The sequence below is a fragment of the Pseudomonas palleroniana genome (genome assembly GCF_003031675.1).
Lineage (GTDB): Bacteria > Pseudomonadota > Gammaproteobacteria > Pseudomonadales > Pseudomonadaceae > Aquipseudomonas > Aquipseudomonas palleroniana.
This window is the reverse complement of the sequence record NZ_PYWX01000068.1, coordinates 1-55,738: the sequence shown is the minus strand read 5'-3', so window position 1 is coordinate 55,738 and position 55,738 is coordinate 1. Positions and strand designations below refer to the sequence as shown.

53 protein-coding genes, 2 tRNA genes and 3 pseudogenes (1 of these 58 cut by a window edge) are annotated in these 55,738 nt (G+C 55.7%); 35 read left to right on the top strand and 23 right to left on the bottom strand.

The annotated features are described in order from the left end of the window. A protein-coding gene (locus tag C9383_RS23390) for a hypothetical protein (protein ID WP_090370918.1) crosses the window boundary here: on the bottom strand, window positions 1–117 show its start. The gene continues 456 nt to the left of window position 1, outside the view; 117 of the gene's 573 nt are visible here — the first part of the coding sequence; it begins with the start codon at window positions 115–117; the stop codon falls past the left edge of the window. A 211-nt stretch (window positions 118–328) separates the two neighbouring features. Here C9383_RS23390 and C9383_RS23385 point away from each other — a divergent pair. After that, window positions 329–415 (top strand) — tRNA-Leu (locus tag C9383_RS23385). Window positions 416–1,170: 755 nt separating this feature from the next. Here C9383_RS23385 and C9383_RS23380 read toward each other — a convergent pair. Continuing rightward, on the bottom strand, window positions 1,171–2,160 hold the full coding sequence (locus tag C9383_RS23380) for an AraC family transcriptional regulator (protein WP_081086962.1): 990 nt from the start codon (window positions 2,158–2,160) through the stop codon (window positions 1,171–1,173). A 351-nt stretch (window positions 2,161–2,511) separates the two neighbouring features. On the opposite strand from C9383_RS23380, the gene C9383_RS23375 reads away from it, so the two are divergent. The 3 genes from C9383_RS23375 to C9383_RS23365 all read left to right on the top strand — a co-directional run bounded on the left by C9383_RS23375 (window position 2,512) and on the right by C9383_RS23365 (window position 4,526). Next, window positions 2,512–3,315, top strand: a complete 804-nt coding sequence (locus C9383_RS23375) for an SDR family NAD(P)-dependent oxidoreductase (protein WP_090372401.1) — start codon at window positions 2,512–2,514, stop codon at window positions 3,313–3,315. Window positions 3,316–3,389: 74 nt separating this feature from the next. Further along, entirely contained in the window at window positions 3,390–3,686 is a 297-nt protein-coding gene (locus tag C9383_RS23370; protein WP_060752927.1) for a YciI family protein, read from the top strand. Window positions 3,687–3,746: 60 nt separating this feature from the next. Next, on the top strand, window positions 3,747–4,526 hold the full coding sequence (locus C9383_RS23365) for an SDR family NAD(P)-dependent oxidoreductase (protein ID WP_090370916.1): 780 nt from the start codon (window positions 3,747–3,749) through the stop codon (window positions 4,524–4,526). Between the two features lie 242 nt (window positions 4,527–4,768). On the opposite strand, the gene C9383_RS23360 is transcribed toward C9383_RS23365, so the two are convergent. Both C9383_RS23360 and gcvA read right to left on the bottom strand, forming a co-directional pair. Further along, window positions 4,769–5,134: a histone-like nucleoid-structuring protein, MvaT/MvaU family gene (locus C9383_RS23360; protein WP_060753304.1), complete on the bottom strand. Its 366-nt coding sequence runs from the start codon at window positions 5,132–5,134 to the stop codon at window positions 4,769–4,771. Between the two features lie 248 nt (window positions 5,135–5,382). Next, window positions 5,383–6,288 carry a transcriptional regulator GcvA gene (gene gcvA, locus C9383_RS23355; protein WP_090370914.1) on the bottom strand — a complete coding sequence of 302 codons (906 nt, stop codon included), beginning with the start codon at window positions 6,286–6,288 and terminating at the stop codon, window positions 5,383–5,385. A 186-nt stretch (window positions 6,289–6,474) separates the two neighbouring features. On the opposite strand from gcvA, the gene C9383_RS23350 reads away from it, so the two are divergent. Beyond that, window positions 6,475–7,245 (top strand): SDR family NAD(P)-dependent oxidoreductase, encoded by a 771-nt coding sequence (locus C9383_RS23350; protein WP_090370912.1) that lies wholly within the window; start codon window positions 6,475–6,477, stop codon window positions 7,243–7,245. Window positions 7,246–7,318: 73 nt separating this feature from the next. Further along, entirely contained in the window at window positions 7,319–7,660 is a 342-nt protein-coding gene (locus C9383_RS23345; RefSeq protein WP_211322905.1) for a carboxymuconolactone decarboxylase family protein, read from the top strand. A 228-nt stretch (window positions 7,661–7,888) separates the two neighbouring features. Here the strand turns inward: C9383_RS23345 and C9383_RS23340 are convergent, their stop codons facing one another. Continuing rightward, window positions 7,889–8,461, bottom strand: a complete 573-nt coding sequence (locus C9383_RS23340; RefSeq protein ID WP_090370908.1) for a TetR/AcrR family transcriptional regulator — start codon at window positions 8,459–8,461, stop codon at window positions 7,889–7,891. Between the two features lie 126 nt (window positions 8,462–8,587). Between C9383_RS23340 and C9383_RS23335 the strand changes: the two genes are divergently transcribed. The 4 genes from C9383_RS23335 (at window position 8,588) to C9383_RS23320 (ending at window position 12,626) form a co-directional block, all read left to right on the top strand. Further along, window positions 8,588–9,670, top strand: a complete 1,083-nt coding sequence (locus tag C9383_RS23335) for an alkene reductase (RefSeq protein WP_090370906.1) — start codon at window positions 8,588–8,590, stop codon at window positions 9,668–9,670. 47 nt (window positions 9,671–9,717) lie between these two features. Beyond that, the gene (locus C9383_RS23330; protein ID WP_090370904.1) at window positions 9,718–10,506 is read left to right on the top strand and encodes an SDR family NAD(P)-dependent oxidoreductase; all 789 of its coding nucleotides are present in this window, start codon (window positions 9,718–9,720) and stop codon (window positions 10,504–10,506) included. Window positions 10,507–10,684: 178 nt separating this feature from the next. After that, window positions 10,685–11,545 carry an alpha/beta fold hydrolase gene (locus C9383_RS23325; RefSeq protein WP_090370902.1) on the top strand — a complete coding sequence of 287 codons (861 nt, stop codon included), beginning with the start codon at window positions 10,685–10,687 and terminating at the stop codon, window positions 11,543–11,545. A 79-nt stretch (window positions 11,546–11,624) separates the two neighbouring features. Beyond that, complete coding sequence (locus C9383_RS23320) at window positions 11,625–12,626, top strand: NADP-dependent oxidoreductase (protein WP_060752918.1); 1,002 nt, start codon at window positions 11,625–11,627, stop codon at window positions 12,624–12,626. Between the two features lie 157 nt (window positions 12,627–12,783). Here the strand turns inward: C9383_RS23320 and C9383_RS23315 are convergent, their stop codons facing one another. Together C9383_RS23315 and C9383_RS23310 are read right to left on the bottom strand one after the other, a co-directional pair. Beyond that, complete coding sequence (locus C9383_RS23315) at window positions 12,784–14,151, bottom strand: outer membrane protein transport protein (protein ID WP_090370900.1); 1,368 nt, start codon at window positions 14,149–14,151, stop codon at window positions 12,784–12,786. A 217-nt stretch (window positions 14,152–14,368) separates the two neighbouring features. Next, window positions 14,369–16,012 (bottom strand): GMC oxidoreductase, encoded by a 1,644-nt coding sequence (locus C9383_RS23310; RefSeq protein ID WP_090370898.1) that lies wholly within the window; start codon window positions 16,010–16,012, stop codon window positions 14,369–14,371. A gap of 185 nt (window positions 16,013–16,197) precedes the next feature. On the opposite strand from C9383_RS23310, the gene C9383_RS23305 reads away from it, so the two are divergent. The 5 genes from C9383_RS23305 (at window position 16,198) to C9383_RS23285 (ending at window position 20,413) form a co-directional block, all read left to right on the top strand. Then, window positions 16,198–17,043, top strand: coding sequence for an alpha/beta fold hydrolase (locus C9383_RS23305; protein WP_060752916.1), 846 nt, complete (start codon window positions 16,198–16,200; stop codon window positions 17,041–17,043). A 34-nt stretch (window positions 17,044–17,077) separates the two neighbouring features. Further along, window positions 17,078–17,476 (top strand): helicase, encoded by a 399-nt coding sequence (locus tag C9383_RS23300; RefSeq protein ID WP_090370896.1) that lies wholly within the window; start codon window positions 17,078–17,080, stop codon window positions 17,474–17,476. Window positions 17,477–17,500: 24 nt separating this feature from the next. Beyond that, window positions 17,501–18,196 (top strand): winged helix-turn-helix transcriptional regulator, encoded by a 696-nt coding sequence (locus tag C9383_RS23295; RefSeq protein ID WP_201026462.1) that lies wholly within the window; start codon window positions 17,501–17,503, stop codon window positions 18,194–18,196. 5 nt (window positions 18,197–18,201) lie between these two features. Then, window positions 18,202–19,458 (top strand): NADH:flavin oxidoreductase/NADH oxidase family protein, encoded by a 1,257-nt coding sequence (locus tag C9383_RS23290; protein WP_060752914.1) that lies wholly within the window; start codon window positions 18,202–18,204, stop codon window positions 19,456–19,458. Window positions 19,459–19,522: 64 nt separating this feature from the next. After that, window positions 19,523–20,413 carry an alpha/beta fold hydrolase gene (locus C9383_RS23285; RefSeq protein ID WP_060752913.1) on the top strand — a complete coding sequence of 297 codons (891 nt, stop codon included), beginning with the start codon at window positions 19,523–19,525 and terminating at the stop codon, window positions 20,411–20,413. Window positions 20,414–20,482: 69 nt separating this feature from the next. Here the strand turns inward: C9383_RS23285 and C9383_RS23280 are convergent, their stop codons facing one another. Next, the gene (locus C9383_RS23280) at window positions 20,483–20,884 is read right to left on the bottom strand and encodes a winged helix-turn-helix transcriptional regulator (protein WP_090370894.1); all 402 of its coding nucleotides are present in this window, start codon (window positions 20,882–20,884) and stop codon (window positions 20,483–20,485) included. A gap of 100 nt (window positions 20,885–20,984) precedes the next feature. Between C9383_RS23280 and C9383_RS23275 the strand changes: the two genes are divergently transcribed. The 4 genes from C9383_RS23275 (at window position 20,985) to C9383_RS23265 (ending at window position 23,518) form a co-directional block, all read left to right on the top strand. Then, window positions 20,985–21,974, top strand: coding sequence for a quinone oxidoreductase family protein (locus tag C9383_RS23275; RefSeq protein ID WP_060752911.1), 990 nt, complete (start codon window positions 20,985–20,987; stop codon window positions 21,972–21,974). Window positions 21,975–22,211: 237 nt separating this feature from the next. Then, window positions 22,212–22,469 (top strand): hypothetical protein, encoded by a 258-nt coding sequence (locus tag C9383_RS28060; RefSeq protein ID WP_143038212.1) that lies wholly within the window; start codon window positions 22,212–22,214, stop codon window positions 22,467–22,469. Window positions 22,470–22,665: 196 nt separating this feature from the next. Beyond that, window positions 22,666–23,100 (top strand): YeeE/YedE family protein, encoded by a 435-nt coding sequence (locus C9383_RS23270; protein WP_060752910.1) that lies wholly within the window; start codon window positions 22,666–22,668, stop codon window positions 23,098–23,100. A gap of 1 nt (window position 23,101) precedes the next feature. After that, the gene (locus tag C9383_RS23265; RefSeq protein ID WP_060752909.1) at window positions 23,102–23,518 is read left to right on the top strand and encodes a DUF6691 family protein; all 417 of its coding nucleotides are present in this window, start codon (window positions 23,102–23,104) and stop codon (window positions 23,516–23,518) included. Between the two features lie 17 nt (window positions 23,519–23,535). Here the strand turns inward: C9383_RS23265 and C9383_RS23260 are convergent. Both C9383_RS23260 and C9383_RS23255 read right to left on the bottom strand, forming a co-directional pair. After that, a pseudogene (locus tag C9383_RS23260) lies at window positions 23,536–23,922 on the bottom strand (PAS domain-containing protein); the annotation flags it as partial. Window positions 23,923–24,038: 116 nt separating this feature from the next. Next, window positions 24,039–25,757, bottom strand: coding sequence for a hydrogenase maturation protein (locus C9383_RS23255; RefSeq protein ID WP_090370890.1), 1,719 nt, complete (start codon window positions 25,755–25,757; stop codon window positions 24,039–24,041). A gap of 266 nt (window positions 25,758–26,023) precedes the next feature. Here C9383_RS23255 and C9383_RS23250 point away from each other — a divergent pair, with 266 nt between their 5' ends. Then, the gene (locus tag C9383_RS23250; RefSeq protein WP_090370888.1) at window positions 26,024–26,935 is read left to right on the top strand and encodes a LysR family transcriptional regulator; all 912 of its coding nucleotides are present in this window, start codon (window positions 26,024–26,026) and stop codon (window positions 26,933–26,935) included. 2 nt (window positions 26,936–26,937) lie between these two features. Here C9383_RS23250 and C9383_RS23245 read toward each other — a convergent pair whose 3' ends face one another. After that, window positions 26,938–27,489 (bottom strand): GNAT family N-acetyltransferase, encoded by a 552-nt coding sequence (locus C9383_RS23245; RefSeq protein ID WP_090370885.1) that lies wholly within the window; start codon window positions 27,487–27,489, stop codon window positions 26,938–26,940. 168 nt (window positions 27,490–27,657) lie between these two features. Between C9383_RS23245 and C9383_RS23240 the strand changes: the two genes are divergently transcribed. From C9383_RS23240 to C9383_RS23225, 4 genes are all read left to right on the top strand, one after another. After that, the gene (locus tag C9383_RS23240) at window positions 27,658–28,254 is read left to right on the top strand and encodes a 2OG-Fe(II) oxygenase (protein WP_090370883.1); all 597 of its coding nucleotides are present in this window, start codon (window positions 27,658–27,660) and stop codon (window positions 28,252–28,254) included. Then, window positions 28,247–28,519 carry an Ada metal-binding domain-containing protein gene (locus tag C9383_RS23235; RefSeq protein WP_081086939.1) on the top strand — a complete coding sequence of 91 codons (273 nt, stop codon included), beginning with the start codon at window positions 28,247–28,249 and terminating at the stop codon, window positions 28,517–28,519. Before C9383_RS23240 ends, C9383_RS23235 begins: the two co-directional genes overlap by 8 nt. Further along, entirely contained in the window at window positions 28,503–29,246 is a 744-nt protein-coding gene (locus tag C9383_RS23230) for a 2OG-Fe(II) oxygenase (RefSeq protein WP_090370881.1), read from the top strand. The genes C9383_RS23235 and C9383_RS23230 overlap by 17 nt, the downstream gene beginning before the upstream one ends. A gap of 126 nt (window positions 29,247–29,372) precedes the next feature. Further along, a complete protein-coding gene (locus C9383_RS23225; RefSeq protein WP_090370879.1) occupies window positions 29,373–29,987 on the top strand; it encodes a cysteine hydrolase family protein in 615 nt (204 codons plus the stop codon). Here C9383_RS23225 and treS read toward each other — a convergent pair. Both treS and C9383_RS23215 read right to left on the bottom strand, forming a co-directional pair. After that, entirely contained in the window at window positions 29,965–32,031 is a 2,067-nt protein-coding gene (treS, locus tag C9383_RS23220) for a maltose alpha-D-glucosyltransferase (protein ID WP_090370877.1), read from the bottom strand. The genes C9383_RS23225 and treS overlap by 23 nt on opposite strands. An 84-nt stretch (window positions 32,032–32,115) precedes the next feature. Then, the gene (locus C9383_RS23215) at window positions 32,116–32,874 is read right to left on the bottom strand and encodes a helix-turn-helix transcriptional regulator (protein ID WP_090370875.1); all 759 of its coding nucleotides are present in this window, start codon (window positions 32,872–32,874) and stop codon (window positions 32,116–32,118) included. A 187-nt stretch (window positions 32,875–33,061) separates the two neighbouring features. Here C9383_RS23215 and C9383_RS23210 point away from each other — a divergent pair, with 187 nt between their 5' ends. Genes C9383_RS23210 through C9383_RS23190 form a run of 5 tightly spaced genes read left to right on the top strand, consistent with a single transcriptional unit; the run spans window position 33,062 to window position 39,500 of the window. Beyond that, window positions 33,062–34,687 carry an APC family permease gene (locus C9383_RS23210; RefSeq protein WP_090370873.1) on the top strand — a complete coding sequence of 542 codons (1,626 nt, stop codon included), beginning with the start codon at window positions 33,062–33,064 and terminating at the stop codon, window positions 34,685–34,687. Between the two features lie 11 nt (window positions 34,688–34,698). Further along, window positions 34,699–35,625, top strand: a complete 927-nt coding sequence (locus tag C9383_RS23205; protein WP_090370871.1) for a 4-hydroxyproline epimerase — start codon at window positions 34,699–34,701, stop codon at window positions 35,623–35,625. Window positions 35,626–35,660: 35 nt separating this feature from the next. Then, window positions 35,661–36,608 (top strand): dihydrodipicolinate synthase family protein, encoded by a 948-nt coding sequence (locus C9383_RS23200; protein ID WP_090370869.1) that lies wholly within the window; start codon window positions 35,661–35,663, stop codon window positions 36,606–36,608. 58 nt (window positions 36,609–36,666) lie between these two features. Then, the gene (locus C9383_RS23195) at window positions 36,667–38,238 is read left to right on the top strand and encodes an aldehyde dehydrogenase (NADP(+)) (protein ID WP_090370867.1); all 1,572 of its coding nucleotides are present in this window, start codon (window positions 36,667–36,669) and stop codon (window positions 38,236–38,238) included. Window positions 38,239–38,240: 2 nt separating this feature from the next. Next, complete coding sequence (locus C9383_RS23190) at window positions 38,241–39,500, top strand: NAD(P)/FAD-dependent oxidoreductase (protein ID WP_090370864.1); 1,260 nt, start codon at window positions 38,241–38,243, stop codon at window positions 39,498–39,500. Window positions 39,501–39,622: 122 nt separating this feature from the next. Here the strand turns inward: C9383_RS23190 and C9383_RS23185 are convergent, their stop codons facing one another. Together C9383_RS23185 and C9383_RS23180 are read right to left on the bottom strand one after the other, a co-directional pair. Continuing rightward, complete coding sequence (locus tag C9383_RS23185; RefSeq protein ID WP_090370862.1) at window positions 39,623–40,606, bottom strand: GlxA family transcriptional regulator; 984 nt, start codon at window positions 40,604–40,606, stop codon at window positions 39,623–39,625. A gap of 395 nt (window positions 40,607–41,001) precedes the next feature. Continuing rightward, window positions 41,002–41,610, bottom strand: a complete 609-nt coding sequence (locus C9383_RS23180; protein ID WP_090370858.1) for a LysE family translocator — start codon at window positions 41,608–41,610, stop codon at window positions 41,002–41,004. A 253-nt stretch (window positions 41,611–41,863) separates the two neighbouring features. On the opposite strand from C9383_RS23180, the gene C9383_RS23175 reads away from it, so the two are divergent. Continuing rightward, window positions 41,864–43,072, top strand: a complete 1,209-nt coding sequence (locus C9383_RS23175) for a multidrug effflux MFS transporter (protein WP_090370856.1) — start codon at window positions 41,864–41,866, stop codon at window positions 43,070–43,072. Between the two features lie 84 nt (window positions 43,073–43,156). Here C9383_RS23175 and C9383_RS23170 read toward each other — a convergent pair whose 3' ends face one another. Continuing rightward, complete coding sequence (locus C9383_RS23170) at window positions 43,157–43,615, bottom strand: Hsp20 family protein (protein ID WP_060752735.1); 459 nt, start codon at window positions 43,613–43,615, stop codon at window positions 43,157–43,159. A 172-nt stretch (window positions 43,616–43,787) separates the two neighbouring features. Between C9383_RS23170 and C9383_RS23165 the strand changes: the two genes are divergently transcribed. Continuing rightward, window positions 43,788–44,126, top strand: a complete 339-nt coding sequence (locus tag C9383_RS23165) for a YceK/YidQ family lipoprotein (RefSeq protein WP_090370854.1) — start codon at window positions 43,788–43,790, stop codon at window positions 44,124–44,126. Between the two features lie 104 nt (window positions 44,127–44,230). Here the strand turns inward: C9383_RS23165 and C9383_RS28230 are convergent, their stop codons facing one another. Beyond that, on the bottom strand, window positions 44,231–44,392 hold the full coding sequence (locus C9383_RS28230) for a hypothetical protein (protein WP_162843529.1): 162 nt from the start codon (window positions 44,390–44,392) through the stop codon (window positions 44,231–44,233). Window positions 44,393–44,723: 331 nt separating this feature from the next. Here C9383_RS28230 and C9383_RS28055 point away from each other — a divergent pair, with 331 nt between their 5' ends. Continuing rightward, on the top strand, window positions 44,724–45,260 hold the full coding sequence (locus C9383_RS28055; RefSeq protein WP_090370852.1) for a hypothetical protein: 537 nt from the start codon (window positions 44,724–44,726) through the stop codon (window positions 45,258–45,260). On the opposite strand, the gene C9383_RS23160 is transcribed toward C9383_RS28055, so the two are convergent. The 3 genes and pseudogenes from C9383_RS23160 to C9383_RS23150 all read right to left on the bottom strand — a co-directional run. After that, entirely contained in the window at window positions 45,247–45,810 is a 564-nt protein-coding gene (locus C9383_RS23160; protein ID WP_090370849.1) for a lysis system spanin subunit, read from the bottom strand. The two genes, C9383_RS28055 and C9383_RS23160, sit on opposite strands and share 14 nt — an antisense overlap. Then, window positions 45,792–46,304, bottom strand: a pseudogene (locus tag C9383_RS23155) (glycoside hydrolase family 19 protein); the annotation flags it as partial. The pseudogene C9383_RS23155 and the gene C9383_RS23160, both read right to left, overlap by 19 nt. Next, window positions 46,277–46,615: pseudogene (locus tag C9383_RS23150) on the bottom strand (phage late control D family protein); the annotation flags it as partial. The pseudogenes C9383_RS23155 and C9383_RS23150, both read right to left, overlap by 28 nt. Window positions 46,616–47,026: 411 nt before the next feature. Here C9383_RS23150 and C9383_RS23140 point away from each other — a divergent pair. Next, complete coding sequence (locus tag C9383_RS23140) at window positions 47,027–48,685, top strand: ATP-dependent nuclease (RefSeq protein WP_090370845.1); 1,659 nt, start codon at window positions 47,027–47,029, stop codon at window positions 48,683–48,685. Between the two features lie 177 nt (window positions 48,686–48,862). Here the strand turns inward: C9383_RS23140 and C9383_RS23135 are convergent. Further along, window positions 48,863–48,936: transfer RNA gene (locus tag C9383_RS23135), tRNA-Cys, on the bottom strand. 212 nt (window positions 48,937–49,148) lie between these two features. Next, window positions 49,149–51,428 (bottom strand): bifunctional acylase PvdQ, encoded by a 2,280-nt coding sequence (gene pvdQ / locus C9383_RS23130; RefSeq protein WP_090370843.1) that lies wholly within the window; start codon window positions 51,426–51,428, stop codon window positions 49,149–49,151. Window positions 51,429–51,662: 234 nt separating this feature from the next. Between pvdQ and C9383_RS23125 the strand changes: the two genes are divergently transcribed. Beyond that, window positions 51,663–52,043, top strand: coding sequence for a fe2+ zn2+ uptake regulation protein (locus C9383_RS23125; RefSeq protein WP_090370841.1), 381 nt, complete (start codon window positions 51,663–51,665; stop codon window positions 52,041–52,043). A 14-nt stretch (window positions 52,044–52,057) separates the two neighbouring features. Here the strand turns inward: C9383_RS23125 and C9383_RS23120 are convergent, their stop codons facing one another. Next, complete coding sequence (locus C9383_RS23120) at window positions 52,058–52,252, bottom strand: hypothetical protein (protein WP_060752731.1); 195 nt, start codon at window positions 52,250–52,252, stop codon at window positions 52,058–52,060. Window positions 52,253–52,512: 260 nt separating this feature from the next. Here C9383_RS23120 and C9383_RS23115 point away from each other — a divergent pair, with 260 nt between their 5' ends. Next, entirely contained in the window at window positions 52,513–55,668 is a 3,156-nt protein-coding gene (locus C9383_RS23115; RefSeq protein WP_143038211.1) for a membrane-targeted effector domain-containing toxin, read from the top strand. Window positions 55,669–55,738 lie beyond the last annotated feature (70 nt).

Below are 55,738 nucleotides of genomic sequence, written 5' to 3'. Positions count from 1 at the left end.
ACTGAATCCGCTCCATTCAAACTCATCCCCCGCCTGCGCTGTGCCTACGCTACCCACCGCCAACAACCCGATTACACTGACCGCAATCATCCAAGAAGGCTTACGCGCACTGAACATCAACTGATTCCTTTCCAGAATGCCGGGATGGCATATCGCTATGACTGCGCTTTCAGCATCTTGTTCCCGTCCCAGAGAAAACTCGAAAAGGGTCCGCTCGGGCGTTGTAGACTACTGATCTCACAAGCTTTTTTAACCCGGCTTTTAGGCAAGAACCTTGCACCAACGAGCCAGGCTCTATATATTCCCAACCCTGTTACACCGCGCTACCGCCCGAATGGCGAAACTGGTAGACGCATGGGACTTAAAATCCCCCGCTCGTAAGGGCGTCCCGGTTCGATTCCGGGTTCGGGCACCATAGATATCAAGGGCTTGCATGATGAACTTCATGCAGGCCCTTATCTTTTGTGCTCAGCAATTTCTGACCGTGCTCCGCAGCTTTCCCTCTCCGGCGTCCTGCCGAATGAATAGCAATCCAAAAAACGCGTCAGCAGGTAGTGGATCTCCGTGTCGACATCCGGTGTCCTCCCCTGGCGCGCCTCATTCATCATCGGCACCACGCACTCGCCAGCATCGCTATTTAAAGAGTACAGACAACGGCAGTCCTCATCGGGCGCAAGCAGTCACGACCCCAGAGATTTTTTCTGATGGCGTCTGCCACGTACGGAAGAAATGGTACCGGACAAGAGAGCCAGCCCTTTCGGATCCACATCAGCGAGATGCCACGGAATTTCAGGATTGGGTGCTATCACCGTGTATCGGGTACCCGACGTCTGCAATATCCCTCCGAGACTACCCCCTATCAAATCCGTCGCCTGCCACCCATCTCGGATGCATTCGGCAACAGCCTTAGGTGAGTGAGGCGAGTCGACTTCAATCAATGCCGGATTTTTTCTGATATCTCCAACACTTGCACCCTGCCATAATTCTCAATAATTTTGCACGTATCAAAGTCGGAGCCTAGCAGGCCATTTGGGTCACCAGTCATAGGCGGGCACAAGGCCCGAAGGGACGACGCCCTCTCAAGTACGGCCTAGAGATTGCGACGCATCCTTCTTCCACGGAGGAAGCCACGATATCATACGTCGACCAGCGCGCTTCATGGATACCCTTCTACAGAAGCTTCGAGTCATCTGAGCCAACCATCTCTAATCTCGCCTTGGCGGGAGTTTTCCCACTCCATGATTGAAATGCACGGGCGAAGGAGTTGGCATCCTCAAAGCCGAGGAGGAACGAGATCTCGGCGCTCGACATCGCGGTGTTACCGAGATAATGACGCGCTAAAGATGCGCGTAGCGTATCTAGCGTCTGCTGAAATGTAGTGCCCTCATCGCGCAGTTTGCGCTGCAGGGTGCGAGTACTCACTGCAAGCTTTCGGCTGATCGCATCCATCGACACCTCACCCGCAGGTAATGACTCAAGCAGGACACTGCGCACTCTGTCGGCCATTCCACAAGTTCTGTCCAGATCGGATAAGCGCTGACGCAGACTCGGCTCAAAGAACAACCACATTTTGTGGTTCTCCGTCAGGAAGGGCTTCTCCACATCAGCGACGTCGAATACGACACACGCTAAAGGGCCTTGAGTGACAGGTATGCCGAAAAAGGCTTGGTAGGCCTCCGCATCCGCCGTTCCGGGTTGCGACGGCCAGCTCACTTGCAAAGGCTTCACATGACTGCGAGTAGCCAACCTTGCGAGTTGCACGAAGAACACGATTTTAAATGCCAGGAAAACCTCTGGCGGCGGCTCGCAAGGATCCAGGAAATCCATGGTGACCGTCGTGTGAGCCTCGGTACGCACGACGCCAATCGTCATCGGGGCTATCAAGCGCACGTATTTGGCAATGCGTTCGAGCGCGCTGCCTAGATTGGAACTGCACAACGCCGCAAAGAGCTCAGGATCAAACCAGTCGGAGGTCATCACCTTGGCGATCTGCAACGGAGCGGGCACCGTGGGGCAGACAGCGGCAGCCTCAGCATCAATTGCTCGCCACAGGCTGAAAAAGCTTTTGGAATCCAGGCGCACACTCTGTCGTGTGAAGAGATCGCCCGGCATCTGAGCGCGGCGCAAAACCGGCGCAGTAGCCAAACCCGCATCATGCATCAGCAATCGCCATCCGGGCCACACCGAGAAATCCAAAGCGGAGCTGCGTTTTTCTGCCATGAAATCAGTAACTCATTCGCAATGATGCGCGGGCATCGGGGCAACCTAGTCTAGTGAGCGGAACGCGCCACAACAACGACGGATTGCGCCAATTTGCCCTGCTTCATTCTGGCGCGTTTTGCAGTCACATAGGCGCGTTAGGCGAGTGTCAGGCATGGCAACTCGGCGCAATCTATATCGCATCCGGGTTCCAGGAACGTCCTTCTGATGAGGACTCCCATACGACAGATCCCGACAGACTGTTCCTATCGCGTACTTAACGGGAGTAGATCTCCCATGCAAGGTAGATTGATGAAAAAGACCATCCTGATCACTGGTGCTTCGTCCGGCTTTGGATTGATCCTGGCCAAACATCTCCACCAGCAAGGTTTCAATGTTATCGGCACCAGCCGTACTCCAGAAAAATACGCGGCTCACTTGCCATTCAAATTACTTGCCCTGGATGTGGACAGCGATGCTTCAATCAAAAATTTCACAGAGCAGTTGTTTAAACACGTGAAGCAAGTGGACGTATTGGTCAACAATGCGGGATATATGGTGACCGGCATTGCCGAAGAAACCTCCCTGGAACTAGGTCGGCAACAGTTTGAGACCAACTTCTGGGGAACAGTAAAAGTCACCAACGCTTTGCTCCCCTACTTTCGGCGCCAGAAGCATGGGCAGATCATTACCGTCAGCTCAATCGTTGGTTTGATTGGGCCACCCAATCTTTCATTCTATACAGCCTCCAAACACGCCGTGCAGGGCTACTTCAAATCCCCGCGGTTTGAGCTGGATCAATTCAATATTAGGGTCAACATGGTTGAGCCCGTGTGGTTCAAAACCAATCTGGGAAAAAACGCAATAACGGCTGAAAACAACAGTATTACCGACTATGACGCTTATCGAAAAACAGTAACCGCGGTAACGCAAAAGGGCATTGATGAAGCAGAAGCGCCAACGGCAGTGATCGATAAGATCAGCCAGCTCATTGACGCCAAGAACTCAAAATTCAGTAATCCCGTGGGGAAAATGACAAGCATGATTCTTTTCCTGCAGAGCTATGCGCCTAAAATTTTCGAAAGCTCAATACTGAAAAGCACCCGTTCGAAGTAGCAGCTGGAAGCATTGGTTTCTCTAGCTGTGCAAAGCGCTTTGAAAATCCTCATCACCACACTGCGAGACTGAAAATGAAGTATTACCTGTGCAAGTTTATCCCTCCGCGCCCTGACTTCCTGGCCACGTTGTCCACTGATGAAAAGGACTTGCTCAAGCAGCATGGTGTTTATATGAATGAACTACTCGCCAAAGGGATTATCGTCGCGCATGGCCCTGTGATTGATGATGCTGGCAGCTACGGTGTTTCACTTTACCAACTTGATGATGAACTGGATGTCGCTGCCCTGACATCGCAAGATCCAATCGTAAAAAATGGTGTGGGTCATTACGAACATTTCGTCATGTTGAGCCTGACTGCTCGTCTCTGACTTCTTACATCTACCAAGATGTCGTCACACTCAAGACACTCTTGCAAAAGGAATATTTATATGACGACTGCTCTCATTACCGGCGCTTCAAGTGGTATCGGCTCCGTTTACGCACGCCGGATGGCCGCTCGTGGCCATGACCTGGTGCTCGTCGCCAGAGCGACTGATCGACTCAATGCGCTCGCATCAGAATTGCGAGATGCATGCGGTATTTCAGTCGAGGTCATCACGGCAGATCTTACCGATACTGGCCAGCTCAACACAGTTCTGGAGCGCCTGCGCAGCGGGCCCGTTATCGATATTTTGGTCAATAACGCAGGGGCCGCCCTTGTTGGTGATTTTGCCACTGCCCCGACTGACAAGATGCAAGCCTTGATGAGTCTGAATGTTGTCGCCCCCACCCTGCTCGCCTCTGCCGTTATCGGCAGCATGGTTGCGCGCGGCGCCGGCGCCATCATCAACGTCGCTTCGGTTTTAGCGCTGCTGCCGGAGCATTCTCACGGAATCTATGCGGCCACCAAGTCCTACGTGTTGACACTGTCACAAAGCCTGGCTGCTGAAGTTTCAGCAAAAGGTGTTTATGTACAAGCTGTGCTCCCCGCCGCCACACGCACTGAAATCTATGAGCGTGCCGGTGGAGATATCAGCAAGGTTCCTGACGTCATGGAAGTAGAAGCCCTGGTTGATGCTGCACTGGCTGGATTTGATCAGCGTGAACTGGTGACCATTCCTCCAGTACCTGACTTGGCAGCGTGGGTGGCTTTCGAGCAAGCGCGAGGTGCGCTTGCATCCGGTTTTAGTAACGCTGAACCAGCAGAACGTTATCGATTGCCGGCATGAATGGGAGGACTTTTTTATGAATGGTGGTCGAGTTCTGCAACACTCCCAGTCATGATTCGCTACCTAGGCGAAGGTGCGAGCTTTTTGAATAGATTCAACTGTAAGTCAAATTTACTCTGAGCTGCGGTCTTCCTTTCAAATGAAAACAATGCAGGGAAAAAACTGGCTATCGTTCGAAACCACCGGCGCAGCAAAGTGCGATAAAAAAGAGCCTTCATGGCTCTTTTTTATAAACCCAGAATTCACTTGGTCAGCCAAGACTCAACAGTCGCGGAGCCATGTTCTGCTTTCCAATCCTTCAGCGTTTTGTGATTTCCGCCCTTGGTCTCGACGAGTTCACCAGTGTGCGGATTTTTGTAGACCTTCAACTGGCGAGGCTTACGACTGCCAGCTTTGGACTGGGCGAATGGAGCGCGACGGCCAGCTTGGGGATCTAGCAGGTTGATCACGTCCTTAAGACTGTAGCCATATTTTGCCAGCAAATCGCGCAGCTTCGTTTCGAATTCAATTTCTTTCTTGAGGCCAGCATCGCCCTTGAGAGCTTCCAGAGCCTGAAGCTGTTCGGCGAGATGTTTTTCGAGCTGGCGGAATTCTGCGAGTTTTGACATGGAAATTTCTCGATGTGAGTAATATAGAAAGAGTACATCATAATCAGATGTCAGCACATCCAAAAAGTTGCGATTAACGCGAATCTTTTCGCCCCAGTTGCGGAGTAGAAAATACATTAAGATGATTTACTTACTAAACTCTCCGAAAAATCAGTATGGAGACAATTGAGCCATGGAGAGCCCTCTCTCTCGGTCGGTAACTTCCACGCATTCTACTGATTTTTATCGGAGTTCAACACCTCTGCTCATTAGCTGGACGCCTCTTCGAAAAGCCAATCTCGAAAGGCTTTTAATCTCGGAAAGTTCACACTCTCCGGACGATAAACTACGTAGTAAGCCAATGGCGAAGTAAACTGGACATCTGGAAATAAACGAACCACCCTACCAGCAGCCAGATCATCCTTAACCATAACGCTGCGCGCCAGTGCAATACCTTGTCGATCAATTGCCGCTTGAAGCACCGCAGCAGAATTGTTGATTTTCATTCCACGCTTTGTCGAAACATTCCTCACTCCAGCTGCTTGCAACCAAGTATCCCAAGTAGCAAAGCCCGCATGGCCATCCATAGAAAGATCATGAATCAGAGTTTCATCGCCAAGCTCGGCAGGAGTTTGTAAACGAGCGTCCTTCAGCAGAGGTGAGCAAACCGGATAGATTTCCTCGTCCATAAGCTTTTCTGCGACCAAACCAGGCCAATGACCGGAACCATATCGCACCCCGATATCGATTCTCTGGGTCAGAAAGTCTACAGCTTTGAGCTGAGTATCAAGCCGGAGGTCAGTGCTTGGCCAAGCCGCGTGGAAACGTTCGATTCGCGGCAACAACCATTTGGCGGCAAAAGCGGGACTTACGGTGACCGTCAATACCCCGCTGGGTGAGTTCTCCCTCATTCGCTCAACCCCCAATGCAAGACGTTCAAAACCAGCCTTGATGTCGGATAGCGAACGTTCAGCAGCCTCTGTAGCGATCAATCGTGCTTTGCCGCTGGAGCTTCGATAAAACAGCGGAGTGCCCAACCACTGCTCAAGTGTGCGTACTAGCTGGCCCACAGCTGCAGGCGTGACTTTCAGCTCTTCTGCAGCTGCTGAGAAGCTCTGGTGCCGTGCGCTGGCTTCAAATGCCCTGAGTGCGTTTAGATGAACAGGTGATGCCATATCGCTAAACCTTTTCTTTATCGCCAGAACACTTTATCTCGTTTGTTCATCTGATTGATAGGAGCCAATAATTTGCTCGTTCCCTCAGTGGCAGATCGTAGATCGAACAGTAGCGGTCAGGCATTAAACGCTAAAAACTGGTTTTCGACTTACTGCCTGGGCTCAATCATTTTTTGGAGTAATCAAATGAGTCAGTTCACTGGCAAGAAATTGTTAATCGTCGGCGGCACCAGCGGGATGGGCTTGGAGACCGCACGACTCGTATTACAGCAAGGTGGTACCGTCGTTATCATCGGCAGCCGAGCAGAGAAAACCGAGCAGGCTCGCCAGGAATTGGCAGCAATCGGGACGGTCAACACGCTCACCGCAGACTTGACTAATCCGGTAGACCTGGCGGCGCTGCTGAAGGAAATTGATCAGCACCATGCTGATGTTGATTTCCTGGTTAACGCGGCAGGCGTATTTTTCCCTAAACCTTTTCTTGAGCATCTTGACGCTGACTACGATCAGTACATGCAGCTGAACAAGGCGTCTTTCTTCATCACGCAAAAAGTCGCTGCCAACCTCGTCGCCAAGGGTAATTCCGGCGCCATCGTTAACATCGGCTCGATGTGGGGCAAGCAGGCAATCGCTGCAACCCCGTCTTCCGCTTATTCGATGGCAAAAGCTGGCTTGCATTCGCTGACGCAGCATCTGGCGATGGAACTTGCGCCCAAGCATATCCGCGTCAATGCCGTATCGCCTGCGGTGGTGCAAACACCAATCTACGAAGGGTTCATTCCTAAAGCGGAGGTTCACTCCACACTTCAGGGCTTCAATAGTTTCCACCCAATCGGACGAGTGGGTACTCCTGAAGACGTAGCCGAGGTAGTTGTCTTCCTGCTCTCCGACAAAGCCGACTGGGTTACCGGTGCTATCTGGGACGTAGATGGCGGTGTCATGGCCGGTCGCAACTAACCTGAGCTCGTGCAAGCCTATTGAAGCAGGCTTGCACGGTGGTTATCACCTGTACTCTGGAGACACCCCAATGATGCAAGATTGGAATGCCTATCGTGACGCCCTGCTCGACCGCGTTGGCGAATACGCCAAACAAAGTCCCGACGTGGTGCGTGGTTTGACAAAGATTGATGGCGCAGCTGCCAAAACTGGCCATCTGGATGCCAAAACACATGAGTTGATTGCATTGGCTGTAGCGGTCACTACGCGATGTGATGGCTGCATCAGCATCCACACCAAAAAGGCTGTAGAGCATGGCGCAACACGAGGTGAGATTGCTGAAGCCCTGGGCGTGGCAATTGCCCTCAATGCTGGCGCCGCACTGGTGTATTCGGCGAGAGTTATGGAAGCACATGCTCAACTGCCCGCTGTTTAAAAAGCGGAGCCCGACGGCGGCGCCACCGCCGTCCAATCGTTAATATCCGGAGACCAGTCGTTCTCGTCAATGCGGCTGGACTAAGCGTGTGAACGCAAAAATGCATACCTAAATCGCGATCACCCAAGCATTGCCTATTCAGGACAAGATGGCGGAGGCCCTAAGCGCTGCCATCCTGCTCAATTCAGATTTCCGTGCATCTCTTCATGATTTAACAGCACCTGTCGTCTAGGTCGGCTCCATAGATTTTAGGATTGCGTCACGGCAAGCCGCGAGAATTTCATCAGCTAACGCCGAGTCATCGGGGCACGCTCGCGACATGATGACCGCGCCTAAGGAGTGAGCCATCACGGCAAGAAGCTTGGCACGTGTACCAGCTGAGTCGGCGCAGCCCTGATCGCCCTCGCTCTCCCGCAGGACATTAAGCTGAGTCTCAATACCCGCCGCAAAAGTGGCTCTAATTTCCTCCTCCTTGCGAGCAGCATCACCGCACAGCGCTGCCAACGTACATCCGGTAGCCCTGTCATCGCGGTGTTCGCGTGAAAGATAAACTTTTACGAACTCCGTTACTGACGCACCGACAGTGAGAGCTGCTGATTGCGCTATACCGCAAGCTGAAGACTCCGCCATCAAATCGGCTTTCGAGTTGAAATGCTTATAAAACCCGCCTTGGGTAAATCCGGCAGCAGCCATCAGCTCAACAATGCCTATGCCGTCATACCCACGCTCTCGAAAGAGAGTCGAGGCCGTCTCAACGATGTGCGCCCGATTCGCCTGCGCCTGCTTTTTAGTGACTTTCATCGGTCATCCAAACGTAGTCCTGACATGACAACAATCATACATTGATGTTGATCGACATCAAAGCATTGACATTTTAGAGCTTGACCATAATCATTGAAGCCATCACCCACACTAGAAGCTGAAAAAATGTCCGAGAAAACGCTTTTTGATTCCTATGTCCTGGGTAACCTTGCGCTGGCGAATCGCGTCGTGATGGCACCGCTGACCCGCAACCGTGCAGGCAAAGGCTTGGTTCCCACCGAGCTGACTGCGACCTACTACGCACAAAGAGCCTCAGCAGGTCTGATCATTACGGAGGCAACCCAAATCTCCGCACAAGCTCAGGGTTACCAAGACACTCCAGGGCTATATACACCGGAACAAATCAACGCATGGCGCAAGGTAACTGACGCAGTGCATGCAGAAGGAAGTCGCATCTTCGTGCAGCTTTGGCATGTGGGGCGCGTCTCACACGTCGACCTGCAACCAGACGGAGCAGCACCCGTCGCGCCATCTGCGATCCGGGCGCAGACCAAAACCTTCGTTAACAATGGCTTCGCCGACGTCTCCGAGCCACGCGCTCTTGAATTGAATGAGTTGCCAGGCATCGTGAACGACTTTCGCCAGGCGGCAGCGAACGCTATTACCGCTGGCTTCGATGGTGTTGAGATCCACGGAGCAAACGGCTACTTGCTCGATCAGTTCATCAAAGACAGCGCCAACCAGCGCACAGATGCGTACGGTGGATCAATAGAAAACCGCGCGCGCCTTTTAATTGAAGTTGTCACCGCTGTGACGAATGAAATCGGTGCAGAACGCACCGGTGTACGGATCTCTCCAGTATCTCCAGCCAACGGCGTCTCCAGCAGCGACCCGCAATCTCAGTACAACTATATCGCTGAGCAACTGAGTGCTTTGGGCATCGCTTTCCTGCATGTTGTCGAAGGCGCGACGGGCGGCCCGCGTCATATCGCACCATTTGACTACGACTCGTTACGCCTTCGTTTCAAACAGACCTACTTGGCCAACAATGCATACGACCTTGAGCTGGCCACCGCCCATCTAAACGATGACAAAGCAGACCTCTTCGCCTTCGGTCGTCCGTTTATTAGTAACCCTGACTTGGTGGAGCGATTGAAGACTGGCGCGCCTCTGGCTCCACTTAATCCGGCAACTCTCTACGGCGGCGGCGCGGAAGGCTACACCGACTATCCGCCCTTCTCCGGCTGAAACTCTGCCTCAACTTTCTCTCGCCAAACTTTGATCAGGAAATACAGATGAATACGCTTCCAACTGTTCTCATCACCGGAGCCTCAACAGGTATCGGCGCCACGTATGCCAAGCGATTTGCTCGTCGCGGCCATGACCTAGTACTTGTCGCGCGCGATAAAGCTCGACTGGACACGCTGGCTGATCAATTGCGTGCAGAAAACGGCGTTGCCGTTGAAGTACATCAGGCCGACTTGACTAATGCCACCGATCTGAGCGCAATCGAAACTCGCCTGCGCGAGGACGAGCGCATCGGCGTCTTGATCAACAATGCGGGCATGGCTCAGTCGGGCGGGTTTGCTCAGCAGAGTGCCGAAGGCATCGAGAGACTCATCTCGCTTAACGTTGTTGCTCTTACACGCCTGGCCGCAGCAGTGGCCCCCCGTTTCGCACAGACCGGTGCAGGCGCAATCGTCAATCTCGGTTCAGTAGTCGGTTTTGCGCCCGAGTTCGGCATGTCGATTTATGGCGCGACAAAAGCATTCGTGCTGTTTCTGTCTCAAGGTCTCAATCTGGAATTGTCGTCTAAGGGCGTATATGTCCAGGCAGTATTGCCGGCAGCAACACGCACAGAAATCTGGGAGCGTGCAGGAATAGACCTCAACACAATCTCCGAAGTGATGGATGTCGAAGAGTTGGTCGATGCTGCACTGGTCGGTTTTGATCGCCGTGAGCTGGTGACTATCCCGCCTCTGCACGCGGAAAGCCGATGGAGTGCCCTGGATCAGGCACGGCAGGGGCTGATGTCTGATATTCGACAAGCACATGCCGCCGAGCGTTACCAAACTAAAGACTGACCATTGCCTACATAGTTATTGCGCAAATGCCCCTTGAGACTTCGTCAGAGGGGCGACGCGGCTAACACGTATCAGCAGTGGTGGAGTGAATGCCCATAGCCCCATGCACCGCTAATACTTGCAAGTCAAATGCCGCGCCATCCGCCCCCTCTGCCTACCTGAACCAACGGTATAGACGATGAGTAACTCAAGCCCCCAGCCATACCCGACGCATTCGTTTCAAAAAGCGCCTAACAAAGAAAAAAAGGTCGGAGGGATCTCTTTCGCTTACCGAGAGTTGGGTATAGACAGCGGTACTCCAATTTTCCTGCTAAACCACTGGGGCGCCGTGCTGGATAATTTTGATCCCCGTATTGTTGATGGGCTCGCTCGCAACCATCGAGTGATCGCGATCGACTATCAAGGCATCGGTCTTTCTGTCGGTACAGCACCGGTGACGGTAGCAGCGATGGCTGAGGACACAATTGCACTAATACGCGCAATGGGGTACGAACAAGTAGACCTGCTGGGCTTCTCCTTGGGTGGTTTTGTTGCACAGGATTTAGCGCTCAGAGCACCAGAGCTAGTGCGCAAGCTGATCTTGGCGGGTACTGGCCCAGCAGGAGGAAAAGGTATTGACAGAGTTTGGTCTTTAACTTGGCCATTGATGTTAAAGGGCCTATTTACGCTGCGCGATCCAAAGACCTATCTGTTTTTCACCCCAACAAATAAAGGGCGTCAGGCCGCAAGAGCCTTCCTGGCGAGATTGAAGGAGCGCACTGCTGATCGCGACAAAGAGCCAACGCCCCGTGCGTTTTTTAATCAACTTAAAGCTATTAAAGCTTGGGGCAGACAACCAGAGCAGAATCTAACTCGATTGCAGATGCCGGTGCTGATAGCAAATGGTGATAATGACATCATGGTACCAACTTCACTGAGCTTTGATATGGCTCAACGTATAGCTCAGGCAGAGTTTATTATTTATCCAGACGCAGGCCATGGTGGAGTATTTCAATACCACACCGAATTCCTACAGAAAGTTCTGAAATTCCTGGCGTAGCAATTGATTGACTTATTGCGACAATCAAACGTCATACAAAGCCTTCAACATCATTCAATAACTTTTGGATCAGGACAACATGAAAGCACTCACATTTAAACGCTACAGCAAGTCGCCCGAAATAGGATTTACCCAAGTTCCCCGCCCAACAATCAAGCCTGACGAACTGCTAGTTGAAATTCATGCGGCAGGGTTGAACCCAATTGACAATATGATTCCTACAGGCATGTTCAAACCGGTCTTGAAATTTGAGCTGCCCGCAGTCATGGGCAGTGATTTGGCCGGAATTGTAATTGAAGTGGGCAGTGCTGTAACCAAATTCAAAGTTGGCGATGCCATTTTTGCCAGCCTTTTCGATCTCGGAAATGGCTCAATTACAGAATTTGCTGCTGTGCCAGAAAGAGTTGCTGCACAGAAACCAGATACTCTAGATTTTGTACAGGCTGCCTCCATTCCAATGGTCGGGCTGACATCCTGGCAGGCTTTGAAAGAGCGCGCAAATATTAAGTCCGGCCAAAAAATATTTATTCCTGCAGGATCTGGAGGCATTGGTACTTTTGCGATTCAGCTTGCGAAGTATCTTGGCGCTAAAGTGGCTACAACTACCAGCACAGGAAATGTCGACATGGTTCGAAAGCTGGGCGCGGACGAAGTGATCGACTATAAAAAGCAAGAATTTGAACAGGTTTTGAGCTCATACGATTTGGTACTGGGCACAACCAGAGGAGATGCGATTGAAAAATCGGTAGGTATCCTCAAGCCAGGCGGCAAGATTGTATCCCTCATCGGGCCGCTAGACAAAGCCTTCGCAAACGCTCGCAGAATGAATTTCTTCCTTACATTCGTTTTCGGGATGATGAGTCGGAAGATCATGCGCCTAGCTAAGAAGAAAAATATATCTTATTCATTTCTATTTGTTCGACCGGATGGAGCTCAACTTAATGAAATTGGCAACCTCCTAAAAACCGAGCGTATCAAACCGGTAATTGATAAGGTTTTTCCTTTCGAGCATGCCAAGCAAGCGCTTGAATATTTGGCACAAGGACGAGCAAAAGGTAAAGTCGTCGTAAAAATCAAATAATCCAACCAGGCGCAAGAGGCTTTTTTATGAAAAAGCCTCCGCCCTTCCCACCTACAATCCCTATTTAATTAAGATACTCGCACGACCATCATAAACAGAAAACATCTTTGCGCAGCCCTCCATGCGCACAAAGAAGAACTAAACGCTGGCGAACAGTTTAAAATTTATAAGTTAGCTGCGCAGCAACAATGTGCGCGCTATTATTGTACTCAGCTCTATAACTAGGCTGCGCACCGTTTGTATTGGCTTGATTAACTGTTGTTGAAGACTCGCGCAAGTAACCGTAGGCAATATCGACTGTCAACTCACTGCTAGGCGAAAAAGCTGCACCGAGAGCTATCGCATTCCTATTGCCTACTGGGAGTCGAACATTCCGATGGGAGTTTCTCGCCGGAGACGGGTCGTAAGCATACCCGGTGCGAAGCAACCACGTTGACGACAACTGATAGGACACCCCAACTGCCCCGGCTAATGTGTTATGCAGTTTGAAATCATCTCCGGTGCTATCAAATCCCAACTGCTGCCCGAGTGCTGGCAACCCGCTGTTCAATGCTTCGACTCTTTGAATCCTGCTCCATCGAGTCCAGGTCGCACCTACATACCCAGTCCAACGATCATCAAAGTGGTGGGTGAATGATGTGTCTATCGACTCAGGCATGGTTTCATCAAGTTTATTATCATAATTACCATCCAAGCCGAGAGCAGCAGGAGAGTCGCTGATTCGTGTTTTACCCTTTACGTGAAAGTCAATTTTAGAGTGATACGTTATCCCCCAAGTAGTGCTTTCGGTCAGATCGACCAGCAACCCAAGATTGTAACCAATTGCCGTATCACTGCCTTTTACTATGATTTTTGTGTCTTTACCGTTATTTAAAGCGCCGGTATCAATAAACGATTCCAATTGGTTTTCAATGCGATTGATGGTAAGTCCACCGCCTAACGACAACCGGTCACTCACTCGAAATGCAATTGCTGGATTTAAAGTCTTCACTTGAACCTTGCTATAAGAACCATGATATCTCCCTTGAAAGGAACTCTCATAGTTATTTACAAGGCCGTAGGTTGCATATATCCCCAGACCGAAAGTAAATTGTTCATCAACAGGAACTGAGAGGTAGCCAAAGGGAATCGCTGTCAAGGGTACAGAATCTCCTTTGTTAGTTCCCGACGCGCTACTACTGGCATTACTTATATCGACCGATACATCCACCAATGCAAATCCGTTGCTCACTTGAGGTTTTTTTAGTTTACTCAAGCCGGCAGGATTTCCATAAACCGTGCTCGAATCAAGTGCGGATGAAGAACGTCCAGCGTAAGCAGTCCCCGCATTACTGGCGCTCTGTTCATTCAAGGCAAGTCCGTTTGCCATCAAAATGGAGGAGTAGGCCAGTACCGCCAAGGACGCCGCCCCCCTCCTCAAACAACCCGAATAAGTGGAAAGAACATTACCTGCCGGGAGAAGCGCCCTCAACCAGGTCACTGCAACGCTGAAAAACGAAACCTTTACAGAGCTATAAATAGTCATAGATCTTGCCTCTTTTTTTGTTTTTTTAACACGGCGCTGATGTCACCACTTTGCAGTCATTCTGCCCTGTCGCTAGATATAAATTATCTTGCTCCTCCACTTATCAGTAGGCGCAACAATATAACCATCACAACTAGATGATAGGCAGAGCTGGGCAAAACAAGGCTACTGGTCTTATTTACCTATTAAATCGCAACCCATGGCGAACACCATAAACTCAAGTTGAACTAATTAGAACTTTTATAGGTTCCAATTCAGCTTCGCTCGTTGAAGGTATATGCGACATCGCGTGCTCAGTTAGAGCTGTGATCGTCAAGCTAGGATTAACGCCTAAATTGGCGCTCAGCATAGAACCATCACAAATGAACATATTCTGATATCCAAAGACTCTATTTTTATAATCCATAACGCCAAACTCGGCCGTCTCCGCCATAGCACATCCGCCCATACAATGAGCGGTGGTCGGGACGTTAAACAGAATTTCACTCAAAAAAGTAGTTGCAATACCGCCCAATGCTTTAGCGCCTTTTTCCGCAAACGCATTTGCTTCAGGAATAAAGGTTGGAATCGGATTGCCCTCAGTTACCAAACGGGTACCAAATGGCCAAAACCAGCGTCGTTTAAGACGCATGTTGATGTGTGCATCGACTGTCTGCATTACCAACAGCAATATGTTCTGGCGTGCAAAACCTCTAGGGTTATGGACGCGTATTGCTCGCAAGGGATTAGTAATGACAGTTAATAGCCAAGCACCGATGCGGCTCCAGCCAGGACGCCCTCCACACATGAGAGTCATCATCAACCCCATTGCATCTGACCCTTCTGGATAACGCACGACACCGATGTGAGTACGCTCATCCAAATAGATGCTCGCACCACCAGCCAAGCCTGGCGACATACTCTTATCCGAGGAAGGGAAGCGCACACCGATTAGTGATTCCGCGTTAGTGCGTATGCGGTTGCCGAGATCCTGGCTGATGAGTGGCAGAGAGCCCTTTTCCCTCAATCGGAACAGCAGCTCCATCGTGCCTAAGGAGGAGGCAGCAAATACCACACCGCGAGCGCGGAAGACTCGTTTATTTTTACTTAGCCACGATGTCGAGCTCTCCGTATGGATTTCGTAACCTTCACTTCCATCGGGTGTTCCGTTGAGTGGCCGCACATCAACGACCTTGGTTTCCGAAAAAATCTGCGCCCCGTGCTTCTCGGCAAAGTACAGGTAGTTCTTGTCAAGAGTGTTCTTGGCATTGTGTCGGCAACCCATCATGCAACCGCCACACCCAACGCAGCTGCCTCGCTCTGGCCCCTCACCACCGAAATAGGGATCAGCGTAAGTTTTCCCGGGAACATCTCCCTCGGGAGCAAAAAACGTCCCGACCTTGGGTGGGTGGAACGTATGAGCCACACCTTGCAGCTCTGCCATTCTCCTGAGCCGCATATCTGCCTCACCCAGAATTTTTCCCTCTGTTACGCCTAGCATCCTTTCGGCTTCAGCATAGTGCTGGGGCATGATGCTCTTCCAATCAGTCAAACCTACCCACGACCCCTCATCCCACACTTTGTCCGATGGTCTGAGTAGCGCATTAGCGTAGGTGATTGAGCCACCGCCAACCGCGTTACCACTCGCGACCACCACGTGTCGAAACATACGCATGCTGTAAAAGCCAAACATCTTGAGGGCCGGCATCCAGATCCACCGACGCGCGTCCCAATTGCTTTTTGGGAAGTCATCCGCCGTCCAGCGCCGCCCCATTTCAACCACGCCAACTCGGTAGCCTTTTTCGGTCAGCCTGTGTGCGGAGACGCTGCCGCCGAAGCCTGAGCCTATGACGATAAAGTCAAAATCGAAAATCGGTTTCATCCATCACCCCAAATTTTGTATTTGTTTTCTGGGAAGGCATACCCGAGCAGGGCCTACCTCGATTTCAATTTCACTATACGATTCGTATTCCATTATTGCTATATTTTTTGTATAGTGAAATCCACCGTAACAGCTGATTTGTTTTTTGGCGGTCGGCGACGAAATGAAAACGACGGAGGCAAGACATGACCGATACGCATCAGACAGCCCCTACCCGCTTCATCGAGGTGGACGGAGACAGCTTCGCTTATCGCCGGTGGGGAAACAGTGCTAGCGATCAGCCTCCTCTGGTGCTGATTCAGCACTTTCGAGGCGGTATGGATCACTGGGATCCACTGCTCACAAATGGATTAGCCAACAGTCGAGAGGTCATTCTCTTCAATGGCCGTGGACTGGCTTCCTCGTCCGGAACGCCAAGACGTCGAATAGAGGATATGGCTGACGATGCGGCAGCCTTTGTGCGATCCCTTCACTTGGAAAAGATCGATGTTTTGGGCTTCTCGCTGGGTGGTTTTCAGGCGCTGGATCTAACCTGGCGGCATCCAACACTCATTCGTAAGCTACTTCTTTTGGGGACGGGCCCGCGCGGCGGCGATCCAGATATGGAGCCGAAAGTCCTTACGTCAGCGCCGCGCCCGGTTCCGCTCTATGAGGATTTTGAATATCTTTTTTTTGGACGCTCCGAAGAGGCGAAGCGAGCTGCGCATGAGTTCTGGGAGCGGCGCCATGAACGTCGAGATCAGGATCCAAGTACCTCAATGGAAGTAGCTTCGGCTCAGATCGAGGCGAACATGCACTACCTTGCCAGAGTCTCAGAAGAAGATCCGTTCGCATATTTACGTCAGATTCAGCAACCGACTTTCATTCTGAACGGCGTGCATGACGTGATGATCCCCACCATCAACTCGTTCTACATGGCGCGAAACATGCCTAACGCGCAATTATTCATCTACCCGGATGCTGGACATGGGGCTCAATTCCAGTGTCCAGATCGCTTCCTCGCACATGCACTCCATTTTTTGAGCGAATGACCCCGATCTCACCGATCTACCAAGGCGAATTACCATGCTGAAGTTCAAATTTCTATTGTGGATGTTTACCCAACTGCTAAAACGGCAGGTCAGAAATAACGCTGAATGCCGCCGCTATATCGTTGGCAAAGAGTTAGTTTTCCAGATCCGTACCGTGGCAGGCGTCGGTCGCTACTTTTTTATCAAAAATGGTTCTATCCAGTCTTTCTCCGGCCTGACCGGTAGCCCAAGCTTCACCATGACATTTACGGACGCAAACAAAGGGTTTCAGATCCTTTCTGCTAAAGACGGCCAAGCAGCGTTTATCAGAGGGATAGGAAGCCAGGATTTGATCATCACTGGAGACTTCCTAGAGGTGATGTGGTTTCAAGGGTTGACGGCATTTCTGCAGCCCGCAAAGACGGTCTCACCGTACGACCGCACTGCGTTTTAACTAACTTCTGGAAACGGCAAAACTATGTTGAACAAGACTTACGGGCAGCTTTGCCCTATCGCGCGAAGCCTCGACATATTGGGTGAGCGCTGGACACTCTTGGTCGTCCGTGAGCTGTTGCTTGGCCCTAAGCGATTTAAGGAGCTACTGGCCGTGCTCCCTGCTATGGGAACGAACCGGATGTCTGCTCGCCTGAAAGTGTTAGTTGAGAATGGGATAGCACAATCGAACCCCAACCCGAATGCCACGTATGAGCTGACTCCCTTTGGAGAACAGTTGCGAACACCCTTGTTAGCTTTGGGAATTTGGGGACTGAGCTTACCTGTCGACGAGCGTATAGACCCAGGCTCGGCTCGCGCTGAGCTTATTGCGCTCAGCCTCACGGGCATCGGCTCGTCTGACACCTACAAGGATCTGAGAGCTGTATGCGAATTCTGCGTCGGCGACGAAGTCTTTCATATCCAATTGAACAACGGTGAAGCCAAAACACATTCCGGCCAAGCTTCACAGGCAGACGTCACCGTTCAATGCGATCTAGGCACCTTTATGGCGCTGGCCTTGCAGCAGATTTCACCGCAGGAGGCACTCCAACAAGGGCGCGCATACATAAAGTCAGGGCAAGCAAGCATGTTCGAGCGACTGTTCCAAACGCTCCAATACCGTCCTGAGAATCTTTCGCTTCCCTCTCTTGATGTCCCCTCATTCCAGCCTCGCGGGTGAACCCAATGAAAACCGACACCATTTTGCTGAACCAATCACTGAGTCTTCCCAACGGCACCGTGCTGAAGAATCGTTTAGCCAAAGCTTCGATGAGCGAGACATTGGGTACTTACGATAACCGTCCGACGCCAGCCTTGGTCGAGTTATACAAACGTTGGGCATCTTCTGGTTTGGGGCTGATCATCACTGGAAACGTGATGATTGATCGAAGGGCTTTAGGAGAACCAGGAAATGTCGTGATTGAGGATGAACGAGACCTACCGACATTGCAGAAATGGGCGAAGGCAGCAACCGATCATGGTGCGGCGATCTGGGCCCAGCTCAACCATCCCGGCAAGCAATCGACTAAAGGGTTGAATGAAAGCAACCTAGCCCCCTCTGCCGTCCCTTTCCGAGAAGACATGGCTGCGTTTTTCGAAACACCTCGCGAAGCTACTGAAGCAGAAATCAAAGACATCATCAGCCGATTCGGACACAGCGCTGCAGTTTGCAAGAAGGCCGGCTTCAGTGGAGTGGAGATTCACGGAGCACATGGTTACCTGGTAAACCAATTCCTATCTCCGCACCATAACCGGCGCGAGGACGCCTGGGGAGGAACACCGGAAAAACGCCGCCGCTTCGTCATGGAGGTTTATTCGGAAATCAGACGTCAGGTTGGGGCGGAGTTTCCTGTAGGCATCAAGCTCAACTCTGCAGACTTTCAGCAAGGCGGGTTTACGGAAGAGGAATCTCTCGACTCTATTCGAGCGCTTGTCGAGGCAGGTATTGACCTGATCGAGATATCTGGTGGCACGTACGAAGCACCCGCCATGAGTGGTGCAATGCACAAGCCTAAAAAGGCATCTACCGTAGCCCGTGAGGCTTACTTTTTGGAGTTCGCTGAGAAAGTTCGATCAACCGTACAAGTGCCACTAATGGTCACCGGTGGATTCCGCAGTGCTACGGGAATGAACGAGGCATTGAGCTCTGGCTCATTAGATCTGGTCGGCCTAGCACGCTTGCTGGCTATCGATCCGGACGCTGCAACCCTCCTCCTGCAGGGACGCGACAGCGCGCAACGTGTTCGACCAATTACCACCGGCATTAAAGCAGTGGATCGCATGGGAATCATGGAGGTGTTGTGGTACACGCGCCAACTCAAGCGTATCGGGAAAGGTGGTAACCCAGTTCCGAGTGAGGGAGGACTGGCCGCGTTCCTCAAATCTGCATTGGGCAGTGGGTGGGGCACTTATCGCACACGTCGCCTGCGCGCTCGTTCCTGAATATAAAAGCACAACACAATGACCTCCTGATTAATCCCGGCGCTTTGATTGAAAGGACTGTTTCGTGCTCAAGAACTTCCAGCATCATCGAATCGATATTGGTGGCTTGAAAATCGCGTGCGCAGTGGCCGGACATGGTCACCCTCTCCTGTTGCTACACGGTTTCCCTCAGACGATGGCAATTTGGGCGCAGATAGCACCGGCCTTGGTCAAACTTGGGTATCAGGTGGTTTGCGCAGATCTGCGGGGGTATGGAAAATCGGACAAGCCAGATGCAACGAATGACTTGACCAACTATAGCTTTCGGTCGATGGCGGAAGATCAAATTGCGCTGATGCGCGCGCTCGGCCACGAGCAATTTCATCTTGTAGGTCATGATCGGGGAGCGCGCACGGCTTATCGGCTTGCACTTGATTACCCTAGCGCGGTCATCAGTCTTACCCTCATGGACATTGTTCCAACCGCCGTGCTACTTACCGACTTGCGCAAAGAGGTTGCACAGAGCTACTGGCACTGGTTTTTCCTGGCCCAGCCCGCCCCGTTCCCGGAGCATATGATTCAGAAGGATCCTGACTATTTTTTTCAGACCTGTCTGTTCGGTTGGGGAGCGGCAAGCGAGGATGACTTCGATCCTGAACAGCTTTCCGCATATCGCACCAGTTGGCGCGAGCCGGCAACCATCGCAGGTTTCTGCAATGATTACCGCGCAACTTTAACGGTAGACCTGAAAAACGATCTCATCGATAAAGAAAGAAAAATCTGCGCGCCAACCTTGGTTCTATATGGAGCAGATGGGGCCATGGCTAAGTTATACGACATAACAGCTGAGTGGGCTGAGCGCTGTTCAAAACTGGATTCAGTGGCAATTCCAGGCGGTCACTTTTTCCCGGACTCGGCCCCCGGCATTGTAGTAGAAAAATTGAGCAGCTTCCTGGCACATTGCATTAGTCAGTAAAGAACTTTTACATGCCGAGAAACGGCGCTAACGGGATAGTATGCAACCTAAATTGAGTGACTCTCACTATTAGACTTGAGTTTCAATAGCGATCTCTAATGCTTCTTGTTGACTCATTTCAAACCGACTGATCGCCGCCTCAATTTCAGGAGCGTGAGCGATCGACCAAGCAAATAGCGCTTGAAATGGTACTTTTAATGACTCCCCTAACTCCGTAACGCTGTATTCAACCGCAACTGGCGAGATAGGAATCACACGACGCTCTACTAACCCAAGGCGCTCAAGTCTCCTGAGAGCTTGCGTGAGGGCCTTTTGCGTAACACCATCCACTTCGCGCTTTAGTGCATTGAACCGCAGTGGGCCGCCGCAAAGCGCACCGATAATTAGAACAGACCACTTGTCCGAGATCTGCTCAAGTACGAGGCGGCTCGGATGTTTACTGTACGCAGCAGGGCTTAAATCATGAGGCATTGGTTTACTCCAGGATACTAGGGCTACTTAAAGTACCTAATTGACTCTAAGTATACACTGGATACTATAAAGTTCCATTCAATCAATAGGCACTCAAAAGATGAAAGCAGTACGTTTCTACAAGACCGGAGGCCCTGAAGTGCTGGTTTATGAGGACGTGGTCGCCCCTACCCCTGGCGCAGGAGAAGTCTTGATCAAAATCGAGGCTGTAGGAATGAATTTCGCAGACGTGATGCGACGTCGAGGAGATGAATATCCTGAGCCTTCTCCTCCACCATTTATTCTCGGCGCCGAAGTCGCAGGCACCGTAGCTGCTCTTGGTGAAGGAGTGTCTGGTATTGAGGTGGGAACATCGGTTTTGGCAGTACCAGGCGCCGGAGGCTATGCACAGTATGTAGCCGTCCCTGTCCTTACGGTCATTCCACTACCTAACGGATTTGATCCGGTAGCTGCTGCAGCATTACTCGCGCACGGATTGACTGCGGCAATCGTATTGAAACGTGCCGCGAAAATTTTGCCCGGAGAAACTGTTTTGATCGAGGGCGCTGCAGGGGGAGTTGGTTCATTCGCTATTCAACTCGCCAAGCTGTATGGGGCAGGGAAAATTATCGCCGCTGCAAGCACGCCAGAAAAAAGAGCAAAGGCAGAATCACTTGGAGCGGACGCCTCAGTTGATTACACAGCTCCGAATTGGGCTGATGAAGTTCGTCGTCTGACAGATGGGCGCGGTGTAGATATTGTCATTGAAACAGCGGGGGGAAATAACTTAAATCAAGCTCTAAATGCAATGGCTCCCTTCGGACGGTTGATTTACCTAGGACAGTCGAGCGGTGATGCGGCTAACGTAGATCCTTGGCGGCTCACAGTCACGAACCACAGCATCATCGGCTTCTACATCAGTGCTTATCTTGCGGACGCCGGTTTGTTGATGAGTACAATTGGCGAACTCATGAACTACGTTACTGAAGGAAAAGTGGAAATACAGGTTGGCCACGTCTTACCACTATCAGAGGCAATAGAAGCGCATCGTTTACTCGAAAACCGTCTAACAACTGGCAAGGTAGTGCTTCAACCATGGATTGGCGCATAGTCAGTTAATCCAACTAGTCAGCAAGGCTCATAAATTCCCTTTAGCTGGTAATGCCGGTCAGCGATGCTGACTGGCAACTCAAGCCATAAACCTGTGCACATAAAACTACGACTCGCCCATTAACTACACTATTTGAAGCAGCACATTCAGGAAAGCTAATAACAGACATAAGCGAGTCAAATTGACTTTTCCACCTGGAAACTTTTAACCAACATCCGCACCCTACGTTGATGACTAATGAGTACTGACAAACTATCAAGCGCTGGACATTCACCAACGCATGAAAAATTAAAAAATGAAAAAATCTGCATCGAAAGTGAGGCGTCAGATTCGTTGGAGAGCAGCTCCACTGAAGATTCAGAAACATTAAAAAGGCGCGCAGCTCAAAACTCACAAGAAACAAGTACAGCTAAAGAAAAAACAGAACCATATAAAATTAAGCCCCAGGAAAAGCCTCCGCAAATCATTTGGAATAAATTGATGCTAGAACAATAGCGGTAATTCATGGAAAAACTTTCGAAATCAATGCTTACTGACTGCGCCGCAGGTGCTTTTTTATAAAAACAATTAATGTAATGCTAGATGCCATACTGTACAAAATAAATAAATTAAGATTCGCCTCCTTGAACGAAAGAGATGATACTTTCCAAAAAATTAATTACACACGCCACCATCGGTTTAGGAGATAAAAATGATTATTGACTGGATCAACTTCACACCATGGACTTCTCTAGGCGGGGGAGCCTTGATAGGGCTAGCTGTCAGCCTATTCGTTCTGGCAAATGGCCGCATCGCGGGTATCAGCGGCTTGCTTGGGGACGTAATTCAGTTAGGCAGCGAAGGCTGGAGTGAGAAAGCACTATTTATTTTTGGCCTGTTGATTGCGCCACTGCTTTGGGGGGTATTTACCGTACTGCCGGATATTGAGATCAAGGCACAGTGGTTTGCCCTGATTATTGCGGGTCTGCTCGTTGGCGTGGGAACACGCTACGGTTCGGGCTGTACAAGTGGTCATGGTGTCTGTGGGATCTCCCGATTGTCTCCTCGCTCCATCGTTGCAACGGTTTGCTTCATGACTGCCGGCTTTGCAACGGTATACGTCATTCGTCATGTGCTGGGAGCTTGAGATGACTAAGTTGACCGCATTTTTTTCCGGTTTGACCTTCGGGTTAGGGTTACTGCTGGCAGGCATGGCGAATCCTGCCAAAGTATTAGCCTTTCTTGATGTAACCGGTGCTTGGGATCCTTCACTTGGCCTAGTGATGCTTGGAGCCATCGGAGTAGCGGTTATCCCCCTCAATTGGGCACGTATGAACAAGAAATCCTTGCTGGGTGCTCGCATGCAACTACCCGTGAAAACCAAATTGGACGCGCGCTTGGTCGGCGGTAGCCTGGTATTCGGTATTGGCTGGGGAATCGCGGGTATATGCCCAGGGCCTGCGGTCGCTATTTTGCTCACTGGACAATGGAAAATCATAATTTTCGCATTAGCCATGTTGACTGGTATGTACTTGTTTAGCGCCGTGCAGTTACGAATTCGTTGAAGCTAACTGCGATGCAAAAAATAAATCACATCGCCTTTTTCATTTTGAATAGGCGAGATGAAAAGCGCATTCCAGAAACTGCTTCCATCTTTCTTATAGTTAAGAACTTCGGTCGAAAACTCCTGCTTATTTTTTACCGCATCCCTGATGGAATTCACCACTTCTCTATCGGTCTCGACGCCTTGGAGAAAGCGGCAATTTTTCCCGACAATCTCATCATGCGCGTAACCGATCATTTCCAGAAACGCCTGGTTGGCGAATATGATCGGGTTGTCCGGCGCATTGGGGTCGGTGACGATCATCGGCATACGAGTCGTTTCGACTGCAGCAAAAAAGATGTCTTTTGGATGATCAGAAATATCTGCAGAAACGTTATCGTCTACCCGAAGGCTCTTGTGTGGCATCGCGCGCCTCCAAGCAACATTTGAAATCGTAGGACCGTACCGTCCTGCCCAAATTCCCTTTTTCAGAGTGCTTGAGCCTACGACCTCGCGACACGATGCCGAGCACAATGGCGCTATCAGGCGACCAACACGCTCTCACGCGACACCGCCCATGCCGCAATCAAACGCTGCGGTGTCTGGCAGCTCTTGCGCTTGAACACAAAGTTGCGGCACTTCTCGGCAAACTGCTGGCGGTTGTGCACCATGTCCAACTGCATCTGGGCCAGTTCGTGGTCACGGCAACGCTCAATCTGTGCGAAGTCCTTATCGGCTTTGCGTGCGCGATGCGTTGCGTACTTTCCATCAGTCAACGTACGTTGCGCTTCTTGCGCCAACCAGCGGCCGAACTCCTGCGGGCAACGTGGGCCGATATCCTGGACCATCCCCCACTGCCGTGCCTGCACGGCGCTGATCGGCAGGCATTCTTCGGTGAGTGTGTGGGCAAGTTCGCTGCCGACAGCGCGAGGCAGGCTGTAGGTCCAATACTCAGAGCCGTAGAGGCCCATGGTCTTGTAATGCGGGTTCAACACGACACCTGCACGGGCGAACACGATGTCTGCCGCCAGCGCCAGCATCACGCCGCCCGCCCCTGCGCTGCCGGTCAAGCCACTGACCACCAGCTGCCGGGCCGTCAGCAACTCCTGGCACACATCGTCGATCGCCTGGATATTGGCCCAGGCCTCCAGCCCCGGTACGGGCGCAGCCTGGATGACGTTGAGATGCACACCGTTGGAAAAGCTCCCGCGCCCGCCCTTGATCAACAGCACCTGGGTGTCCCGCGCCTTGGCCCAACGCAGCGCAGCCACCAGCCGCACGCATTGTTCGGTGCTCATGGCGCCGTTGTAGAACTCGAAGGTCAGTTCGCCAACGTGGCCGAACTCGCGGTAACGAATCGGTTGATAGGCCGACTCATCAGTCCCTTGGGCGGCGATTGAACCGTCCAGCACCGGAACATCCCTCAACAGGCCGGCGAGCACCTGGCGTGCCGGCAACTTGAAGGTCTCCTCCCCTGGCTGGGCCTTGCGTTTGAGCGAACCGATCCACACGCTCCGATCGCCGGCGGCCACCAGCACCGCGTCGTCCTGAACCGCGAGGATATCTCCCGGCAGGCCGCAACGGGCATCCAGGTGTGCGTCGTACAGGTAATACTGCCCACCCGCGAGACTCGCCAACACACCGGGCTGCCCGTCGGCGGCGTCGATGCTGCGCTTGATGAACCGTGCGCAGTCATGCCAACTGAAGGCACGGTCGATCTGCTTCATATTCGGCTGCAAACGCCCGACGACGCTGGGTTGCGTGTAATCGAGCGGCGTGGGGACGAAACCGCCGGCGAATTTTTCCACCACGTCGCGAATGCAATAGATTGCCGCGTCACTCACCGCACCGTTGTACAACTCGGATTTGCGCACATCGGCGGGCATGTCGAATTCAAACGTCGACCAGACCGGCCCCGCATCCATTTCTTCGACCGCCTGCAGCGCCGTGACGCCCCAACGGCCGAGCTGCTGGGTGATGGCCCAGTCCAGCGCGCTGGCGCCACGGTCACCGACGATACCCGGATGAATAATCACAATTGGGCGATCCGGATTGCTCCACAGTTGCTCCGGTACGCGGTCCTTGAGAAAGGGACAGATCACCAGATCGGCCGCCGACGCCTCGATTTGCCGGCACACCGTAGCCTCATCCGTAAACAACACCACGCTGGGGTCGTAACCTGATTGGCGCAGGTCCAACCAGGCGCGCTGGGTCAAACCGTTGAACGCCGATGACAACAAGATGATCTTCATTGATCGCATGACGGACTCTTCCTTGAGAATGCGCGGCCAGTGGCATTCATTCAGCCTTCCCTGGCCTTTGATGGAGACGCCAAGGTAGAGGGAGAACCGGGGCGGTCACCTGATCGAGATCAAGCTTGAGCCGGTTGAGAGAAGATAGAGATGCACGGATGGTCTCAAGTCTGTCGAATTATGACCTGGACGGTCTTTATAACAGCAGCATAGGATGGCGGCGTTCGAGGTTCATCACCCCAGGTAACAAGGTAAGGCAATTACCAGGAGCTACCATGCAAGATCTACGTCAGCTGCGCTACTTCGTCGCCGTCGCCGAATGCGAAAACGTCGGCCGCGCAGCGGAACAACTGCACATTTCCCAATCGCCTCTGAGCCGGCAGATCGCCCAGCTTGAAGATCATCTGGGCCTGGCCTTGTTCGAACGGCGTAACCAGCGGCTGTTCCTCACCGCCGACGGGCGCACCTTCCTGTCCGAGGCGCGCGGCCTGCTCAAGCACGCCGAGCGCCTGGAGTCCCTGGGCAAGCGCCTGGGGCGTGGCGAGGAAGGCGGCCTGTGCATCGGCTACGTCAACCACGCCATCCATGCCGGCGTGTTGCCTGGCGCGGTGCGGGCGATCCGTGCCGAGCGCCCACAGATCCATATTGCCCTCTACAACATGACCCCGCGCGAGCAGTTCGAAGGTCTGCGCCAACGCAGCCTGGACATCGCGCTGGTCTGCGAACCCCCGCCGGACAACGACCCCGACCTGCTCGCCCGCCCCGTGCTTAACGACCCCATGCTGCTGGCGATCCCGACCGAACACCCGCTGGCGGCCAAGCTCGAACTCACCCCCGCCGACCTGCATGAACAGGAATGGATCATCACCGGCAGCCAACCCGACTCGATCAATAAACGCGACGACTTCATCGCCCGGTGCGCCGATGCCGGCTTCGTCCCACGGCTGTCGCTGGAGGCGACCGACCCCTTGAGCGTGCTCGGGCTGGTGTCCGCCGGACTTGGCCTGGCCATGGTGCAAAGCAGCCTGGCCACCAGCGCAGGCCCGACGGTGGTGCTGCGCGAGCTGGATTGGTTCAGGCCCTGCGTCAGGCTCTGGGCCGCCTGGCACAAGGTGGACCTGCGCCCGATCGTCAGCGTTTTCCGCCGCCAGGTACTGGCGCTGGCTGAGCAGAAAAACCCGGCCTGAGTTCAGGTATCGCTCACCGAGTGCCGACGCGCGAACGTGGCGCGTTCGACCTTGTAAAAGAAGTTTTCCTGCGTGCCGACGGCCAGCTGTTTGATCGACGAGTGGGAGAACTTCCCGCCGATTTTCTCCATGGCCCGTTGCGAACGGATATTTTGCGCCGCGATGTGAAACCAGACCGTGTCGACCCACTGGAAGGCATGCTCGAGCATCAGGCGCTTGAGTTCTGCGTTCGCCCCGCCGCCCCACTTTTCTCGGGCCAGAAAGGTGTAGCCGATAGCAACCTCACGAGTCTTCTCGCTGAATTCGTAATAGCGCGAACTGCCGACGACCTTGCCGCTTGAACGGTCGATCACCACCAACACGCTGTTCGACGTCAGGGCTTCCTTGAACCATTCGCGAAAGACCGTTTCCTGATAACGCGTAGGGCTGGGGTGCTGCGCCCAGATCAAAGGGTCGGATGCGACGTTATACAGCGCGTCAAAATCCCCGGGTTCCAGTGGACGCAGCTCCAGTGAATCCCCAACGATTGACGCAGCGACAGGCAGCGATTGCATCCATGCTCTCCCGGAATCTGAACGTACCCACGTGGGGCACAGGTGCGGTTGATTAAACAGCGCTTGAACTTCCACCGCAAGAACCGGAGTTTCAGCCACTCAACGGGTTCCCTACGCTGTGTTTACGGCCGCGACACCGGTAATGGCCGTCGAACGCAGGAAACCCGCATGAACCGAATCGACACCCTGGATTGGCAAAGTCTCCGCGTGGAGCTCGACCAGCAAGGCTTCGCCGTGCTGCCGGGTTTCCTGGGCCCACCCAACAGGGCGCGGGAACAGCTCCCGGCACTGCTGAACAGCCTCAGGCAGGAGTTTTATGCGCCGCTGGCGCAGATCGCAAACCAATGGAACCTGATCGCCGGACGGCCCTACGGCTTCCCGCTACAACGCTCAACCGATCAGCGGCAACCCTCCTCGCCGCTGATGTGCTTGCGTGAAGGCGAGTCTCTGGCGCTTGGGCAGGCCATCGATGACGAACGGGGGTTTGCGTTTCAGTTGACCGCCCTGCTGTCCTCTCCAGGCCAGGACTTCACCGGTGGTGAGTTGGTGCTGATCGAGCAGCGACCGAGGATGCAGTCACGCCCGATGGTGGTGCCCCTGCGGCTGGGTGATCTCGCAATCATCACCACGGCGCACCGGCCCTTCAAAGGCCGCAAGGGCTACTACCGCGTCACGATGAAACGCGCTATCAGCCGGGTTCGAAGCGGCGAACGGGTCGGGTTTTTCCTGAACTTTCACTGCACATCGGAGCGAGTCCATGGATAACGAGCGTGTCTGGATGCTATTGAGCCGAGCAGGCCAACCCTGCCCCAGCACTCGACCGGGCACGCTGGGCGGCCACCGAACGGGCAAACGTTACGGCACGCTCGATTGCCGAGCGGCGCTGCAAGCGATCGCGCGCGGGGGCTATGTGAAAAACCGCGTATTTTTCCTCGACGAGCCCAACGCAATCGCCGCCGGCTATCGCCCTTGCGCCATCTGCATGCCTGCCGAATATCAGCGATGGAAACACAATGAATCGTCAAAATGAGCTGATGCTCGATAGCCCGGGTGCCCCTGGGGCCAGCCTGGAAGAGCTGGATTGGCGGATAATCGAAGCCGCACTGATGACCCACGGGTTTGCGCGACTGCCACCCTTGCTCAATCGCCAGACCTGTCTGGAGCTGGCGGCGCTCTACTCGAACAGCGAGCACTTTCGCAGCCGTGTCGTCATGGAGCGTCATGCCTTCGGCCGAGGTGAATACCAGTACTTTCGTTATCCCCTGCCCCCCATCGTCGAAGACCTGCGAACTCGGCTGTACAGCCACCTGGCGCCCATCGCCAACCGCTGGCACTCGGCATTGAACGTTGGCCAACGGTTTCCCGAAACCCACAGCGCCTTCAAAGCCGTTTGTCATCAGGCGGGCCAATGCAGGCCCACGCCGCTGATGCTGCGTTATCGGGCAAATGACTACACCTGCCTGCACCAGGACCTGTATGGCGAGCAGGTGTTTCCCTTTCAGGTCGTATTTCTGCTGGATCAACCGGGGCTGGATTTCGAAGGGGGCGAGTTCGTCCTCACCCAGACCCGCGCCAACCAGCCCGGCCAGGCCGAGGTCATCGCGCTTGAACAGGGCCAGGCGTTGATTTTCGCAGTGAACAGCCGACCGGCGCGCTCATCCCGAGGGTTTTGCCGCGTGAATGTCCGCCACGGGGTCAGCCGTCTGCATGGCGGCGAGCGCAGAACCCTCGGGATTATTTTCCACGATGCCAAATGAATGCGCGCCATGCGGGCCGCTGGGTCATGAGCGACTGCCTGCCAAGCGTGTCACGAGAAACAGCGGCGACGACACGTATCGCCTACGATTAAGCGGACCCCATTACCCCGCATCAGGAGAAACACCATGCAGGCCCACAAAACAGCAATCGTCTTGATCGAATTCCAGAACGACTTCACCACGCCCGGTGGCGTGTTCCACGATGCCGTGAAAGACGTGATGCAAACCTCCAACATGCTGGCCAACACCGCCACCACCATTGAGCAGGCGCGCAAGCTCGGCGTGACCATCATCCATATGCCGATCCAGTTTGCCGTCGGCTACCCTGAGCTGACCCTGCGCGCCTACGGGATTCTCAAAGGTGTCGTCGATGCCGGCGCCTTTCGCGCCGGGAGTTGGGGCGCCGAGATCAGCGACGCCCTGAGCCGCGACCCTGCCGACATCCTGGTCGAGGGCAAGCGTGGGCTGGACGCGTTCGCCAGCACCGGCCTGGACCTGGTGCTGCGTAACAACGGCATCCAGAACCTGGTGGTCGCGGGGTTCCTGACCAATTGCTGCGTCGAAGGCACGGTTCGATCGGGTTACGAAAAAGGGTACGACGTGATCACCCTGACCGACTGCACCGCCACATTCAGCGATGAACAACAGCATGCGGCGGAAAACTTCACGCTGCCGATGTTCTCCCAAGCCCTCAAACACACCGCGTTTCTGACGGCACTCAAAGCATCGGAGAATGGCTGACCACCCGCAGCGCCAGGCCTTCGTAGGCATCCAGCGTAAGAGTGAATTCCCCCTCGGCGGTCAGGTCGCCCTCGACCCGTTCGTTGATAATGTCGACCACCGGCCCCGGCGCGATATCCGGCAGGTGCAGGGTTTCGGTAATCGGCGTGGCGCCGAAGTTGAGCGCTGTGATTTGGGTGCCCTTGCTCGCCGGCAATTCGTGAACCATGACCAGCAAGCCCGGATGCTCGACGTCCGGCACCAGGATCTGGCGGCTGGCCGCAATGTCATAGGCGCGGCGCACCGCGAGGATCTTTTGCAGTTGCGAGGCAAACGATTCGGGGTCCTGCAACTGTTCATTGAGATTGCCGTACAAGGTTCGCGCGCGCGGCATTTGCCCCGCCGACAGCTCGGCCTGCGGGTTCAGGTCCACCAGGTCGTAGGCCCCGCGATGAATCCAGCGTGTGTCGCCATCGGCCATCAGGTGCGCCACGTCCTGCGCCGCCAACGGTAATGCGCCCACCAGGTCCCAGCCGGACAAGGCGAACACCCCAGGTTGCATCGCGTTGTACATCGCCAGCAGCAGATGTATCTGGCGGATCTGCCGGATATCGGCAGCGGTAATCGCCTCCAGATCACGAATACCCAAGGCGGCCGTGATGATGCTCGCCGTGGTGCAGGACACCCCGTTGGTCACGAACTTGAGGTTATACGGCGCCTGTTCGCCGGCCAGGCGTTCGTACATCTGCTCGCGGATGTGTTCGCGCAGGATATTGCCGGGGAAGGTCTGGCCTTGATAGAGATAAGTGTCATGGGCGTGCAGGGTCCAGAAATGCACCAGCTCCAGGGTCAGTTCATCGTGGTTCTGTAGCGCGTGGATCAACGAACCGGGGTCGATGCCCTGGCTGTGCATCTCGCGCAGCATCAAGCGCAAAAACTCCGTGTCGCCCACCAGCAAGGCATGCTGGTAGGCCGGCCGGGTGATGAAGTCATAGGAAAGGTCCGCGCCGCCGTGGGACATGGCGGCGATATCGTCCACGGTCAGGTTCAGCTCCTGGAAGCTGAAGCCGCCCGCCTTGCGAATCGCCCCGCCCAGCAACTGGTTGCCGGTGACGGCGAGCGGGTGGCTTTCCGACCAGGCCGTGCCATCAAGCTTGCGCTCCACACCCAGAAAGCCATTGGCGTCCAGGCGCAGGATCTTGGAGCCCATCACATCGATGGCATGCAAGGCGTCACCGATGATCATTTGCTGCGCGGCGAACGAAGGGTCGAGCCAGTTGAGCGAGGGCTGCCCCTCCTTGAAGTAATGCAGGTACACCCAGCGCCGCGGCTTGCCGTCCACGCCTTGCACTACGGGCGTTGCGCTCCAGTCGGTTTCCTTCACTCCCGGTTCGAAGAAGATCACCCGTTGCAGCTGGCCGACGATGTAATGCTTGTCGCGCAAGGCGTCGACCTGGGTCGGGCTGAGGTTCTGCGCATCGCGGCCTGGGGCGACGTCCGGCAGCAACGACCAGTCTTCCTCGCGGATTTCCACCATGTGGTAAAGGCCGGGATAGTCTTCGTAGGCCATCTCGGCCAGGCGAAAATCCGCGCCTTTGCCGGTGTGCGAGGGGATGACGTCATCGATGACCACCGCGTTGTGCGCTGCGGCCATGCGCGTCAACGCTTGCAGCTGCGCGTCGGTGCCCAGCTCCGGGTCGATTTCAAAGCTGATGCGGTCGAAATTGCCGTCGATGGTCGGCGTATGCCGGGTACCGGAAAGCCCGCCGGATTTTTTCAGTGGGCCGTTGTGAATCCCCTGAATACCGATCTTGGACAGCGCATGCCACAGGCTTTCATCCCCCAACGCCTCCAGCACCGTGCCGCCCTCACGGGTCACGATCGACGCCGGGTACGCGGTAAACCACACAGACGACAACGCTGACGCATCACGGGGCCGGGTCTGCGCGTAGGGCTGCTGCCACAGGCGCCCCTGCCCGGAATACAGCTTGGCCCGCTGGCGTGCCGCGTGCAGCATCGATTGCTCAACCAGCCAGTTCACATGATCGTTGTCTACCGCCGTCATAAGCCTGATACCTGTGTGGTGAAAGGGTATTGGTAAGCATAGGAGGGTCAACGGCGGTCATTCGTTGCATTGCGTTGGCGCTAACTATCGCAACTGCCGATATTGGCGCGGGGTGAACCCGGTCGACGCCTTGAACTGCCGGGTAAACGCACTGTGGTCGGTATAGCCGCACTGCAATGCCACATCGGTGATCGGCAGTTCGGTATGCAGCAGCCGATGGGCGTTCTCCAAGCGCACCTTCTGGATCATCTGGCGCGGCGTGAGGTGGAAGACACGCTTGCAATAACGCTCCAGCTGCGCCACGGAAATGCCGGCAATGCGCGTCAACTCACCGAGGGTGACACGTCGATTGAAGTTGTGCCGGATATACTCGTCCACAGCGGCCAGCCGCTGATAGGCCGGATGTTTTTCGCTGGCCGACTGCAGGTCAACCGAAATGCCCGCCAAGCCGATGATCTGGTGTTCGTGGTTATACAAGGGCCATTTATGGGTCAGGCACCAACCCGGCTCGCGAGTGCCATACAGGTGCAGTTCCAGCTGATCCTCAAGCACAAAGCCTTGTTCCAGCACGCGCCGATCCTGTTCGGTGTAACCCGGCCCCAACTGCGCCGGAAACACTTCGGCGCTGGTCTTGCCCAGCAGCGGCTGCAGCTGTTTGAGGCCGCAACGTTGCACCAGCGTGTGGTTGGCGAGTACGTAACGGGCGTCGACATCCTTGATGAAAATCGCGGCATTGGGAATCACGTCCAACATCGGCAACAGCTGCGCCATACCCGCCAGTAGCTGTTCGATGCTGTGTGGGCGTGCCCCCTGGAGAAGGGCCGTAAACGCGCTCTGCATCATGATTTCAACCGCTCTTTTGGGCTTTGACGCCGAGCAGATTGCGCCATGTTCGCACGCCTGTCGAGCGCGGCAAATTGTGCCGAATTCGTCATTCACATCCGCGTAAAACATCAATCGCCGCCACCCTTGATGCGTTCACGATAGCGCCACTGCATGCCTATCCAATAACTCACAAGAAGGCGCCGCCATGTCTGCTCAAGGCAAGTTCAAGAAACAACTTTCACTGATGGACCTCACCTTTATCGGGCTGGGCGCCATCTTCGGTTCGGGCTGGTTGTTTGCGGCCAGCCACGTGTCTGCAATCGCCGGCCCCGCAGGGATTTTCTCCTGGTTGCTGGGTGGCTTCGCGGTGCTGCTGCTGGGCATCGTGTACTGCGAACTCGGCGCCGCTTTGCCCCGAGCCGGGGGTGTGGTGCGCTACCCGGTGTATTCCCACGGCCCACTGCTCGGCTACCTGATGGGTTTTATCACGCTGATCGCGTTTTCCAGCCTGGTGGCGATTGAAGTGGTTGCCTCGCGCCAATATGCGGCGGCCTGGTTTCCCGAGCTGACCCAAGCCGGTTCCAGCGACCCGACCACCCTTGGTTGGCTGGTGCAGTTCGCCCTGCTGTGCCTGTTTTTCATCCTCAACTACCGCAGCGTGAAAACCTTCGCCATCGCCAATAACCTGGTGAGCGTGTTCAAGTTCATCGTGCCGCTGCTGGTAATCGGCGTGCTGTTCACCTTCTTCAAGCCGGAGAATTTCCAGGTGCATGGCTTCGCACCCTTTGGTCTTTCGGGGATTGAAATGGCCGTGTCAGCCGGCGGTGTGATTTTCGCGTACCTGGGCCTGACGCCGATCATCTCGGTGGCCAGTGAAGTGAAGAACCCGCAACGCACGATTCCGATTGCACTGATCCTTTCGGTGTTGCTGTCCACCGCGATCTACGTGTTGCTGCAAACCGCCTTTCTCGGAGGTGTGCCGACGCAAATGCTCGCCGACGGCTGGGCCGGGATCAGCAAGGAACTCGCCCTGCCGTATCGTGACATCGCCCTGGCGCTGGGTGTGGGTTGGCTGGCGTACCTGGTGGTGGCCGACGCAGTGATCTCCCCCAGCGGCTGCGGCAATATCTACATGAATGCCACACCGCGTGTGGTGTACGGCTGGGCGCAGACCGGCACCTTCTTCAAGGTCTTCACCCGCATCGATGAAAAGTCCGGCATCCCGCGCCCGGCGCTGTGGCTGACCTTTGGCTTGTCGGTGTTCTGGACCCTGCCGTTCCCCTCCTGGGAAGCGCTGATCAATGTGGTCTCCGCCGCCCTGATTCTCAGTTACGCGGTAGCCCCGGTGACCGTCGCCGCGCTGCGCCGCAATGCGCCGCACATGCTGCGTCCGTTCCGCGTCAAGGGCATGGCGGTGCTCGGCCCGCTGTCGTTCATCATTGCCGCACTGATCGTGTACTGGTCCGGCTGGAGCATCGTGTCCTGGCTGCTCGGCCTGCAAATCCTGATGTTTGCGGTGTACCTGCTGTGTGCCCGGTGGGTGCCGACTACGCACCTGAACCTGCAGCAGCAAGTGCGCTCGTCGGCCTGGCTGATCGGTTTCTACGCGGTGACCATCCTGCTCTCCAAGCTCGGCAGTTTCGGTGGCATCGGCGTGCTCAGTCATCCATTCGACACGCTGGTCGTCGCGGCCTGCGCCCTGGGGATTTATTACTGGGGCGCCGCCACCGGCGTGCCTGCGCACCTCGTACGCCTGGAAAACGAAGACGACGAAAGCGAAGCCGTCAGCGCCACGCACTACAGCGCCCCCCTGTCCCCGGCTACCCCTTGATGGAGCGTTTTATGAAACGGTTGCACGTTATCGACTCCCACACCGGCGGCGAACCCACACGCCTGGTCATGGACGGCTTTCCTGAACTGGTCGGCGATACCCTCGCCGAAAAACTCGACTATCTGCGCACCCATCACGACCAGTGGCGCCGCGCCTGCCTGCTCGAACCGCGTGGCAATGATGTGCTGGTCGGCGCGCTGTACTGCGCGCCGATCACACCCGGCGCGACCTGCGGGGTGATCTTCTTCAATAACGCCGGCTACCTCGGCATGTGCGGCCACGGCACCATCGGCCTGGTGGCCTCGCTGTACCACCTGGGCGATATCGCCCCCGGCGTCCACCACATCGACACGCCGGTCGGCCCGGTCGCCGCCACGCTGCACGCCGACGGTGCCGTGACCCTGCGCAACGTGCCGGCCTATCGTTATCGCCAGGCCGTGTCGGTGCAGGTGCCTGGGCATGGCGTGGTGCAGGGCGATATCGCCTGGGGCGGCAACTGGTTTTTCCTGGTGTCGGACCACGGCCAGACGCTGCAGATGGATAACGTCGACGTCCTGAGTGACTACACCCGGACGCTGCTCAAGGCGCTGCGCACCCAGGGCATTTATGGCGCAGACGGTGCCGTGATCGACCATATCGAGCTGTTCGCCGATGACGCCCAGGCCGACAGCCGCAACTTCGTCATGTGCCCCGGCGGCGCTTACGACCGCTCGCCTTGCGGTACCGGCACCAGCGCCAAACTCGCGTGCCTGGCCGCTGATGGAAAACTCGCCGAGGGTGAAACCTGGGTGCAAGCCAGCATCACCGGCAGCCAATTCGAAGGCCGCTATGAGTGGGACGGCGAACACGTACGCCCCTTCATTACCGGCCGCGCCTATATGACCGCCGACAGCACCTTGCTGATCGACGCACAGGACCCTTTTGCCTGGGGCATCTGAGCCCCCCGCCTCTTCAACTGAACGGAGCTAGAACAATGAGCGACAATATCTTCACCGGTTGCATCCCCGCCCTGATGACCCCGTGCACTCCAGAACGCAAACCGGATTTCGATGCGCTGGTTGCCAAAGGCCGCGAACTGGTCGATATCGGCATGAGCGCCGTGGTGTATTGCGGCTCGATGGGCGACTGGCCGTTGCTCACCGAAGCCGAACGCCAGGAAGGTGTGGCACGCCTGGTGGCGGCCGGGGTACCGACGATTGTCGGCACCGGCGCAGTGAACAGCCGTGAAGCGGTGGCCCACGCAGCCCATGCGGCCAAGGTCGGCGCCCACGGTTTGATGGTGATTCCCCGGGTGCTGTCGCGTGGTGCCAGTGCCACTGCGCAAAAGGCCCACTTTGCGGCGGTCCTCAAGGCGGCGCCGAACCTGCCAGCGGTGATCTACAACAGCCCTTACTACGGTTTCGCCACCCGCGCCGACCTGTTCTTCGAACTGCGCCGCGAACACCCGAACCTGATCGGCTTCAAGGAATTCGGCGGTGGCGCGGACCTGCGTTATGCGGCGGAAAACATCACCTCCAAAGACGATGACGTGACCCTGATGGTGGGTGTCGACACCCAAGTGGTCCACGGTTTCGTCAACTGCAACGCCACCGGCGCCATCACCGGCATCGGCAACGCGCTGCCTCGGGAAGTGCTGCAACTGGTCGCACTGAGCAAACAAGCCGCCAAGGGCGACGCCAAGGCTCGACGCCTGGCCCGTGAGCTGGAAGCGGCGCTGGGCGTGTTGTCGTCGTTCGATGAAGGCTGCGACCTGGTGCTGTATTACAAGCACCTGATGGTCCTCAACGGCGAGCGGCAATACGCCCTGCACTTCAATGAAACCGACGTACTCAGTGACGCTCAACGCCGTTATGCCGAAAACCAGTACGCCCTGTTCCGCCAGTGGTACGCCAACTGGTCGGCTGAACAGAACGTCGCCTGAGCCTTTCGCGCCGCCGTGACGGTCATGGCGGCCCCTTCCTTTTTTGCAGGACGACTCCATGACTCTGACGGGCAGTATGCTGATCGGACAGCACGCCGTTTACGGCAATCGCGAAGCGATCCGGGCCATCAACCCCGCCACCGACAGGCCGCTGGAGCCCGCCTATCACGGCGGCAGTGGCGAGCACGTCGAACGCGCCTGTGCCCTGGCCTGGGCGGCGTTCGACACCTTTCGTGAAACCTCGCTGGAGGTTCGTGCGAGCTTTCTCGAAAGCATTGCCGAGCACATCGAGGCGCTCGGCGACGAACTGATCGAACGCGCCGTGGCCGAAACCGGCCTGCCGCCCCAGCGCATCCAGGGTGAGCGCGGCCGTACCTGCGGGCAATTGCGCACCTTCGCACGCACCGTGCGTGCGGGTGAATGGCTGGACGTACGCGTGGATACCGCTGAGCCTTCGCGACAACCGCTGCCGCGTGCGGACCTGCGTCAACGCCAGGTGCCGCTCGGACCGGTGGCGGTCTTCGGTGCGAGTAATTTCCCGCTGGCCTTTTCCGTGGCCGGCGGTGACACCGCGTCGGCCCTGGCGGCGGGATGCCCGGTGATCGTCAAGGCCCACGGCGCACACCCGGGCACCAGCGAGTTGGTCGGGCGCGCAGTGGCCCAGGCGGTGAGCGCCTGCGGTCTGCCGCCAGGCGTGTTCTCCCTGCTGTACGGTTCGGGCCGTGAAGTGGGAATCGCGCTGGTGACCGACGCACGGATCAAGGCCGTCGGCTTTACCGGCTCGCGCAGCGGCGGTCTGGCCTTGACCCAGGCTGCGCAGGCGCGGCCCGAACCCATCCCGGTGTATGCCGAGATGAGCTCGATCAACCCGGTGCTGCTGTTCCCCGCAGCGCTGCAAGCCCGCGCATCCACGTTGGCTGAGGGCTTTGTGGCGTCGTTGACCCAGGGGGCCGGGCAGTTTTGTACCAACCCCGGTTTGTTGATTGCCCGCGCAGGCGAGGCGCTGGATCGCTTCATCGGTGCCGCGAGCGAGCGACTGCAAGGCTGCACGGCGCAGACCATGCTCACGCCCGGCATTTTCAATGCCTATGCCACCGGTGTGAGTGCACTGGCGGAACATGCACAGGTCGTCGCCCGGGGGTTGCCGGCCACCGGTCCGAACCAGGGCCAGGCGCATCTGTTCATCACCCAGGCCGACGCGTTTCTCGCCAACCAGCACCTGCAAGCGGAGATCTTCGGGGCCAGCGCCCTGCTGGTGGTGTGTGCCGACGATGTGCAAGTGCGCCAGGTGTGCGAGCATCTGGAAGGCCAGCTCACCGCCACCCTGCATCTGGAGGCAGCCGACCTGGCCAGCGCCAGCGCCTTGCTGCCGGTGCTTGAACGCAAAGCCGGGCGCCTGCTGGTCAACGGCTGGCCGACCGGCGTGGAAGTCTGCGACGCCATGGTCCACGGTGGCCCGTTCCCGGCGACCTCCGACGCCCGCAGCACCTCGGTGGGGACGGCGGCGATCCTGCGTTTCCTGCGCCCGGTGTGTTATCAGGACTTCCCGGACAGCCTGCTGCCCCACGCACTTGAGCAGGCCAATCCGCTGCAGCTGCGGCGCTTGCTCAACGGCCGGAGAGAGGTGTAGCCATGGGCGCTTCCAACACGGTCGATATCACGGTCGTCGGCGCCGGCATTATCGGCGTCGCCTGTGCCCTGCAATTGGCGCGTCAGGGCCGTCGCGTGGTGGTGGTCGACCCCCAGGACCCGGGCATGGGCGCCTCTTATGGCAATGCCGGGCACCTGGCGACCGAGCAGGTGTTTCCGATTGCCGATAGTTCGATCCTTAAGCGCCTGCCGGCCATGCTGATGGACCCCATGGGCCCCTTGCGCCTGGACTGGAAATACCTGCCGCGCGCCCTGCCCTGGTTTGCGCGCCTGCTGCTGAACCTGCGCCCGGCCAGCTACCGGCGGACGGTGGCGGGCATCCGTGCGCTCAATGAGGCCAGCCTGGGGGCCTGGCAGCGCTTGCTGCAGTCGATTGAACAAGCGCAACTGCTGCGTGCAGACGGCTCGTTGCTGGTGTATGAACGCGCCGAGTCGCACGCAGCCATTGAGGCGTTGCGCGAGCGAATGCAGCAGCAAAACGTGGCGGTGGCGGTCTGGTCAGGCGATGCGGTGCGCCAGGCGGCGCCGCAATTGAGCGATAGCATCCAGGGTGCGCTGTTTTTTCCAGGCACCGGCCACTTTCTCGACCCTTTTCACGTGGTTGGCGAGCTGGTCAAGGCCGCCAAGGCCCAGGGTGTGCAATTTCTCAAGCAGCGCGTCGTGGATGGGCGTGTCGAGGCCGATGGCGTCTCGTTGATGACGGACCAGGGCGTGCTGACGGCGCGCCAGGTACTGATTGCCTGCGGTGCGCATTCGGCCCGGCTCACCACTGCGCTGACCGGCAAAAAAGTCCCGCTGGACACCGAGCGCGGCTATCACCTGATGCTGCCTCATGAACAAGACCGCCTGCCGTTCGCCGTCACCTCCTTTGAGCGCAAGTTCATCATGACGCCCATGCTCGGCGGCTTGCGCCTGGCAGGCACGGTGGAATTCGCCGGGCTGCTGCGCCCGCCGAATATGCAGCGCGCCTGGCAATTGCATCGCTTGAGCCAGGGCTTGTTTCGCCAGGACCTGAGTACGCAAGGCGCCACGCCCTGGATGGGCTTTCGGCCGTCTTTGCCCGACTCTTTGCCGATTATTGATCGCGTCGCTGATGGCAAGGTGCTGCTTGCGTTCGGCCATCAGCATCTGGGGCTGACGCAGGCGGCCGTTACGGCGGAAATGGTCGTGCAACTGCTCAAACCTGAACCACTGAACCCTGGGTTACCGGCTCAGGGAGCCTACCGGTTGGAGCGTTTCTAAAAGTCGAGCTTCAGCGAGACTGCGAAGGCGGTGTGTCAGGTGACGTCTCTATCGATTGTGCCGCCCCTATCGAAGCCTCGCTAAAGCTCGACATCTCCCACACTGGGCGGCGTTGGCGCGGGCTACTTGACCAGTCGCTTCTCTTTCGACGGCCGATAACCGAAGTAGGCGCTGTAGCACTTGCTGAAATGGCTCGGCGACACAAACCCGCACGCAACCAGCACATCGACTTGGGACAACTCGGTGTGCTGCAGCAACCGCCGTGCCTCGGTCACGCGCAATTCCATGTAATAGCGTTGCGGCGTGGTGCCCAACTGCTCCTTGAACAAACGCTCCAGCTGACGCCGCGAACGGCCGGCGTACACAGCCAGTTGGTCGAGTTCGAGGGGTTCTTCCAGGTTGGCGTCCATCAGTTTCACCACCTCGCGCAACGGCGCGCTGACGCAGACGTTCTCGGTGGGTTTGATCCGGCGATAACGCGACTCTTCAAAGGCCAGGATGTCTTCGATCCCTTCGACCAGCGCCTTGCCATGCAGCTCCTTGATCCAGTCGAGCGCCATATGGAAGGCTCCCGATGGGCTGGAAGCCGTCAGGCGGTCGCGGTCGATCACGTAGGGCTCGCTGGTGACCTGGGCGGCCTTGGACACCTCCGCCAGTGCCGGGCGATGTTCCGGGTGAATGGCGCAGCGGTAACCGTCCAACAGCCCGGCCCGCCCGAGGAACCAGGCGCCATTCCACAGGCCAGCGAGGCCGATACCGAGTTCGTCGGCGGTACGCAGCAATTGTATCAACTCATCGCCCGCCTTGAGTTCGGTGCGAAAACCACCACACACCACCAATAGATCCAGCTCCAGCAATACCGCCGCGTGCAGGGGCGCATCGGGGCGGATCACCAGGCCCAGGTCGCTGATCACCTCGGCATCGCTGAAGCCGAAGGTACGCGTCGTAAACAGCTCGGGCCGCAACAGGTTGGCGGTGATCAGCGTATCGAGGGCCTGAGTGAATGCGGGCAGGGAGAAATGTTCAAGCAACAAAAAGCCGACGCGCTTGAGCGGCGACGGCTGTTGGGGATAGTCATTGAGGTAGCGCAGGTTCTTGCCTTTCATACCACCGCTGAACTGGCGTCTTTCCATCGAGGGTCGGCCCACTGTTATTGTTGAGTGCTGTGGGCGACATCTTAGAGGATTGGTGCGTCAAAGCGGCGAAAACGTGGAATGCAGGGCTGATCTTTATAAACACGGCCCCTTTGCAAGCCCGCGCCGCTGCACACCCAGAGTGATCTGATACGGTTTTTTCTTTCGCATCTGCCGCTGTATCGAAATCGGCTCCGAGCGGACAATAGCCTCACTCCCGACACCCTTGTCGAGCATGGCAGGCAGGTTCCTGCCATCCCCTTCCCTTCGGAGGCGTTATGACCAAGATGGCACTTTTCCTGTTCGGCTTTCTGGTGCTGACCATCGGCATCGGCATGCTGGCGACCATATCCCCGGTTTAAAGCCGATCAACTGCCCGCGAGCATCGGATACAACGACACCACCAGCAGCGCAGCCATCAACCCGTTGAACAACCGCAACCAGCGCGGCTCGCGCAACACATTGCGCAAGCCGCTGCCACAGCCCACCCAGACACACACGCTGGGCAAGTTGACCACGGCAAACACCAGGGCGATCACCAGCACGTTGGTGATATAACCCTCGGCCGGCGTATAGGTGGTGATCGCGCCCAACGCCATGATCCATGCCTTGGGGTTGACCCATTGAAACGCCGCTGCCGCCAGGAACGTCATGGGCTTGCCCTGCTCATCACAGCTGTCGGACATCCCCGCGGAAGTCGCAATCTTCCACGCCAGATACAGCAAGTAGGTTGCGCCCACATAGCGCAACACCGTGTAGGCCCACGGAAACAGCTTGAACACCTCGCCCAGGCCCAGCCCGACCGAAATCACCAGCACCATGAAGCCGATGCTGATCCCCAAGGCATGGGGCATCGAACGGCGAAACCCGAAGTTCACCCCCGACGCCAGCAACATGGTGTTGTTGGGGCCCGGGGTGATCGAGGACACGAAAGCGAACAGCACGAAGGCAGACAGCAGGCTGGTAGACATGAACATGGCGCGGCATCCTGGCGGTTGTTATGCCTGCGACAGTAGAGGGTTCTCGCCCCTGGCGCTCCGTACAGCTATGGGCAGATACAGGAATACACCTTGGCACTCTTGAGAAACTCAAGGCTTTTGCGGCATCTTGATAACGCTGTACCTCTGACTAAGCTGCGACTGTCGCATTGAGACGACACTCCACGCGATGAAACGCACTGTTTTTTTCAGCCAGCACACAGGGAATGGTTCAGCATGGCGGGACTGATTGATGTCTGAGACAACGGATCCCTCGAACCGGGCCAGCAAAGTTGCCGCCGTGGTGCTCCTCATGACCATGGTCATGCTGGGCGTATTCCCGATCGACGTGCTCCTGCCTTCGTTCCCGGCACTGTCAACGCACTTCAACACCACGCCCTCAGACATAGCATTGTCTGTCAGTGTATTTGCGATCGGCATCTCCCTCTCGCAATTGCTGATCGGCCCGCTGTCTGACGCACTCGGTCGCAAGACTCTGTTGCTGGGCGGAATGGCCGTTTCGGTTGTGGGCGCCTTGGGCTGCGTCTGGGCGACGGACTATGCAGCCTTCCTGATATTTCGTGTGGTTCAGGCGGTAGGTTGCGGCTGTTTTGTGTTGTCCCAGGCCTTGGTGCAAGACCTGTTTGTGGGTAAGGAGCGCGACCGCTTGCGCATCCTGATGGTGACGGCCAGCGGGATTTTCATTTCGATCTCGCCGCTGGTGGGCAGCGTGCTGCAACAGTGGCTGGACTGGCAGGGCAGCTTCTACGTGTTCGCCGCCATTGCCATCGTGGTGTTTGTGAAAGCCAGTCTGTCACTGCGTAACCCGCCCATCGTGAATGCGGGGGCGAATCTCAATATCTTCAAAACTTACCGGCAGCTGTGCCGTCACTTCAATTTCATTGCGTACTGGTTGATCTGCGCCATCGTATTTGCCTGCCACTTCTCGTTCATCGTGGTCTCGCCCCTGGTGTTCCTTGAACAGTTGCACATGAGCAACTACGAATTCTCGCTGATGCTGCTGCTCTACGGCGCGGCCTACGTCATGGGCGGCACGCTCGCCGGCGTACTGAGTAAGCGCATGGAATCGGCCACGCAAATCAGCACGGGCTTGTGCCTGATATTCCTTGCGGGGCTGACGATGCTGCTGTTGGCCAACCTCTATGGCCTAGCGCCCCTGACAGTACTGGTGCCCATGATGATCTGCACCGCAGGCACGACCATCACCCGCCCCGCCGCCACCTCCAGAGCGATGGAGCTGTTCCCGGACAACGCCGGGGCCTCGGCGTCGGCGGGTAATACGATTATTTTCATCGGCGGCGGCTTGATCAGCGCCCTGGTCAACCTCAGCCCGTTTGACCTGCAGATGACGTTGGCGATCAGCTTCATTGTGCTGAGTGGTGTTGCGCTGCTTGTCAATGAACGCATCAATCGGGCGGCCAGCGTACAAAGCCTGGCGTGATACGCGGTCGACGTGGTCAGCGCATCGTCGTTACGCCGGAGCAAAAAAAGGCGCTCCTGAGAGCGCCTTTTTATTACTACTGACTTACTGCAAGCTTACCTGACGTAGTTCGGGTTCTTTCCCGCCACCGATCGTGATGCGTTTAGGCTTGGCCTCTTCAGGCACCACACGCAGCAAGTCGATGCTTAACAGTCCGTTGTTCATCGAAGCGCCACGCACCTCAATGTGATCTGCCAGGCGGAACGACAACCGGAATGCCCGTTGCGCGATGCCCTGGTGCAGATAGGTGACTTCTTTGTCGGTTTCACGCTTGTCACCCACGACTGTCAAGACGCCCTTCTCGACCTGGATATCCAGATCCGCTTCAGTGAGTCCGGCTACGGCAATGACAATGCGATATTCGTCGTCACCGTGCTTTTCCACGTTGTGAGGCGGATAGGTGTTTGGAGCCTCGCTGCGCAGCGCCGACTCAAACAGGTCATTGAAGCGATCGAAGCCCACGGATTGACGGAACAAAGGGGCCAGCGAAAGGGTAGTAGCCATCTCGAAATCTCCTGATTAAATCCAAGTGATTAAGTGCGCGACCCGCATTCGGCGTCGCGTGCTGAAAATTTATGTGCGCGGAAAAGGATTTCAAGAGGGCTGAAAAAATTTTTTACATTCGCGCCAGCAAGGTTCGGTTAAGCTCAAAATTTTCTGGCAAGGAGCCAATCTGATGGATCTCAAAAAAGCTTTAGTGCTTATAGCAGCGCTATCCGCTACAGGCTGTGGAACCGTCAACACCACTTTCCGAGACGACATGGTCGCGAGCAATAAGCTTGCTCGTTGGAAATCTCACTGCGCTTCGGTGCCGAGAATTTATAGCGGTGCCGTTTTTGATTACTGCACACTCGATGCGGCGCCACGCCGGAGCACCGGCTTTGACGGATACCCATCTGCGTCATTAATTGCGCTGGATATGGGGCTGTCTGGAATTGCCGACACCCTCCTCTTGCCCTATACGATTTACCTACAGAGCAAGCATGGTGATATAGAAAAGGCGAGGTTCGAATAGTCGCACGCAAGCGTTCCAGCCCTGCCTAGGGCTGTCCTGACTACAGGTAGATCCGAGACATTAAAAACCCGGCGCGGTGGCCGGGTTCGATGCATTACGAATTCTCAGTTGTCGGGATGCTCGCTCGCCACTGAATCAGCAGCGTCTACATCCGACATGTCCTCTTCAAGAGGCGCGTCATCGTCTGGAGGCAATGGAATACCATCCTCATCGCGCTTCGAATCGTGCCCTGTCTGATTGTCCGGGGCGTTCTCGTTGATTTCCATGCTGGCTCTCCGTTCTAACGCACAGGATATCCGCGCTTAAAGATGGGAGTCGGCAGGTTGTAGCGAGTGCCGGGCGCTGGACGAACGGCGGAGCAAAAGGCGGCGTTTGCCGCCCATCCAAGGGATGATAGGTATAAACATGAGTGCAAGACCTTTACTGTATGAATGAACAGGTGCTAGGCTCGCCGTGCTTTGTGCACAAGACAGGGACCACGGCCGGGCTTGCAGGATTGGTCTGCGGGTTCGGCAAGCCGATATGAATGTTGACGCATTCATCCGGCTCATTCTTTTTTAAAGAATCAATTCATCGTGCGCCCTAGAGGATTTGCCAATGAACAAAAAACCCAGCAATTTCAAAAGGGACACGATTGCGTTAATAAGAAAACTTCCAAGTGAGTTTATTTTAGCCTCTCTATTGGGAACTGTACCGACAGTGTTATTTAGCTCTACCGAAAAAGATGTTAATGAAATTGTAGAGGGACTGCTAGCAATCGGCCCGCTCATTCAATATTCAACTTATCTTATCGCCCCTTATGTCCTAGCTTTCATCATTAAGCACGGAATACGGTTTAGCTCTGACAAAAGTATTGACACCTTCAACTTTATTCATAAAAACATTGCAGAAGTAGGGACCGGACTTCTTACCATCACCAGAACTGGTTTAGGTGCAGCACTTGGAGTTCTAGTATTAGGGCTGACCACAGATATTATTACAATCAACAGCCAGCAAATCGCGACATTAATAGTAATGATACTTTCACTCACCCTTGCTAATTGCGCGCTCGCTCTTGGAAAAGACACGCTAATAGAACAAACCACCAGATCTCATATAAAAAACCCTATTAAGCTTAGTCCTAAACTAAAGTAATCATTGGTGATCCTAGAGAGTTATCGTCGATAACATAAGCTTGGCAAGCTTTAAGCGCAATCAATCCTTGGTCGCCGGCATCGGTGATTCCGATAATTCGTTGAGCATGCACTGGGTCAAGTTGGGCTCTTGTGGTGCCATGAAGCACGCGCCCGGTGGCGGTGGTGGTTGGCATTGCACTGCTGCCGGTGGTTTCGGTGGCGGCGAGTACGACTGACAGCCGCAGATCAGCAGTAGCCAGGCGATTACGCAGGCGAGCCTGCTTGGATTGCTCATCGGCCAATTCCTTGTAGTGCGTTTCGTCTTTGTTCTTCAGGCGGAGCTCCAGGGCAAGTCGCTTGTCCTGCTCGGTACGTTGCAGAGCAGCAGACGCTTGGGATATTTCGTTCAGTGTGTCCGCCTGCAGCCGGGCTTGCCGCTCTAGCACGCGGCCATAATGCCAGTCCTGAGCAGTCCAGGCCAATACTGCAGATCCTGTGACTACCACCACTAACAGCAAGTTGATAGCGGCGATACGGAACTGCGCAGGGATCAGATCGAAGAGACGCATAAAACCGCCCTCGCCCTGGTCCACAATTGCAACCGGTCATCCAGGCCATTAAGGCCGCCATTGATCCGGCGAGCGATGGTGTCGAACTGGTCCTGATCCGCGAGTGCATTTAGCCCGTTTACAGACCAGAACCAAGCAGCCGACTCTGCCGCCCATTGCGGCTGTTCGAGCAGATCGGGGGTGCGCAGTAATCGCTCATCGCCGAACAGTGCCAGGCTGCAGCGCAGGTAGTTATCGTGCCCGGTAACCTAGATCAATCCTCGGCCGCGATAGCGTTGACCACCACCATCTGCACCTGGGGTATTACCAAGCTTGGCAGCCAGATTGCCGGTATCGTATTTGCTCAGGTATCGATCTCCGCCCAGCTCGCGGACGTACTGCAGCTGACCCGACTCGTGACCAAGCTGCGCCAGGAAAGCAGCCTGGCGTTTCGGTGTATTGATCTGTCGATGCGCCATTGCGGCGTTCAGCGCAGATACAAAAACGCCCGCTCGACCGAGTCCACTAGGTACTCACCATCGAGGCCGACCTTGAACCCCTGGGCGTTGATTGACCGCTCGGCAAAGATGTCTGTCCGGCCGGGCATCTCCAGACGCACGTCGGCGGTCGAGCGATTAAACGCCGCTAAACGTGCTTTGGCTGCTGATTCAGCAGCGGTCTTGTTCGGGTAGATGTGCCGATAAGTGTGCACCGCTGGCAAGCCGTCCGGGGCGTCACAATTGTCGATGGTGACCACACTTAACTTGCCGTCCTTTTTATTCTGGTGCTTGGTCGACACGACGTTGTGCGAATTGCGATCCCCAACACATCCGGCCTTAGGATGAGCCAGCAGATGCTGCGCAATCGTTGGGACCATGCCCGCGAGAAGGCCGCGATTAAAGCCGCCGCTGACGGAGGCTCTTTTTTGGCAGTGCTGATTCGCCAGTTTCAGTTCAAGGACATTCGCCCGAAAGCAGCCAGCGAGATTGAGCTGGCGCACGCTAGCAGGCTGCTTGGACACTCCACCGAAGAAATAACAAAGAAAGTCTATCAACGTGTTGGTGAGATAGTGAGTCCAACTAAATAAGAGGTTACATAACGTCTGTAAAGTCAAAGTTTTCCTTAGCTACCCTCTAGCCCCAGAACAAACCCAACCCAAAACTTTAACAAAAGTAAAAGAACGGGTACGCTATAGCGAAACTTCAGCACCACACACCATAGGCCAGGGCGGCATAGCATGACTATAAATACGGGATTTCATCTTAAGAACTATAAAAGTTTTGGCTCATCGGGCGCGGGTCTCCACACAATCAAGCCTATAAACGTTATTGTGGGGCGCAACAACATAGGAAAGTCAGCATTACTACACGCCCTGGATTATTTGTGTGTAAACTATATAAACAAAGCAAACATCAATACTTGCATTGAAATTTCGGAAGCACTCGACGAACGAACCCTAATGAGCTTATTTCCTAAAAATACGAGCGGAGGATCATTAGGAGGTAATCATTGGCTGGATCACGGAAAGAAATTCGTAGACGCCACGTTAACTTGGAAAGAAGTATCCAAGAGTAAAATGGAGGTTGTCAACGTAAGTGTCCCGGCGTCTGACCCCGAGATACAGCACCTAACATCCACCCATCCAAGTTCAGAACTACGGTTATACACACATGTAAGACTGGACGCCGACCGTGACATAACGCCAGAAAAAATCACATCTGAAATGTTGATATCGAGCAATGGCAATGGTGCAACGGAGACAATCCACAAATACCTCCAACATGTTGAATTTGATAGATCATTCATCCAAGTAAAGCTACTTAATGCGCTTAATAAAATATTCTCACCAGACATAGAATTCAACGAAATAACTACTCGCTATCATTCAGAAAATGAAAAATGGGAAATATTTCTCGGAGAGAAAAGTAAAGGCGCCATCGCCTTATCAGCTTCTGGAAGCGGGCTTAAAACCGTGATACTCACGCTTTTAAACCTATTGATTCGCCCTGACTTCGAAAAAAAGCCAGTTCAAAAATATATATTTTCACTAGAAGAGTTGGAAAACAACCTACACCCAGCCTTACAAAGAAACCTGTTCATTTATTTGGAAGAGTTCGCAATCACCAATGAATGCCATATATTCCTAACCACACACTCAAACGTTGCCATTGATATATTTGGTGACTCTGAACAGTCGCAGATCTTGCATGTAACACGAGGCAACGACGGCGTTACCGGCACCCTTTATAACGGAGATGTGGGTGGACATGGAGTTCTTGATGATCTCGGAGTGCGGGCAAGCGATCTATTGCAAGCCAACGGTCTGATATGGGTAGAAGGCCCTTCGGACAGAGTATTTATAAAAAAATGGATCGAAATATGGAGTAATGGCGAATTAAGCGAAGGACGCCACTTTCAATTTGTATTCTATGGCGGAAGTGTTTTAGCGAATATCAACGCCAGTCCCACTGAGACCGAAATAAGAGAGGCAGTCAGCGCTTTCAAGATCAACCGTAATTTTGCATTCGTCTGTGATAGTGACCGCAGAGCACCCAACGGCACATTAAAACCAAGAGTTTCTCAACTGATCAATGAAGTCGCGGGTACTCGTGCAATGGTATGGGTAACTCGATGTAAAGAGATTGAAAATTATATACCAAAGGAATCATTTGAAGCGGTCCACGATCGCACTGAACTACCACAGATCGGGGAGTACGATTCCATTCAGGATTATCTCATCACAAATGGAATATCACGCGCAAAAGACTACACCAACAAGCACAGCAAAGCCTTCGCATATGCAGAACATTTAACAAAAGATAATCTCGCCTTCCGACCTGAACTCGAAAAAGAGCTCACAGAGCTAGTAGCCAAAATCCGTATCTGGAATCGCTGATTATCTCCAGTACTGCCCCTCTTTGCACAGGGGCAGTACTGCGGAGAACCTGCGACGACTGGCCTTGGTGAGAAAATGGCACAGCGTTGCGGAACACATCCTAAAAGTTGCGGAACGGTTCTTAAATCTTAAGCATTAAAAAACCCCGTAGACCATTGATCTACGGGGCTTTAAGAGTGGAGGCCGAGGTCGGAATCGAACCGGCGTAGGCGGATTTGCAATCCGCTGCATAACCATTTTGCTACTCGGCCTCAAACGATCAATGCCCTTACCACTGGCACTCACCGCATATAAACTTGAGTGGGCTATAAAACCCTGCCTCTACTCTAACTCATTGAATACATTGAGGTTTTTAATGCCTCTTTGCGTTCGATGGGCGCCATTATGTACTCATTTGCTTTTGCCTGCAACCCCTTGATTTCAAAAATATTTCGTATTGGCATCAAGGGGTTGCGGGGCTGTCTTACTCCTGGATGCGTTGCTCCTGATACTGCGGGTCGGCCTTGATCTGGGCGTCGGTGAATGGCAGTGGGCGCAGTTTTTTATCGGAGAAGGCTTGGGTCTGGTCCTTGGCATGTGGCGAGGTGGGGTTGCTGGATTCGGAGAACGCCAACAGCCCGAGGGCTTGGGGGCCTTTGTCGTCGAAGGTGACGATTTGCAGGTAGCTGGTGCCGCTGATGACTTCGCGTTTGCCGTCGGCGCGGGGCACGGTTTGCATGGCGTTATAGATGCCCAGGTGTTGCGGGCCGCCGTGCATCGGGATTTGGCCGCTGACTTGGATGTCGCCCCAGCGGCTCAGGCCAAGTTTGCTCACGGCTGCCGTCGACGCGAGCATGGCTTCGCGCAAGACCTTGGCCACGGGGGCACGGTCGATGGCCAGGCCACGCGGCGTGGTCAGCGGTTGGGCTGGGTCGAAGGCCACGCGCCAGGCATCGGGGATTTGCTGCAGGTGGTCCACCAGGTTGATGAAGTGCACCAGGCCCAGGCCGCTGTCGAGGTTGGCGTGCTGGTCCCAGTTTTTCAGGCTGGCGCACAGTGGCTGCAAGGCGGTGGCGTCGGCACCGAGGTGTTTGGCGCAGAATTCGAGCAGGTCGGGCATCACTTGGCCGGCGAGGTACACCTCGTTGTCCATGACCATATTTTGCAGGTCATTCACGCTGATCGGCTGTTTCTCCAGGGATTGCAGGCGCTGCACAGCGAAACGCGCGCGTGGGCCGAGGCCGATGTTGTCCTGGCTGATCACCGGTGAGAACCCGGTCAATGGCGACTTGGGATTGACCAGCCACGCCGAGTCATTGGAATGCTGCACGTAGTCGCTGCGTTGCAATTGCGGCAATTGGTCGGCGGCGAAGATGCCGGGCTGGGCCGCGCGCGGGTCGATGTCCCAGGCGCAGGCGCTGTGGGCGCCATCGAGCAGGATCATTTGCAGGCCGGCCCGTGGGTCGCTGCACTGTTTGAGTTTGGCGGCGCTGACGTTGGGCACCACCGACAGGTTCATGTACAGGCTCTGGCCCTGGTCGTCGGCGGCCAGGGTGTTGACCCACGGAATACCTTGCAGGCTATGCACCGAGGTCTGCAGTTCCTGGAGGCTGGCGGCGCGGTTCATCGCGTACCACTGCTGCAACACGCGGTCATTGCCCAGGTTGGCGTCGCGCAGGCTGAACGCGTAGCGGCTGTCCCAGTCCAGTTTGCCGGGCCATTGCACCACCGGGCCGAACTGCGAGCTATAGACCGTATGCGTCTGCGCCTTGAGGCCACCGCCGGGTTGTTTGACCTGCACCGTCAGCGCGGTTTTATCCAGGGGGATGGATTTGCCGTCGAGCAGGTAACGCGTGGAGTCCTTGGGGTCGAGCGTCAGCCGATACAGGGTGAAATGCTTGGAGGTGTCGACCGTATGCGTCCACGCCACATGCTGGTTGAAGCCGATATTGATCACCGGCAAACCTGGCAGCGCCGCCCCCATCACATCCAGTTGGCCTGGAATGGTCAGGTGCATCTCATAAAAGCGCATGCCGCCCACCCAAGGGAAATGCGGGTTGGCCAACAGCATCCCACGGCCATTGAACGAACGGTCACGGCCAACCGCCACCGCATTGCTGCCCCGTTCAAGGTTGAAGCGCTGTTGATGGGCCGCGGCCAGCTCAAAGGCTTTTGTGCCAGGTTGCACACGCGCCGTGGCTTGAGGTGGCGCGGCGCCGACCAGGGCTTCGGCGAATTGGCCGACGCCGCCTTCCACCAGCAGTCGGCGTGTCAGCTTGACCAGATCCTCCACCACCAGCGGTCGAACCCAGTCAGCCTGGCACTGAGCGGGTGCGCCCTGCTCTTTCAGATAGCGGTTGTAACCCGCGACATAACCTTCCATGCGCTGACGCATCTGCGGGCTCTGCGCCTTCCAGAACGCGCCAACCGCCTCAGGGGTGTTGAGCCAGGTGAAAAAGATATCGCTGGCAAGGTTGTTACGCTCCTCCAGCGTCGCCTGCTCCGGGCCAAAGAACCTGGCGCGCTCGCCGTTCACGGTGACCACTTCGTTGGCCAACAGACACAGGTTGTCTTGGGCATAGGCATAGCCGATGCCGTAGCCCAGGCCGCGCTCGTCTTGGGCGCGGATGTGCGGCACGCCGTAGGTGGTGCGGCGGATTTCTGCGGATGCCTGCGCCACCGGCTCGCGTGCCGATGCAGCAAGACTCGACCCCAGCAATGCCCCTGCCAGGCACACCCTCACCCACCCGTTGAAAATAATCACGCAAGCTCCACAGTCAAATTGAACAACACGCGGGAAACCTCCCCACCCTAAGGACGCATCCCGCCGGGAACAATTTAGCCACGGCCTGGGTGATTTGCAGCGTTTGACCTGTGACAAACGTGATACCGACAAATTTTCTACATCTGCCGCTTCATGATTTACGTCGCTCGTTCGTCTTATTGGCTAAGAGCGCCATCATTTTTCCTGATCAGGCTCTGATAAGGAGTTTTTTGCATGTACAACTCGCAACTGCCCACGGACGGACACTCACCGGCTGCCGATGCCCATTTCAGCGCCGGCACGCAAGCGCTTGGCAAAGCCACTGAACAGCAAGGCAACCAGCGCATTCGCCATTTGCTCAAGTGCTTCGGCCTGCGCACCAGCCTGATCCGGCTGAAAGTCATCGACGCCCTGCTCACTGCCGCAGACAACCAGCGCACCCTGGGGGTACGTGGCGTGCACAGCCATTTGCTCGAGCTGGGCATCCCACTGTCGTTTCTCAGCGTGCGCGAGGTGCTCAAGCGCCTGTGCAGCGAGGGCGTGCTCACCCTCAATGCCGACAAAAGCTACAGCCTGCATGAAGAGGCTGCCAAAGTGCTCGACGGCCGCGCTTGAATCTCGCCCCGAGATCAGAAGCCAGGCTTGACCTTGCGCCGCATGATGCCGTTGATGACCACCACGACCACTGCCACGGCGATGGCGATGTACTGGAAGGTTTTCTCGCTGATAACCCCAGTGTTCTGCAGGTGAGACAGGCCAAGCATGGTCGCCAGTACGATCAGGGAAATCAGAATGGAATATTTCAAACGTTGCTTTTGGGTCATGACGGGTTCCTGAACCTAGAGAGTGTGTCCGCTTTGTAACGCCGCGATCTATCCGTTAACGGGGATGGATCGGTGAGTCGGCCAGCGCCTATGTTACAGGCGATGTAAACGTTTGGCTCCGCGAGATCGCCTCTTACACTCTCAACCGCCTGGCGCTGGAACCCAAACACCTGTTTTCAACACCCCAGAAGAGTGCCTGACCCTAGGGATCGACGTAGGGAGGGTGCATCTTTCCGGTACGAACACAGGTGTTAACGCCAATGCTCATAAGCCCTTCGCCGTTCTCCCCGCCTGCATTGCCGCAATCCATTACAGGCCAGACGTCTTTTCCAACGGAAAGTCTTCCAATCGATAGCCGCCCGACCTTGCCGCCCTTGGGCAATCTCGGCGGTGCCTTGTCCTGGGCCGTTCCACCGAGTATCGAACAGCAACGCGCCATTGAAACCGTGGTCACCGACAATACGCCCAACCTGCCCGGCTTCGTTCGGCTGGGACGTGCGGGAGCGCTGGACTACCTGATGAACCTACAGCCGTTGTCCACTGAGGCATTAACCGACCTGGACAAGGCTTTGGAAACCCTGCTCAAGACGCCCCAGGCGCGGGTATTGGGCAACGCCATCCGGACCCGACTTGACGGCATCGAGACCGATACCAGTGTGGCGGACTATGTGCTGGCGGCGATCCATATTGGTCTCGACCCCGAATCGATCAACACGCCCCATCGCAACAGAGTGGCCAATTTCGACCTTGCAAGCGAGCGCCATTGGGGCAAATCCGCCGCAGAAGTGATTAATGAACTGGCCCACCATCTGGAACAGCAAGCCAGGACCGCAAAAGGCCGGGGCCAGTTGGCGGCCCGCCTGATATTGGCAGCCCGGGCGCCCGAATTTCTGGTCAAGGACATTCCCCCTCAGGTGGTCTTTGGCAGCCAGGCATGGGCCAACTTCTGCATCAATGTGGCCACACAGGAAGCCCAAGCCCCCGGCTCGGTCCGCCACAAAACCTATGCCCAGGTCATGATCGATGCCGACGCCTCGCAGATTCCACCCGCCGACACGACGCTGCTGAACGCGCTGATCGATTGGGCGGTGTGCAACGGTCACCTTCCCAAGCGCTATGACGATCACTACGACAGCGAAGAAATAGCCGGTGCGCAAACTGCCTTCAACGCTCAACAGGACGCCCTGCATATTGCCTCCAGCCGACTGGGTGACGCACTGCCCAGTCGGAAGGCCATGGCCCTGGCCGCGCTAAAGGCGCATTTCCCGGATGTGGCGGATGACGTCTTCGAGAAACGAGTACTGTCGATCAAGCACCGCGAGTTCAATCCGGGTGCACGCTCAATGCTCGACATCATCATGGAGGGACACACACTGCCCCCTGGCGAAGAATGGCAGACCTTTGATAAAGACGTGCCGCTCAAGCGTTTCAATACGTTCAGCCGGAGCGCACACGCAAACATCCTGCAGGCATTCAACTCCGCGCTGGACGCGCAAAAGCAACTCCACCAGACACTCGTCAAATACCTGATCGCCAACCTGCCGCTGGAGGATCGGGAAAACCTTGAACAAGGAAAGCTCGAGTTTTACAAGGAAGGGACTTACAAAATCGGCACGGGCTTTCTCGATGCCCCTGAACTGATCGAGCAAAAAAACCGCCTGCTGCTAAAAGTCACGCGCAATAAAGAAACCCATCTTTATGCGCTGGACCCGGAAAAGGGCTTGCTGACAAAGCGGCCCAACCTCAACGACCTCAAAAGTAGCCGAAACGGCAGCACCCTGTTCCAGGCCGAACGGGTGCAGCCGCAAGGCAAAAATGCGCAAACGCTACAGGACGTCAGGATTAGCCCCGGTGTCCCCAAAAGCTTCTCCAGCGAACGCAGCCAGCACATCGCCGAGGTTTACGTCGCGGCCCTCGGCCTCGAGCAACAGGCGCGGGGGCTTACCTCCTATGACGTAGAGCGAGGGCAGCAAGCAGCCGTCGCCGATTTTCTGCTGGACCTTGTGCCGCTCAGGTCAGCCATCGTCAACTTCCGCGCCGGTCACTACGGTGCAGGCGCCTTCGACTTGACGCTGGATATTTTTGCGCTTGTCACGGCCGGCCTCGGGGCCGGCAGCAAGGTACTCAAAGCTTTGAAAGGTACCGGCTCCGCCGTCAGCAAAGTGCTCAAGGTCGGAAAAATCTTCGGCACCGCCACCCTGGGTGAACTCAACCCTCTGAGCGGCACCGGCGATCTCTGGGTGGGGGCTGGAAAACTACTGACTTGCGGGCTGAGCACTGCCGCGCAGGGCATTAAAAAACTGCGCGGCACCGCCACCCGCGTGGATTTGCTCGAAGCCGGCAAACACTTTGAGTCAGCCGCCAACGGGACCTTTAAATTGGGCGAGCACACCGTCGAAGGCAGTGCCGTGTTGCTCAACGGTAAATGGTATGCCTTCGATGCAGACAGGATGCAGCCCTACGGCTCCCCCCTTGAGGACTTCTCGGCCCTGCAGACATTGGCGCCCAGCCCCAACACCCACACCCCAGGCACACACCGCGTTCACCCCTACCATCACAGTGGTCTGCGTCAACGACCCAAAATTACCCGCAAGGCGCTGCCCGAAGGCAGCTACTCGGAAGCCACGAAAGGCAAACTGGAGGTCGGCCATTTCATTCGAGGTGATGGAAAAGATGAAACCTTCAAAAAATTCGTGGATGACATGTTCGAATTTTATGACGAGATAGCTCTCAACCCAGTGCCGCGCCCGACGCTGCCGTCCCTGGCGGGAGAGGTCGAAATACCCGAGCTGATTACCCGTTCCTTGCAAGCTGCGGATGGGATCGTGTTTGGGGAGAAGCATGATCAGATGGCCAGTTTCAAATTGCTGGCACAGCAGATTGATACGCTTGTCAGCCAAAAAGTAAAAAAGGTGTATTTCGAAGGCCTGATCGATTTGCCTCCCTACGGCCTGGTGGACGACGGCATCGGCATGCTCGGCAAACAGATGCCGCGCACCAGCCCGACATTCGAGGAGCTTAAAAAACTATTTGAAAGCAAGGGCATCGAGGTCTTGCCTCTGGACCACTATTATTTGACGCGGCACAAGGACGTAAAGGCGCTCTATGGCGCCACCACAACAGGTTCCGGCTCTGTACAACGGCTTCAGGAGTTCAACTACCACGCCTCGGAGGTCATACAGGCCAACTCGGGCACCGAAAAATGGATTGCCCTGGTGGGCGCCTCTCACATGAACACCGCCGAGGGCGTTCCGGGCCTGGCCGAGTTGACAGGCGCCATCGGTATCGGCGTATTCGACAACCCCGGCATCGCGAAGTCCATCGGCCTCAAAGACACCCGTCAGTTGCCCGACCCCATGAAGCCCTTGAAACCGGGGGATGTGCCGGGCGACTTGCAGATCTACATGAAACCCTAAACCCAGCCAACACCTCGTGGCGAGGGAGCTTGCTCCCGTTGGACTGCGTAGCAGGCCCAGTCTTTTCAAA

Bases quoted from the DNA above. Each gene is read 5' to 3' on its own strand.
- C9383_RS23295 (WP_201026462.1), top strand. From the start codon at position 17,501: ATGTTGAACAAGACTTACGGGCAGCTTTGCCCTATCGCGCGAAGCCTC.
- C9383_RS23115 (WP_143038211.1), top strand. From the start codon at position 52,513: ATGCTCATAAGCCCTTCGCCGTTCTCCCCGCCTGCATTGCCGCAATCC.
- C9383_RS23225 (WP_090370879.1), top strand. From the start codon at position 29,373: ATGCAGGCCCACAAAACAGCAATCGTCTTGATCGAATTCCAGAACGAC.
- C9383_RS23170 (WP_060752735.1), bottom strand. From the start codon at position 43,615: ATGGCTACTACCCTTTCGCTGGCCCCTTTGTTCCGTCAATCCGTGGGC.
- C9383_RS23275 (WP_060752911.1), top strand. From the start codon at position 20,985: ATGAAAGCAGTACGTTTCTACAAGACCGGAGGCCCTGAAGTGCTGGTT.
- C9383_RS23215 (WP_090370875.1), bottom strand. From the start codon at position 32,874: ATGATGCAGAGCGCGTTTACGGCCCTTCTCCAGGGGGCACGCCCACAC.
- C9383_RS23335 (WP_090370906.1), top strand. From the start codon at position 8,588: ATGTCCGAGAAAACGCTTTTTGATTCCTATGTCCTGGGTAACCTTGCG.
- C9383_RS28230 (WP_162843529.1), bottom strand. From the start codon at position 44,392: ATGGAAATCAACGAGAACGCCCCGGACAATCAGACAGGGCACGATTCG.
- C9383_RS23305 (WP_060752916.1), top strand. From the start codon at position 16,198: ATGACCGATACGCATCAGACAGCCCCTACCCGCTTCATCGAGGTGGAC.
- C9383_RS23315 (WP_090370900.1), bottom strand. From the start codon at position 14,151: ATGACTATTTATAGCTCTGTAAAGGTTTCGTTTTTCAGCGTTGCAGTG.
- C9383_RS23290 (WP_060752914.1), top strand. From the start codon at position 18,202: ATGAAAACCGACACCATTTTGCTGAACCAATCACTGAGTCTTCCCAAC.
- C9383_RS23325 (WP_090370902.1), top strand. From the start codon at position 10,685: ATGAGTAACTCAAGCCCCCAGCCATACCCGACGCATTCGTTTCAAAAA.
- C9383_RS23195 (WP_090370867.1), top strand. From the start codon at position 36,667: ATGACTCTGACGGGCAGTATGCTGATCGGACAGCACGCCGTTTACGGC.
- C9383_RS23265 (WP_060752909.1), top strand. From the start codon at position 23,102: ATGACTAAGTTGACCGCATTTTTTTCCGGTTTGACCTTCGGGTTAGGG.
- C9383_RS23210 (WP_090370873.1), top strand. From the start codon at position 33,062: ATGTCTGCTCAAGGCAAGTTCAAGAAACAACTTTCACTGATGGACCTC.
- C9383_RS23180 (WP_090370858.1), bottom strand. From the start codon at position 41,610: ATGTTCATGTCTACCAGCCTGCTGTCTGCCTTCGTGCTGTTCGCTTTC.
- C9383_RS28055 (WP_090370852.1), top strand. From the start codon at position 44,724: ATGAACAAAAAACCCAGCAATTTCAAAAGGGACACGATTGCGTTAATA.
- C9383_RS23235 (WP_081086939.1), top strand. From the start codon at position 28,247: ATGGATAACGAGCGTGTCTGGATGCTATTGAGCCGAGCAGGCCAACCC.
- C9383_RS23360 (WP_060753304.1), bottom strand. From the start codon at position 5,134: ATGTCAAAACTCGCAGAATTCCGCCAGCTCGAAAAACATCTCGCCGAA.
- C9383_RS23185 (WP_090370862.1), bottom strand. From the start codon at position 40,606: ATGAAAGGCAAGAACCTGCGCTACCTCAATGACTATCCCCAACAGCCG.
- C9383_RS23375 (WP_090372401.1), top strand. From the start codon at position 2,512: ATGAAAAAGACCATCCTGATCACTGGTGCTTCGTCCGGCTTTGGATTG.
- C9383_RS23240 (WP_090370883.1), top strand. From the start codon at position 27,658: ATGAACCGAATCGACACCCTGGATTGGCAAAGTCTCCGCGTGGAGCTC.
- C9383_RS23330 (WP_090370904.1), top strand. From the start codon at position 9,718: ATGAATACGCTTCCAACTGTTCTCATCACCGGAGCCTCAACAGGTATC.
- C9383_RS28060 (WP_143038212.1), top strand. From the start codon at position 22,212: ATGAGTACTGACAAACTATCAAGCGCTGGACATTCACCAACGCATGAA.
- C9383_RS23175 (WP_090370856.1), top strand. From the start codon at position 41,864: ATGTCTGAGACAACGGATCCCTCGAACCGGGCCAGCAAAGTTGCCGCC.
- C9383_RS23140 (WP_090370845.1), top strand. From the start codon at position 47,027: ATGACTATAAATACGGGATTTCATCTTAAGAACTATAAAAGTTTTGGC.
- C9383_RS23350 (WP_090370912.1), top strand. From the start codon at position 6,475: ATGAGTCAGTTCACTGGCAAGAAATTGTTAATCGTCGGCGGCACCAGC.
- C9383_RS23160 (WP_090370849.1), bottom strand. From the start codon at position 45,810: ATGCGTCTCTTCGATCTGATCCCTGCGCAGTTCCGTATCGCCGCTATC.
- C9383_RS23270 (WP_060752910.1), top strand. From the start codon at position 22,666: ATGATTATTGACTGGATCAACTTCACACCATGGACTTCTCTAGGCGGG.
- C9383_RS23380 (WP_081086962.1), bottom strand. From the start codon at position 2,160: ATGCATGATGCGGGTTTGGCTACTGCGCCGGTTTTGCGCCGCGCTCAG.
- C9383_RS23120 (WP_060752731.1), bottom strand. From the start codon at position 52,252: ATGACCCAAAAGCAACGTTTGAAATATTCCATTCTGATTTCCCTGATC.
- C9383_RS23250 (WP_090370888.1), top strand. From the start codon at position 26,024: ATGCAAGATCTACGTCAGCTGCGCTACTTCGTCGCCGTCGCCGAATGC.
- C9383_RS23345 (WP_211322905.1), top strand. From the start codon at position 7,319: ATGCAAGATTGGAATGCCTATCGTGACGCCCTGCTCGACCGCGTTGGC.
- C9383_RS23340 (WP_090370908.1), bottom strand. From the start codon at position 8,461: ATGAAAGTCACTAAAAAGCAGGCGCAGGCGAATCGGGCGCACATCGTT.
- C9383_RS23200 (WP_090370869.1), top strand. From the start codon at position 35,661: ATGAGCGACAATATCTTCACCGGTTGCATCCCCGCCCTGATGACCCCG.
- C9383_RS23255 (WP_090370890.1), bottom strand. From the start codon at position 25,757: ATGCGATCAATGAAGATCATCTTGTTGTCATCGGCGTTCAACGGTTTG.
- C9383_RS23320 (WP_060752918.1), top strand. From the start codon at position 11,625: ATGAAAGCACTCACATTTAAACGCTACAGCAAGTCGCCCGAAATAGGA.
- C9383_RS23365 (WP_090370916.1), top strand. From the start codon at position 3,747: ATGACGACTGCTCTCATTACCGGCGCTTCAAGTGGTATCGGCTCCGTT.
- C9383_RS23125 (WP_090370841.1), top strand. From the start codon at position 51,663: ATGTACAACTCGCAACTGCCCACGGACGGACACTCACCGGCTGCCGAT.
- C9383_RS23165 (WP_090370854.1), top strand. From the start codon at position 43,788: ATGGATCTCAAAAAAGCTTTAGTGCTTATAGCAGCGCTATCCGCTACA.
- C9383_RS23310 (WP_090370898.1), bottom strand. From the start codon at position 16,012: ATGAAACCGATTTTCGATTTTGACTTTATCGTCATAGGCTCAGGCTTC.
- C9383_RS23370 (WP_060752927.1), top strand. From the start codon at position 3,390: ATGAAGTATTACCTGTGCAAGTTTATCCCTCCGCGCCCTGACTTCCTG.
- treS (WP_090370877.1), bottom strand. From the start codon at position 32,031: ATGACGGCGGTAGACAACGATCATGTGAACTGGCTGGTTGAGCAATCG.
- gcvA (WP_090370914.1), bottom strand. From the start codon at position 6,288: ATGGCATCACCTGTTCATCTAAACGCACTCAGGGCATTTGAAGCCAGC.
- C9383_RS23205 (WP_090370871.1), top strand. From the start codon at position 34,699: ATGAAACGGTTGCACGTTATCGACTCCCACACCGGCGGCGAACCCACA.
- C9383_RS23230 (WP_090370881.1), top strand. From the start codon at position 28,503: ATGAATCGTCAAAATGAGCTGATGCTCGATAGCCCGGGTGCCCCTGGG.
- C9383_RS23190 (WP_090370864.1), top strand. From the start codon at position 38,241: ATGGGCGCTTCCAACACGGTCGATATCACGGTCGTCGGCGCCGGCATT.
- C9383_RS23300 (WP_090370896.1), top strand. From the start codon at position 17,078: ATGCTGAAGTTCAAATTTCTATTGTGGATGTTTACCCAACTGCTAAAA.
- C9383_RS23245 (WP_090370885.1), bottom strand. From the start codon at position 27,489: ATGCAATCGCTGCCTGTCGCTGCGTCAATCGTTGGGGATTCACTGGAG.
- C9383_RS23280 (WP_090370894.1), bottom strand. From the start codon at position 20,884: ATGCCTCATGATTTAAGCCCTGCTGCGTACAGTAAACATCCGAGCCGC.